A 54,618-nucleotide genomic window follows, 5' to 3' on the forward strand; every position below is an offset into this window, starting at 1 on the left:
CTCCACGGCCCTGACCGCCCCCACGGCCCTGACGGCGCCGACGGACCCGATGCCCCCGACAGATCCGCCGCCCCCGGCGCCTCCGCATCCGCCGCCCCCGAGATCATCTTCCCGACAGGAGACGACACCCCATGACGAGCGGCACCATCCGTGTACTCATCGCCGACGACCAGCAGATGGTCCGCCAGGGCTTCACCGTGCTGCTGAACGCCCAGCCCGGCATAGAGGTCGTCGGCCAGGCGGTCGACGGACTGGACGCGGTGGCCAAGGTCGCCGAACTCGCCCCGGACGTCGTCCTCATGGACATCCGCATGCCCGAGCTGGGCGGCATCGAGGCCACCCGCCGCATCACGGACGCGACCCCGCAGATAAAGGTCCTGGTGCTCACCACCTTCGACCTCGACGAGTACGTGTACGAGGCGCTGCGCGCCGGTGCCTCCGGTTTCCTGCTGAAGGACGCGTCCGCGGAGCAACTGGCCGAGGCGGTGCGGGTGGTGGCCGCCGGCGACGCACTGCTCGCGCCGGGTGTCACCCGCCGGCTGATCGCCGAGTTCTCCCGGCTGAACGGCACACCGCGCACCCCGCTCAAGTCACGCGTCGGCGACCTCACCGAACGCGAGACGGAGGTGCTCGCGCTGATCGCGCAGGGCCTGTCCAACGCGGAGATCGCCGAGCACCTGGTCGTCGCCGAACAGACCGTGAAGACCCATGTCGGCCGCATCCTGGTGAAGTTGGGGCTGCGGGACCGTACGCAGGCGGCGGTGTTCGCGTACGAGTCGGGGCTGGTCCGGCCGGGCGGGGGCCGCTGAAGCGCCGCTGAAGCCCGGCCCTCTGGCATACCCGTAGTACTTGAGGGGGACGCCCCAGGACCCTTCTCACAGGTGACGACGGCTACCCGCCCCTCCGCCTACCGTTTTGAATGTGACCGAGACGACCCAGCAGTTGCCGCAGACGGGCGGGGCCAAGCCGCGCAGCCCGGAGTTCAGGCTTGCCGCGGACGCCCTGCGCGGACTGCGGCAAGACCTGTTCCACGACGCCTTCGCCTACCGCCCGTTGCCTCCCTCCACCGCCGACGGCCCGCTGACCCGGCGTCTGAAGGGCCGGGCGCGGGAGTACGCGGCCTGGAGCCCGCACGCCCTGATCACCGCGGCCGGCCTGCTCGCGATGTTCCTCGCGACCAACGACGAGGCCCGCGGCGCGGGCGGCAACCTGATTCTCGGCCTGCTCGCCCTGGTGCCGGTGCTGCTGACCATGGTGCGGCCGGTCGGCGCGTTCTGGCTGTCCATGGCCGCGACCCCGGTCGCCACCGCCCTGGCGACCGAGTTCGACGACGAGTGGCCGTGGCGGGACGGCAGCTTCATATGCCACCTGTCCGTCCTCGCGATCGTGGCGATCCGCACCCGACCGCGCACGGCCGCCTGGATGTGGGCGCTGACCGCGGTCTACGGCATCGGCGCCACCAGCCTCGCCGGCGGGCACGCCTTCGGCTCGGACAGCGCGCAGATGCTGTTCCTCTCCGCCCTGATGCTGCTCGGCGTCGCGGTCTGGCAGATACGCCGGGAGGCCCGGCAGGAGGTGACCGCGCAGCAGACGGTGACGGCGCACGAGCGCTCCCGGCGCACCCTCCTGGAGGAGCGCACGACGATCGCCCGTGAGCTGCACGACGTGGTGGCACACCACATGTCGGTGGTCGCCATCCAGGCGGAGGCCGCGCCCTACCGGGTGGAGAATCCGCCGCCGGAGCTGGAGCGCGCGTTCGTCACGATCCGGGAGAACGCGGTGGCGGCCCTGACCGAACTGCGCCGCGTCCTGGGCGTGGTGCGCGCGGAGGACTACGAGGCGCCGGACGCCCCGCAGCCCACCCTCGCCGACATGGACGCGCTGCTGGCCAATGTGCGCGACGCCGGCCTGAGCGTGGAGAAGGCGGTGACGGGGGCGGTGCGTGAACTCCCGCAGGGCGTCGAGCTGTCGGCGTACCGGATAGTGCAGGAGGCGTTGAGCAACACCCTGCGGCACGCGCCCGGTGCGAGTGCCCGCGTGGAGGTCGGTTATGTGCTGGGCGGGTTGGGCCTGCGGATAGTCAACGGCCCGACACCCGAGCCGAGTCCGGTGAATCCCACCCGCCACCCGACCACCACCCCTCAACGAGGGCTTCGCCCGCCCCCTCCGACTGGCGCGGGCCACGGCATCACGGGGATGCGGGAGCGGGTCTCCATGCTGAACGGCGAGATGACGGCGGCCCCGGCGGACGACGGCGGCTACGAGGTGACGGTGTTTCTGCCGGTCCCGAGTGCGAGCGAAGGTGAGGCATGACGATCCGCGTGCTGATCGCGGACGACCAGATGATGGTGCGCGAGGGCTTCTCGGTCCTGCTGGGCGCGATGCCGGACATCGAGGTCGTCGGCGAGGCGGTGAACGGACGGGACGCGGTCGAGCGGGTGCGTGAACTGGCCCCGGACGTCGTCCTGATGGACATCCGGATGCCCGAGATGAACGGCATCGAGGCGACCCGGGAGATCGTCGCGGCGGACGGCGCGGCGAAGGTGTTGGTGCTCACCACCTTCGACCTCGACGAGTACGTGTACCAGGCGCTGCGCGCGGGAGCCTCCGGCTTTCTGCTCAAGGACGCCTCGGCACGCCAACTCGCCGACGGGGTGCGGGTGGTGGCGGCCGGCGAGGCGCTGCTCGCCCCCTCCGTGACCAAGCGGCTGATCACGGAGTTCTCGAAGCTGGCCGAGTCGCCCCGGCTGATACCGGCCGCGCAGCAGGCGGCGTACGGAGAGCTGACCGAGCGGGAGACGGAGGTGCTGGTCCTCATCGCCCAGGGGCTGTCGAACGTGGAGATCGCCGAGCGGCTGGTGGTCGCCGAGTCGACGATCAAGACCCATGTCAGCCGCGTCCTGGTGAAGTTGGGGCTGCGGGACCGGACGCAGGCGGCGGTGTTCGCGTACGAGGCGCGGCTGGTGAGACCTGGGTAGGGACGGCTTCGGGTACGGGTACCTCGTCGCCGGGGGCGGGTTCTGAGGAGACTCTGATGGAACGCTGAGCCGATTCTGTCCCGGGCTCTGAGGGGACGTTGATCAGCGGCGGACGAATCCGTTCGAGAGTGGTGCGCAGCAACTGGTGCTTCCACCGAATTCCCCCTCTCGATGGAGTGATCCATGGCATTCGCCCCGCGCAAGAAGACCTCCGCCCGGCGCTTCTCCCCCCGTACGCTCGGTGTGCTCGGTGCCCTCACCGTGGGCGCCTCGCTGCTCACGGCTCCGCAGGCACTCGCCGCCGACACTCCCACCAACGCCGAGCTGCTGAAGGCCTGCAACTGGGCCAGTTTCTGCAAGTTCCGCCCGCAGAGCTACTGGAGCTACACCGGCCCGGCGCACCAGGTCGGCAGCACCGCGTACAACTGCGGGAGCCAGACCAACCAGCACCGGATCGACTGGTCGGACACGACCACCGCGGGCAACACGGTCGGTGTCTCGGTCACCGCCGGCTACAAGTTCGCCGAGGTCTTCGAGGTCCAGGTCGAGACGAGCTACAGCCACACCTGGCAGAACTCCCACACCGACACCGAGTCCAACACGGTCAACATCCCCTCGGGCAGCTACGGCTGGATCGAGCGCGGTACCGCGAAGCAGCAGGCCAAGGGGTGGTGGGAGATCCAGTTCAGGGACAAGTACTACGGCCACTACGACTGGTACGTCTACGACTACCAGGAGTCCGGTTTCAACAACGACAACCCCAGCTACGGCTATGTCACCTTCAAGGACAAGCCGATGAGCCTGGCCGATCGCGGCCGGCACTGCTGACGGGCGGCGCGCGATGTCCCGTATCGCCGCTCTCGCGGTCTGCTCGCTCCTCCTCCTGACCGGCTGCGCGACCGCGAACGCGCAAGGCACGCACGTCGGTTACGCGGACCGTGCGGGGCCGGCGGTGATCGGTACCGACGGCTCGACGGAGAGCAGGGTCGTGGCGGCGCTCTACGGCGAACTCCTCACCGGGGCCGGGCAGAAGGTGCGGACGGCGGACGTCTCGTACGCGTCACCGGTCGCCACCGCGCAGGCCGTGGTGGACGGGAGGATCAGCGTCGCGCCCGCCTACGAGTCCACCCTGCTGCGGGCGATGCCGGGCGGGCAGACCATGCCGGGGAACATGGAGGCGACGCTGAGCATGGCGTTGCCGCCGGGGATCGTCGCGCTGCCCCCGGCCGCCGCACAGGGCGGGGTCGTCCTCGCGGTCACCCCGTCCACCGCGAAGCGGCACAGGCTGTACGGCCTGGCGGACCTGCGCGGGGCCGGTACCGGTCTGACGCTCGGCGGTTCCGCGTCCGGCGATCCCGACGCCCCGTCCGTCGCCGTTCTGAAGAAGGCGTACGGCGTCACGCTCACCCCGGCCGGGACGGCGGGCACGGCGGACGTACGGGTGCTGCGCGGCACCGACCCGGCGATCGCCCGGGACGGGCTGGTGGTGCTCGCCGACCCGAAGGCGGTCGTACCGCCCGAGCATGTCTTCCCGTTGATCAGCGCCCCCGCCCTGGACCTGACCGGCCGGACGGCGCTGGCCAGGGTCAACACCCTGCTGACGACAGCCCAGTTGGCGAAGCTCACCGCGTCGGTCGACGCGGGAGAGACCCCGGGCCGGGCGGCGAGGGCCTGGCTGCGCGCCAAGGGTCTCCTGAACCGGCCCTGAACCGGCCCGCAAGGGATCGACCATCAACCCTCCACACAACTCACGTAGGAAAGGCGGTAGTTCCATGCGCACGGTCAGACGCAAGGTGGTCATGGCGATGCTCGCCGCGGCCGCCGCGGTCGGCGGTCTCGCGGCTCCCGGGACGGCCTCGGCGGCGGGCGACAAGTTCGTGACCCTCAGGGTCTGCAGCGGGTCCACCGAGACGGTGAAGTTCTTCTTCGTCGGGGAGAACCAGTACGGCGACTGGATCGGCTCGCAGTTCTGGGAGATCGCGCCGAAGGGCTGCACGACGGCGAGCGGTTACTGGTGGAAGGCCGGGCAGTCGGTCGAGTTCCACCACCGCAAGCCCAGCACCGGCTGGCGCTGGGAGCCCCGGCTCATCTCGTACAACGACGCGAAGGACAACGCGGTCTACGACCTCTGGATCGGCTGACCGCCGGTACCAGCGCCGGCCCCCGCGCTGCCGATCCCCGTACTGCCGGCCCCACCACCGATGCTCCCCCTCTCGGTGGTGGGGCCGGCGTTCACCAGATAGCCCGCGCCCCGCACGGTGCGGATGAGGGACTGGCCGGAGTCGCCCAGCTTGCGGCGCAGGTAGTAGACGTAGGTCTCCACGACCCCGGACTCACCCTGGAAGTCGTACTTCCAGACGCTGTCGAGGATGCTGCCCTTGGAGACGACGCGGCCCGCGTTCTCCATGAGGACCTTCAGCAGGGCGAACTCGGTGGCCGACAGGCGCACCGGCTGTCCGTGCCGCCAGGCCTCGCGGGTGTCGACGTCGAGTTCGACGCCGCCCGCGCGCAGCCGGCGCGAGGCGGCGGCGGGGGTGTCGTGGCCGAGGGTCCGGAGCGGGGCGGTGGCGCGGGAGCGGCGGATCAGGGCGCGGATGCGGGCGCTGAGCTCGGTGAGGTCGAAGGGCTTGGTGACGTAGTCGTCGCCGCCCAGGGCCAGTGCGCGGCACTTGTCGGCGACCGAGTGGCGGGCGCTGAGGAAGAGTACCGGGGTGTTGTCGCCCGAGGCGCGCAGCAGCCGGCAGACCTCGGTGCCGTCCAGGTCGGGCAGGACGAGGTCGAGGAGTACGGCGTCGGGCCGGTGGTCGCGGACGGCGGCCAGGGCCTCGGCGCCCGTGGCGACGGTGTGCGCGTCGAAGCCGAGGAAGCCCAGGGCCGTCACGAGTGGCTCGGAGATACCGGTGTCGTCCTCCACGACGAGGACGGAGGGGCGGTGGGGGGAGCGTTCTCGGGTCACGTCTGACGCACCTTCGGTCAAGGGGATCTGTCAGGCCTCACTCCCCAGGCTGACGATCGAAGGGTTGTCCACGTAGCCCCTTCGATCACTCCAGACAAACAATCACCGCTGTTCACAGGTGTTGTGGTAGGGCGCGTCGGGGATGTCCGCGGCCCATGCGGCCCGGGTCAGCGAGGTGCCGGCGCGGGCGCACACCCGGGTGAGGACGGCGGCGGCGGAGACGGCGTAGCGCTGGAGCGGAACGTGGTCGCCGGCGACGTAGAGGGTGCTGTTGTCGGGGCTGAAGGCGAGGGAGCGGATCTTCTCGCCGGGGGTGGGCAGGGTGCCGCCGAGGGGTTGCCGGGTGGCGGTGTCCCAGAGCTGGACGGTGCCGGCGTCACCGGCGACGGCGAGGGTGCGGCCGTCCGGGCTGAAGGCCAGCGCGCTGACGGCTTCGGGGGTGTTGGTGACGGGGGCGGGGAAGACGTTCGGCAGGATTCCCGCGCGGTCGCGCAGCGCCCCGTCCCACAGGGCGACCCGCCCGGTCAGGTCACCGGCCGCCAGCCGGGAGCCGTCGCCGCTGAACGCGAGGGCGCCGATCCTCCCGCTCTGCCCGAGGGCCTGTGCGGTGACGGGTCCGGTGGGCAGGGCGACGGTGTGGCTGTTGCCGACGAGGAGCCGGCCGTCGGGCCGGACGGCGAGGGTGCCGCTGTCGAAGTCCTGGAGCACGGCGGTCCTGCGCCGCCGGGCGGTGTCCCAGACCTCGTCGGTGACCTTGGTGACCTCGGGGGCGCCGGTGGTGTCCGGGACGGTGCCCGCGAGACCCGTCAGTTTGCTGAGTTCGGGCAGGTCGTCGAGGTCGGGCAGCACCACGGCGGCCGGGGTGCTCCAGGTGCGCGCGGCCAGCAGGGTGCGCCCGCCCGGGCCGAGGGCGACCGCGACCGCGGGCCCCGACGCCGACGCCGAGGGGGCGGTGGCGAGATCGACCGTGCCGTGTTCCCGGCCGCGCGCGACATCCCAGAGGGTCAGCCGCTGGGTGGCGGGGTTCCGGCCCGGTGCGGTCACGCCGTAGGCGAACGTGTCGCCGTCCGGGCTGAACGCCATCAGCGACCTGGTGTCCGCCGGCCCGACCGGCTCGCTCCCGGCGCGGGCCATCGGGAGGGCGGGGGAGCGCAGTTGGCGCAGGAGCCGTCCGTTCACGGTGGCGCGGAGCTGGAAGCGGTAGTGGTCGCCGGTCCGTTCGGCGGTGGCGAGGAGGCGGCCGGAAGGGTCGAGCAGCGCGTTGTCCAGCGGGCGGTCGCGCCACCGGGGGGTGGTCGCGGCGGCGACGTCGAGGGTGTGGACGGTGGCGCCTTCGAGGTAGCGCAGGACGGGCCGGTCGGGGTCCCAGGCCAGACTCCCCGACGGCAGCTGCCCGTTGAGGGAGTACCGGAACACGGGCGCGTCCGGCGCCGACAGCCGCCACACCCGGATCTCGTCACGGCAGGAGGCCGCCAGGAACTCCCCGTTCCGGCTGAAGGCCGCGTACTGGACGTCCGGATAGAGGAGAGCGGCGAGCCGCCGTCCCGAGGTGGTGTCCCAGGCGCGGATCCCGGTGCCGGACAGGGCGATCAGCCGATGGTCCGCACCGAGCCTGAGCAGTTCGTGCGCGTCGTCGCAGATCCCGTGGGTGTGCTCCCACGCGCCGTGCAGCGCACGCCGACGGCCGAGGTCCCACACGGCGGGCGCGTGCCCCTTGGCGCAGACGGCGACCTGCCGGTCGTCCGGACCCGGCGCCACATCGGGCCCGCCCGAGCCCGAGGCCTCGTACAACACCCGGTCGTCGGCGACGGCCCGCAGCCACGTCCGCCCGCCGCGCGGATCGCGCACCACATAGCTGCGGCCGCTGGGCCCGAAGCCGATCCGGTACGGCGACGGCAGCACCCGCGCGGGCCCGGTCCACTTCCCGGTGGCGGTGTCCAACAGCCGCTTCCCGCCCGGCACTTGAACCGCCACGACCCGGGCGTCGGGACCGGCGGCGAGCACCGTGGCGGCCCCGGGCAGGGGCCCGGAAGCGATACGGCGGTGGCTCGCCACGTCCCACGTGCCCCAGGTCCGTCCCTCGGTGCTGAGCACGGTACGGCCGGAGTTCGCGAGGAAGCGCGGGGTGTCGCCGTCCGACCCGGGCGCGGTGAAGGCGTCCAGTTGAGGTTGGGTGAGCGCGCCGAGCAGCGCCGAGCGGCTCTCGGTGAGCGGGGCGGTACGCCAGGCGGCGACGCTGAGCAGCATGGCGGTCCTGGGGTCGGTGGCCCGCATCGACCCGGCGACCGAGGCGACCCGGCGCGCGGCCGTCTCGATCCGCTCCCGCACGCCGTTGCGATGCAGCTGCCAGGCGACCAGACCGGTGACCAGTGACAGCGCCACGGCGACGGACAGCGAGAGGATCAGGCGCCGGGCCCGGCGGGCGGTCCGGGTGGCGCTGCGGTGTTCGTGCGTGCGGGCGTCGAGCGCGGCGGTGAGGAACTCCCGTTCCAGCGTGTTGAGTTCGGGGGAGAGCCCGGCCGAGAACATCTCCTCCGCGTGGGCCAGCCGGTTGCCCCGGTAGAGGGTGCCGGTGTCGCGGCCGAGCTCCTCCCAGGTACGGGCGGCCTGGGTGAGGCTCCGGTGCCGGCGCAGCCGTTCACGATCTTCTTCCACCCAACTGTGCAGCCGGGGCCAGCCGTTGATGAGGGCCTCATGGGCCAACTCCACACAGTCGGCGTCCACGGTCAGCAGCCGGGCACGGGCCAGCCGTTCGACGACCTCGCGCAACTCCGGTTCGGAGGCGTCCAGTTCGTCCCGCCGGACCGGGCGCCGGGTGTCCGTGGTCCCCTGCCCCGGTTCGACCAGCCGCAGCAGCACCCGCCGGGCGGTGCGGGCCTGGGCGGGGGAGAGGCTGTCGTAGAGGTGCTCGGCGGTCGCGGCGATCGCCCCGCACACTCCGCCCGCCGCCTCATACGCGGCCATGGTCAGGGTCCGGCCGCGGCGCCGGTGCCAGGTCTCCAGCAGGGCGTGCGACAGCATCGGCAGCGCGCCCGGCCGGTCGACGACCTCGTCGATGATCCGGGCGGTCAGCTCCCGCTCGACCAGCAGCCCCGCAGCGGCCGCGGGCCGGACCACCGCCTCCCGCAACTCCGTCGCGTCCATCGGCCCGACCAGTAGATGGGCCTCGCGCAACGCGTCCACCAGCCCCCGGTGTTCGGCGCACCGGGCGTAGAAGTCGGCCCGTGCGGCGATGACGACCCGCAGCCGGGAGTGCCGCTCCCGGGCGGCGAGCAGCAGCTCGATGAACCGGGCCCGTTCCTCCCGGTCCCGGCACAGCGTGAAGATCTCCTCGAACTGGTCGACCACCACCCAGCTGTCCGGCTCCCCGTCCCCCGGAGCCAGCAGATGCCCGTGGGTCGCCGCCGGCGTGGCGCCCGGGGTGAGCACCCGCAGCACCGCCGCGCAGCCGTCCCCCTCGATGCGCCGCCGCAGCCGGGGTATCAGCCCCGCCCGCAGCAACGACGACTTCCCGCTGCCGGACGCCCCGACCACCATCGCCAGCCGGTGCTCGCACACCAGCTCCAGTAACTCCCCGACCAGCCGCTCCCGCCCGAAGAACAGCGCTTCGTCACCGGGTTCGAACCGCACGAGCCCGCGATACGGCGGCTCGTCCCCGCCGCCGCCGTCCTGCCGGGCGGCCATGTCCTCCTCGACCGCCGCCTTCCACCGCGTCTCCCACTCCCCGGGATCGGCGTCACAGGCCCGCGCGTACGCCCGCACCACGGCGAGCGACGGCAACCGCTCCCCGCCGGCCGCCTGCGCGAGGGTGGCCGCCGAGTAGTGCGCGCGCCGGGCCATCGTCCGGTACGACGGCCCGCCGCACCCGGCACGCAGTTCCCGCAGCTGATGCGCGAGCCGCTGCACGGCGCCGGCCTCGGGATCCACCGGCCGCTCGGGACGTCCCATCGCACCACCAATCGCCCGTTCCTGGCAGGGTCGCAATGATTGAAACATCAAGAAGCGACGAGCCGGGCCGGGACCGGGAACGGGCCTCGCGATATTCACCACAAGTCCACAGGGGGTGCGGTTACCGGGCGGGACACCCGTGGTCAGCAGCTCGTCCAACGGTCGGCGTCCGTCCAGGGCAGCGGCTGACGGCCTCGCCTTCGAACTCCGGGACCAGGCGGTCGTGTGCGACACGTACGGGGCCTGCGCCGACCCCGCCCGAGGGCGACCCGTCCACACCCTCAAAGGCGTTCACCCCGCGCGCGGTCGAGCAACGGAAGCCGTACGTAAGGCAGTTGGCTGGTGAACTGATGGACCGCTGGCGGCTGCCGGGCGGCAGACGGTCGAGGCGGGTGCCCGCCGGGCGCTCGCCGTGGCTGAGGTGCGCGAGAGGCGTGAGGCGCGTCTGCGCGGTCTGATCGACGAGGCGGTGCGTGAGGCCGTCGGCCGGGTGATGAAAACGGTGGTGCGGCGAAGCCGTTGTACGAGATGACGACCACCGAGTGGATCGCCGGGCGCCATGAGGACGACGGCGAGGCGTAACCCAGCCACGTACCCGGAGGACGAACGCCGAGTGCGCCCGGCTGCTGTCTCTACGGCGACCAGGCGCAGTCGTCACGGTCCGGCAACGGCGGCACGCTGAGGCTGGGGCGCTGGAACACTCCACCTGTGAAGCTTCTTCGCGACCCCCGATACTTGATCGTTGCTGTCACTCTCGCGGCCATCGCGGCAGGTGCGGTTCTCGTGCTGGGCGTCGTCTTCGGCGGTTGGACGCTGGGGCTCGGGACCCATGACCAAGTCGCCCTCGTGAGCACGGCTCTGGTGATCTATACCTGCCTTCTGACCGCAGTAGCCGCCATCGTGGCGTTGCTTGCCTACCTGGCCGCCACCGGCCGACCGGACCTGGACATCGCGATCACCTTCAACTTCAGCTTTCCGAACGAACCTGTCTTTGTGGCGCAACGAGACGAGGACGATATCTCGGGGTGGCGCACGATTAAGGGCTTCAAGCAGTCGTTGGCGACGGTAACGCTGAAGAATGCGAGCCCGTATGCCGCCAAGAACCCAGGTGTTCGAATCGAACTTGAGGGACTGGGAGGACTCAGTGAGCAGCAGGGCTGGGAAACGGTCACTTTCGTCACCTCGGTCGGGATCACGGCGATTCAGTGGGACGGCGGAACCGACAGCATCATCCATGGGCGGTGGTCACGGGCACTGCCATCACTCGACCTCACCGATATCAAAGAACTCGTACGCGACGGCACAGCCCTCGTCGTCACTATCGTGGCCGACGGCGTCGCTCCGGTTGGCCGACGATTCCCCGTTCGCATTCTGGACCGCGACGAGTACGACGCTTACACGGAGCAGCGAGCCCAGCAGCTGGCGGAGGCGTGAGTTACTCGCGCGCATCCCGTAACCTCGCCGGCCTGCGGTGTCGCCTCCAAGCAGGTGTCAGCTGTCGCGGCGGCGCTCGTGCTCGGCCTTGAACCTGCCGAGGGCATCGCCGTACCTGGCTCGGATCCGGTCCGCATCCGGATTCTTGGCCTTGCGCCGTGGAGCGAGTACCTGCATCGTCTGGCGGATGCTTCGCCGTCGCTGTGCGCTGATGGCCATCTCGACGAGGTGGGCGATACCGAGCCCGAGGTAGACCGCGGCGGTGATGGTCACCCAGAGCATGACCACGCACACGTAGCCGAGCAACACGAAGAGGGTGACGATGGGGCCGCCGCTGATGCGGAACGGTCCGGGGAGCCGCATTCCGACGCGGATCACGATGCCCTCCCGGTCGGCGGGGGTGAGCTCTGCCTTGACAGCACACCCAAAAGGCGCATAACGGTTTGCTCGCGCTCGGTCCAGATGCTGGATGGACTGCGGTCTCGCCGTCCTCGGCAACCGTTTCCATCTGAGCAACCGTTGCATCTGGCCCATGGGTGGGGCCGAATCCTGGGGCTCTGCCCCACAACTGGGGTCCTCGTCAGTACCGACCCTCCGAGTGGACTGCCTCCCGCTGCCGGGGGGTTTGCAGCCGAGGTTGATATCAGCAACGTCAGGCCTACGAATACGACGCAGGCTACGGGCCACCACGGACAGCACCCTCGGCCTGCCGACGCTGCCACCACCGATACCCGGCCCGTGGCGCCTCCCAATACACGATCCGAAGCATCCAGTACCCGGCGTACAACATCCACCACATCAGCTTGAACATGCTCGCGATCGCCGCGATCGACAGACCGGAAAACCCGGACACCGTGCGCCCTGGCGACACCGACACCCTCAACGGGCCGATCCCGCCCGACAATCGAACCCCCACGTGATCCCTCCGGCCGCAGACGCACCCCTTGTACGCGAATGTCCGGGACGGTATCGATGACGTTCGCGGTCTGCCGGGGGTTCGCGGTAGTCCACCCGAACGAGCCGGGCCCCGGTCCCGCCCGGGGGAGGTGAAGGCGCCGCCCTTCCTGCTGCCGACAGCCTCCGTCGGCAGCAGGCGGTTACGACGTCGTGGCCCCGTATACCGTCCACAACTCCTCGGCGATCGTGCATTGGCCGCTGTCCATGGCGCAGGTGGCACAGCCGCTCGCGTGGTCGATGTACGCCCGGTACGCGGTCTGCGTTCGGGTGAACACGGCGTTGCTGGCCACGCGTTGCAGGTGGCCGGCGCCGCCGCTGCCGTCTCTCCACTGCCTTTCGGTCTTGGTCACGGCCGCCTCCGCCGGTGGGGGCTGGCGTGCTGGCGGAGTTCCACGTTGCAGTCCGAGACCTTCGAGTAGTCCCCGGCCGCCGCAGCCGTGGCCCGTTGGTCGGCGAGCGCGCGGCACACCTTGCAGCGCGGGCTCGGGCCCGGCCACTTGGCGGGCAGCGGAAAGTCGATGGGCGGGCTCATCGTCGTCGTGCTCATCGTGGTGCCTCCGTGGGGGCTCGGTAGCCGCCGGGGCCGAACGCGGCGGCGAGGACGGCGGGATCGGTGAGCAGGCCGGACCCGTCGGGGCGGTTCAGCCACAAGCGGCCTTCCACTCCCCAGCCGGTGGGCGGGCAGCTCAGCGTCCATCCGGTGGGCTGGACGGTGAGCTGTCGTACGTCGGCCAGTTCCTCGGCGGCAGCTGGCGCGACGAGCCACCAGGCCGTGTCCGTCTCGGCGTCGGCGAGGACCGGGCCGCGGTGTTCGCCGCGGATCCGGTTGAGGGCATGCATCGTGGGGACGAGCCGTGTCTCGGCCGCAAGCCAGTGCGTGCCGGCGGCGATCGGAGCCAGGGCTTCCCTGTTCCACGTCATGCGGACGAGGGTGGGGTGCGTGGAGCAGTCGGCGAGCCACGCGTCCCCGGCCTCGTACACCTCGGCGAACCGCATCCTCGTGTGGGCCATGTCGAGCACGGTAGGCAGCACGATTGCGCGCCCGCGCGTTGATTGCGTGGGATTGCGCACGCGGTCATGAGAGTTGCGACGGGTTGCTCACGCGAGGTCGGAGAAGCGCACCCGGGCCCGGTCGATCAGCCGGTGTGCCTGGTGGTCGAAGACGGCCGACTCGCGCATCAGCTCCCACGTCTTGCGGTACAGCGCGACGTCCTCGGCGGAGTCGAGCGACAGTTCAGCGCTCCATGTGTCGGCGACGACGAGCTGCTCGTCGATGATCCAGAACCCGTGCTTCGGGGAGAACGACGTGCGCGCGCCGAGCGGGATGACGCCGAGGGTGACGGTGTCGAGACCGATGAACCCGCTCAGCCGGTGCAGTTGCACGGCCATGGCCTCGGGTGCGCACCGTGCGACGTGCAGGGCGGCTTCCCAGATCAGCGTGTCGAAGTGGTGGCCCGGCTCGTACAAGGTCTCCTGGCGCTTCATTCGGGCCCGTACGCCTTCCTCGATGTCGCGGGGCGTGCCGAGCCGGTTGGACACGTCAGTGAGGACGCCGCGGGCGTAGTCGGGGGTCTGGAAGATGCCGGGGATGATGCCGGACTCGAAGATGTGGATCGTCTGGGCCTGCGCCTCCTGGACGACGTGGCCCTCCTGCACCGCGCGGTGGCCGGCCGAGAGCTGTCGGCGCCAACTCCGGTAAGACGTCTGGAGGTTGCGCACAGTACGCCGCAACTCGTCGGTGACGTCGGGACGTTCAGCTCCTTGGGCCCACGTTTCGACGTCAGCCTCGGTCGCGGTCTGCTTGCCGTTCTCCAGGCGGGAGATCTTGGAGCGCTGCCAGCCGAGGCGTCCGGCGAAGTCCTTGCCGTTCAGACCGGTCTCGGTGCGCAGCTCACGCAGCCGCGCACCGAGCGCCTCACGGGCCTGCTGGTAGTCGGTGCTCACACACTCGAAGCTACCTGCGCCGCGAAGTCCCTGCGCCGGATCGCGTGAGGCCAGGCGGCATCCCGGATCCGGACGAACTCCGCGATGCGCGCGGGGTCTTCGACCAGCTCGGCGCCGAGGTAATCGTCGCCGCTGTCGAAGTGGAGCATCAGGGCACGGCGGTCGTCGAAGAGCCAGAAGTCGAGCGTCGGCACTCCGAGGCGTGCGGCATCCGCGCGCCACATGTTCCGCATGTCCTCGCCCGCTGCCTCGTTGCTCGGGGCCCGGGCGAGGAGGAACAACTGTCCCTCGGTGGGAGGGTCGTCGACGACGCGGATGCGCTCGAACCGCTTCCCGGCTGTCGTCTGGCGCTGGATGTTCTCCCGCCATGCGCTGGACGGATCGTGGCTGACGTCCTTGCCTGCCTTCCAGCGTGCCCAGTGCGCGCTCTGACGGTCGGAGGCGTAACCGTGGCGGGCCTCCAGTCGCCACGCGGTGCGCTCGAAGGTCTCGAAGTACGTGCCGAAGGTGCTGTCGTCGATGAACTCCGGCACCGGGTCTACTCCTTGGGGGCGAAGCGGATGAGCAGCTCGCGCGGGATCCGTACGAACGACTCGCCGTCGAGGACGTTCTGCAACTGCGCGACGTCCTCCGCATCGGTGACGGTGTAGCCCTGCACGACGATGTCCCCGCTCGCAAGGTCCTCGTACAAGGTGGGGCACTTGCCTTCGTCGCTGGTGGTACCGAGCAGGCGGAGCTGTAGGGCCATGGCCGGTCTCCCTCTCGTGCCGGTGGTTGAGTGCCCAGGATGGGACGGGTAGGGGCACTGTGCAGGGAGATTGCGGAGAATTGCGCGGACGTATCCGACTACGCAGGAGGTTGCACGCAATCGATATCGCCGGCGACTCCGGGGCGGGCGCTCTGCCTACAGGTCGCCGAGCACTTCCCTGCGGGCTGTCTCGGCCTTGCGGTTGAGGGCGTTCGTCATGCGTACCGCGGTGATGGTGAAGAGGATGCCGCCGACGAAGAACAGCACCTCGGTGATGACGCCGAGGATCGCGATGTTCTTGGTGCCGTTGGCGATGATGAGCATGATGATTCCGCCGGACACCCACGCGAACCAGATGCGGAACTTCTCGACGCGTACGGCCTTCTGCACGTCGCTGTAGCTCGACACTCTTCCCCCTGAGGTGAGTTGGTAAGGGGCGAGCATGCCGGGCCGGCGCTGCGTGGGAGAGGTGTGTGGCCCGGTTGTAACCCGGACGGGGTCCTTGCGGTGGTGAGATCTGGGCAACGTGGCCCTGCGACCCGTCCGGGTACTGATCGCGGACGACCAGATGGTGGTACGCGAGGGCTTCGCGGTCCTGTTGGGCGGAATGCCGGACATCGAGGAGATCGCCGAGCGGCTGGTGGTGGCGGAGCCGACGACCAAGACCCATGTCAGCCGCGTCCTGGTGAGGTTGGGGCTGCGGGACCGTAGGCAGGCGGCGCTGATCGCGCACGAGGCGAGGACGGTCACGCTGGGGCGAGCGCTTGTCCGCGGCACCCCCGGGTCTGGTGCGAGCCGCCGTGCGTTCAGAACTCGGTGTCCCCACCGGCGAAACGTACGGGTGACACCAGGGCGATGCGGATCAGGCCGGGTTCGGGAGGAGGGGCGTCGTAGACGTAGGTGACAGTGAGTGCGGGGCGGAGACCCGTGCCTTCGAGGCGCGTCGTGAAGATCTTCATGCCACCGGCGGCGCCTTGTGCTCTCCGACCGAGTGCCGGGTTCTTCTCCAACTCGGCTCGCAAGGTCTCGACAGCCTCAAGTGCTCCGCCGCCGATGGCGAGGCAGCGAGCGCGGGCCTCACGGGTGATCTCGGCGACGGTCGGCTGCTGGTCGTCGTTCACCGATCGTTTTCCCGAGCCGAGCGGATTTCGGCGACGGCCGCGGCGACGGCTGAGTCGAAGGAGGGGTCCTGGCGCGCGATGATTCGGCCGCGGAACTCCTCGACGAGGCGGACGACGCCCGAGAGGTCCGCCGGGTCGGCATGGTTGATCTCGCGGGCCAGCTCGGCCTCGAAGTCGTCAGCGTCGCCGGGGAAGCCGTAGCCCATGGTGAGGGCGGCACGGAGCTCCCCGATGGTGCGCACGGAGGGGAGGCTGGGCTGGCCGGACTCTGCCGGTCGGGTGGTCATGGCGGCGGCTCCCTTTCGCGGTGTCGCTTTCACGGTACCCGGACGATTCCGTACGGTGCCTCTCACGCTGCGCCCAGTTCGCACCAGACGTACTTGCCGCGGTTGCCGTTCCTGGACTGCGGTTGCCAGCCCCATTGGTCGGCGCAGGCCCGGACCAGTGCGAGGCCGCGGCCGTCCTCGGTGGTGGTGAGGTGCTCCCACGCCTGTGGTGGCTCGGGCGGTTCGGGGTTCGCGTCCCAGGCGCCGATGCGGAGAGTGCCGGGCGACCAGGAGACTCGTAGGGCGGCGGGGCCGGCGGTGTGCCGTACGGCGTTGGCGATCAGCTCCGTGGCGAGGAGTTCGGCGGTGTCGACGAGGCCGATGAGGCCGTGGACGGTGAGGATCAGCCGGAGGGTGCGGCGACTGATCGTGACGGCACGGGGGTCGTTGGGGATCTGGAGTGCGTACTCCCAGGGAGTGCTTTCGGGCATGGGTGAACTCCGTTTGTGGGGTGGGGAGTTGGCGTTCAGGGCCGGTGGCAGTGCCGCAGCCGTCGTGGCAGGACGGAGCGGTGCGCTTCCGGGCCCCGGGGTTTCGCAGGGTGTGCGTCGCAGCACTGACGGTAGTGCAAAAAATTTTGTCAGCGCAAGCGGGTGTCGTAATCTGACCCTCGAACGAGGCAAGCCGGTAAGGCGGTTGAGGAGAGGTATGGCACCTAGGAGCCAGCCCACAGCGAGGCAGGTGCGCCTGGGCGCGGAACTGCGTCGGCTGAGGGAAGCGGCCGGGCTGAAGGCCCGTGAGGTGGCCGGCCTGCTCAATTCGACGTCGGCCCAGATGAGCCAGGTGGAGGCGGGCAACGTCGGCGTCAGCGAGGAGCGGGTGCGACGCCTTGCCGCCCACTACGCCTGCACGGACACGGAGTTGATCGACGCGCTCGTGGCGATGGCGACCGATCGCACGCGTGGCTGGTGGGAGGAGTACCGGGGAGTGCTGCCGCCGGCGTTCCTCGACACCGCCGAGGCCGAGCATCACGCAACATTCCTTCGCGAGGTCGTGATCATGCTCGTTCCCGGGCTGCTCCAGACCTCCGACTACGCTCGCGCCGTCTACTCGTACATGAGCCCCGAGCTTCCCGAGAACGAGGTGGCCCTACGCGTTGAACATCGGCTGAACCGGCGCGTCGTCATCGAAGGCGACGATCCCACCCCCTACGAGACGGTCATCCACGAGTTCGCTCTGCGTGTCCAAGTGTCGGCTCGCCGGGCGTCACTCGCTCAACTCGGCTTCATCCTGGAGGAGATCGAGAAGGGGCACGCCATTGTGAGGGTCATTCCCGTCGACTACGTGGGTTTCGCGGGTGCCGGAGCCTCCATGATGTATCTGAGTGGCCCCGTGCCCCGATTGGACACCGGGTTGCGCGACTCGCCGACCGGTGTCGGCTTCTCCGATGCGGAGGCCCAGCTGGAAAAGCTCCGCACGCTGTTCCATAAGGTGAGGAGCGCGTCACTGGATCCGGTGGCGTCGCGGGACTTCATCCACCGGCTGACTAAGGAACTGTAATGAACTGGCGGAAGTCGACGTACTCCAGCGGCGGCGACGGCGACACGTGCGTCGAGATAGCCACCCTCTCCACCCGCACAGCCGTCCGCGACTCCAAGCTCCCCACCCGCGCCACCCTCTCCTTCCCCACTCCCGCCTTCACGGCCCTCGTCGATCACATCAAGGGCGGCAGCCCTGAGCTGTCGGCACCAACCGGCCTCCGGTCACGCCAGGGCACCTGATCACGTACCTGAAATACGACCCGCCGCGCCCTCCGGCCACGCCGCCGACAGCAGGTTGGGCAGGGCGCTCGCCGTCATGCCGGCCGCGCCGATCCACAAGGTGGCCGTAGCGCCGAAGACGGTTCCCGCGGCTCCGCCCAGCAGGCCGCCCAGGGGAATGCCGCCCCAGGACACGAAGCGCGCGGTCGCGCTCATCCGGCCCAGGAGCCGGTCGGGGGTGAGGGTCTGTTGGAGGCTCGCCTGCGCCACCACGCGGACGACTCCGCCCAGCGACAGGGCCGCGAGCCCGAGCGCCGCCGCGCACAGGGTCCACCCCGGCCGGGCCAACGCCATCAGGGCGGTCGGCGGGCAGGTGATCAGTGGCGCGAGCCGGATGACGCGAGCCTGGCCGAGCCGGTGCGAGAGCCTGGTCGCCGTCAGTGCGCCCAGCAGGGCACCGCAGCCCATGCCCGACAGCACGACACCGATGCCGAAGGAGCCGAGACCCATGTCCCGCTCCAGGAAGACCAGCAGCATGGTCTGGTACATGACCAGGAAGAGATTGAACATCGCGTCCCCCATCACGATCGCGCGGAGTGCGGGATGGCCGACGACGAACCTCAGCCCTTCCCTTATGTCCCGGGCCAGTTGGGGCCGAGAACCCGCCTCCGGACCGGGCTCCGGCTTCTGTTCGGGCTTGCGGATGCCGAGCGCGAGCAGTCCCGACAGGGCCATCCCCGCCGAGCTGACCAGGAGCGTCGCGGGGGCTCCGGCCCAGCCGACGAGCGGCCCCGCCACCCCGGGCCCGCTGATGCTGGTCACCGAGCGGATGGCCGAGAGCTTCGCGTTTCCCTCCACCAGGTTCCCGCGGCCCACCAGGTGCGGCAGGTAGCTGACGTAGGCGACGTCGAAGAAGACGGTCAGGACTCCATGGGTCAGGGCGACCGCGTAGAGCCACCAGATGGTCAGGAGGCCTGCCCACCACGCCGTCGGTACGGTCGCGAGGACCAGCGCCCTGGCGAGGTCGGTGCTGATCATCACCGGCCGTTTGCGCATCCGGTCCACCCAGGCGCCGGCCGGCAGTCCGACCAGGAGCGAGCCCGCCGTGGTGGCCGCGGTCAGCAGGCCGACCTGGAACTCGTCGGCGCGCAACGCCACGATGGCGACCAGCGGCAACGCCAGGAAGATGACGCGGTCGCCCAGCTGGCCGAGCGCGGTCGCGGCGGACAGCCGTCCGAAGTCGGGATCGCGAAGGAGCCCGAGCCGGGAGGGCGTTGGCGGATGTGGGGAGGGAATCGGCGGGTGCGGGGAGGGAGTTGGCATGCTACGGCCGGTCCACCGCGAACTCGTAGACCACTTCCCTGCGTACGTCGGGTATGACAAGGTCGGCGGTCTCCACCGGACGTCCGTCGGTGGCGTAGATGGTCCGCTCGATCCGGAGCACCAGGTCCCCGAGGCTGATCCCCAGGAGGTTCGCCTGTTCCTGGGTGGCACGGGCCGGGCGCGGGAGTTCGACCACGGTCTCGACCTCCACGCCGAGGGAACGCATGCGCTCCACCACCCCCTTTCCCGCGAGCGGTCCCCGCTCGGGCAGCACGACCGGCGTTCCGGCCGTGAGGGCCATCGGCTCCCAGGAGGCGGAGAGCTGGACGGGCTGCCCGTCGGCCAGGAACTCGTAGTGCGTGCGGACGCAGAGGTCCCCGGGGCTGATGGCGAGGCGCTCGGCGATGTCCTCGGGCGCGGGGACACGCGTCTGGCTGTGCGCGTCCCAGGCCTGGGCCCGGCCCCGCTCGGTCAGGCCGGCGCGGCTGTGTTCGCGGTGCCGGGAGCGGATCATGCGCAGGCGTTCGCGCGGCGACCGGACGTAGGTGCCCGAGCCCGCGCGTCCTTCGAGGAGGCCCCGGGCGATCAGGTGGTCCACTGCCCGTTGCGTGACGTTGCGCCCCACGCCGTACTCCTCGGCGAGCCGCGCCCGCGACGGCAGCCGCCCCCCGATCTCCCACTCTCCCGCGAGGATGCGTGTGCGCAGCGCGTCGGCGACCGCCAGATAGGGCGCCTCTCGGGGCATGGCCGACTCTCCTCTTCATCTGGTCTCCATCCGGTGATCCCGGACGGCGTTGGCAAGCTACCGCGCCGGGCGGAAGCTACTGGAGCAGAAAGTGGAGCAGAAACACGCAGGGGTGACCGGCGGTCCCGCCGCCTCCCGGGTCACCGGGATCACGCGGGTCGCCCCTGGTCAGACCGGGTGCTGTCGGGCTAGCGTCCGTGCATGGCAGCCTTTGACCCCTGGGACCCCGCGTTCGTCGACGACCCGTACCCCGCCTACGCCGAACTGCGCGACCGGGGCCGGGTCACCTACTACGAGCCCACCGACCAGTGGCTGGTGCCCCGCCACGCGGACGTCTCGGCGCTGCTGCGCGACCGCCGTCTCGGCCGCACGTATCAACACCGCTTCACCCACGAGGACTTCGGCCGTACGGCGCCCCCGCCCGAGCACGAGCCCTTCCACACCCTCAACGACCACGGCATGCTCGACCTGGAGCCCCCGGACCACACCCGCATCCGGCGCCTGGTGTCGAAGGCGTTCACCCCGCGCACGGTCGAGCAACTGAAGCCGTACGTCAGCCGGTTGGCCGGTGAGCTGGTGGACGGACTGGTGGCCCGGGGCGGCGGCGATCTGCTCACGGACGTGGCCGAACCCCTCCCCGTCGCGGTGATCGCCGAGATGCTCGGCATCCCGGAGTCCGACCGCGCCCCGCTGCGTCCCTGGTCGGCGGACATCTGCGGGATGTACGAGCTGAGCCCGTCCGAGGACACGGCGGCCAAGGCGGTCCGCGCGTCGAACGAATTCTCCTCGTATCTACGCGAGTTGATCGCGGCCCGGCGCAAGGAACCCGGCGACGACCTCGTCTCCGGCATGATCGCGGCCCACGACGAGGACGACGACCGCCTCACCGAACAGGAGCTGATCTCCACCGCCGTACTGCTGCTCAACGCGGGTCACGAGGCGACGGTGAACGCCACGGTCAATGGGTGGTGGGCGCTGTTCCGCCACCCCGAGCAGCTGGCGGCGCTGCGCGCGGACCACTCGCTGATCCCGTCAGCCGTCGAGGAGTTGATGCGCTACGACACCCCGCTCCAGCTCTTCGAACGGTGGGTGCTGGACGAGATCGAGATCGACGGCACGGTGATCCCGAGGGGCGCGGAGATCGCGATGCTGTTCGGCGCGGCCAACCACGACCCCGCCGTCTTCACCGACCCGGAGCGCCTCGACCTCACCCGCGCCGACAACCCGCACATCAGCTTCAGCGCGGGCATCCACTACTGCATCGGCGCGCCCCTGGCCCGTATCGAACTGGCCGCCTCCATGCGGGCGTTGCTGGAACGGGCCCCCACGCTCACCCTCGCGGCGGACCCGGTCCGCAAGCCGAACTTCGTGATCCGGGGGCTGGAGGGGCTGAGCGTCGCGCTCTGACGGCCCGCGCCGCTATCCGGCCCCGCCGCCCCGCGGTCCCTGTGACTGGCGTCCGCCGGTCCGGGTCGGGCGGGGGGCCGGCAGCTCCCGCAGGCGTTCGACGTGGCGGTGCTGGAGGTCGCGGGCGAAGGTCAGATAGTCGATGAACAGTTCCAGCTGGTCGGGGGTGTAGCGCTCGCGCACCGCCCGCCCGGCCTCGTCGAGGAACGGTCCCATCAGGCCGAAGGCGCGCTGCGCGGCCTCGGGGGTGACGCGGATCAGGGTCTTGCGCCGGTCGTCGGGGTGTGGGGTGCGGGTGAGGTAGGCGAGTTTCTCCAGCCGGTCGAGCATCGTGGTGACGCTCCCGGTGGTCAGCCCCAGCTGTCGGCTCAGCTCGCGCGGGGTGGCCTCCTGCACCGACAGCAGGATCTCCAGACAGCGCAGGTCGGTCTCGTTGACACCCATCAGGCGGGCCAGCTCGCGGTCGAAGTCGTCGACGGCGGCCTGGTAGCGCTGGACCACGGTGCCGAGCCGCGCCTCGACCGAGCCCGAGTCCCCGCCCACACCCGACTCCGTTCCGCTTGACATTCGAGATATCTCCCAGCATCGTAACCATCGGCTTTTAACTTGAAAGCCAAGATGTATGAAAGTCGAGCGATCCTGGAGTCCGAGCCATGTCGTCCCGCACGTCCCACACGACCAACACCACGAACGTAGCCGCTGACGGCGACGGGGCACCGGTGCCCTATCCCAAACGCTGGGCCGCGGCGTTCGTGATGATCCTCGCCGCGCTGCTCGACATGATCGACGGATCGATCGTGAACACCGCGCTGCCGTCCATCGGCAAGGGGCTCAAGGCCACCCCCGCCGACCTCCAGTGGACGGTGTCGGCGTACCTGCTCGGCTTCGCCGCCACGCTGATCATCGCCGGGCACCTCGGCGACCGTTACGGCCGCAAGAAGCTGTTCCTGCTCGGTGTCACCGCGTTCGCGCTGACGAGTCTGACCAGCGCACTCGCCACCTCCGCCGGGGTGCTCGTCGCCTCGCGCGGCCTCCAGGGCATGGCCGCGGCCGTGATCATGCCGCAGATCCTCGCCTCGTTCCGGACGATGTTCGACGGCGAGGAGCGCGGCAAGGCGTTCGCCCTGTACGGGGCGATCGCCGGCCTCTCGACGGCCGTGGGCGTGCTGCTCGGCGGCGTGCTGACCGACTGGGACCTGTTCGGCTGGGGCTGGCGCACGATCTTCGTGATCAATCTCCCGCTGGCCGTCCTCGTCCTGGTCCTGGGCGTCAAGTGGATCCCCGCCTCGAAGGACCACGCGTTCCGCGGCCGTATCGACGTCCTCGGCAACCTCGTGCTCGCCGCGGGGCTGGTCGCGATCGTGCTGCCGCTGGTCCAGGGCCGTTCCAACGGCTGGCCGCTGTGGGGCTGGCTCTGCCTGGCCGCCGGTGTCGCCGCGCTCGTCGCCCTGACCGTCTCGGAGAAGAAGCGCGGCATCGAACACCCGCTCCTCCCCACGGGCCTGTTCCACAAGCCCGCCTTCAGCGCCGGCCTGCTGGTCCAACTCCTCTTCTACGGCGGCATGTCCGGCTTCTTCCTGGTCTTCACCGTCTGGCTGCAGTCCGGGCAGGGCTACTCCCCGACCGGGGCCGGTCTGCTGATGGTCGCCTTCAGCGCGGGCTCGATCCTCTCCGCCCCGGCGGTCGACCCGCTGGTCGCGAAGTTCGGCCGGAGCGTGCTGATCCTGGGCGCGCTGGTGATGGCGGGCGGTCTGTTCTGGGTCCGGCACGAGGCCCAGGACGCGGCCCAAGTCCACACCGGTGCCTGGCCGTTGGTCCCGGGACTGTTCCTTGCCGGGGTCGGTCTGATCTTCCTGATCATCCCGCTGGTGAACACCATCCTGAGCACCGTGCCGGGCGAGTTGGCGGGCGGCGCCTCCGGAATCCTGTCCACGGCCCAGCAGTTCGGCGGGGCGCTCGGCGTCGCGGTCATCGGCAACGCGTTCTTCTCCCACGCCGGCGCGGGCCTCACCGACGCGATCGTCCACGCGGGCCCGTGGGCCATCGGCGCGTATCTGCTGTGCGCGGCGCTGTGCCTGGCGCTGCCCCGCAAGGCGGTCGGCAACCAGGCCGAGCCGGCCCTCTGACGGGCCCCTGCGAAGGCCAAGTGCCTTGATCCGGGCGGCAGTTCGACCGCCGCCCGCGCCGACCGGTCTCAGCCGGGGCGGCGGACGATCGCGATCTCGACCGTGTCGCGTACGCCGACCGTGCGCAGCGCGTCGATGAAGACCTCCGCGAGCCAGGCCGCGGCGTCGGGTGTCCACTCGGGCAGGTCGCACGCGAACGTCGCACGGTCGTACGCCCCGGCTCGGCGTCCGGCGCGTCCGGCGTCCATGGGCGCGCCCGCCCGGCCCGCACCTGCGCCGGTGCCCGCGCCCGTAACCTTCCCCGTGCCTTCGGTGACCTGTTCCGCGTGGAGCTGTCCGTGGCCGCGCTGTACGACCAGTTCGCGCACCCGTTCCGCCGCGGTGCCGACCGGGCCCAGGACGGAGACGACCACCTCCGTCCGCGCGTCCGGTGCGGACAGGGCGAACCAGTCGGCGTCCCCCACCAGGTCGAACCGGATGTCCGGCGCGAGCTGTACCGGCACCCGCACCGTCAGCCCCGTGAAGTCCGACTCGCCCACGCGGGCCAGGGAGTCGGTCATGACCCGGGTCATCGGCAGGACGGGCAGATGCTGTTCGCGCAGTCCGGTCGCGGGATACCCGGTCAGCCACGCGAGCCGCCGCACCCGACCGTCCTGCGACCAGTCCCCGCCGGCGTCCGCGTGGCCCCAACGCTGACCGCCGAGTTCCGATCCGGCGCTGAAGCGGGTGGAACTCCAGCCGTAGGCGGCGGCCCGTTTGACCACCAGGGAGAACAGGTCCTCGTCCAGGTCGTGGTCCGCGCCGACCTGTCCGGTCCAGGCGTGCTCACGCAGCACCCCGTGGACCTCGACGGTCATCGTGAGATCGACGCCGTCGTCACCGTCGTCCGCGTCCTGCGCCGAGCCCGTGCCCAAAGCCGCCTCCTGTCCCATCAGCCGACGCCGCAGCGGTACGTCCTGGCCGGGGTCTCCAGCTTGTTGGGCGAGTCGGCGACCCCGATGATGTCGACGTCGACCACGCTGCGCCAGGTCGTCTTCTTCGTTCCGACGCAGGTGAAGCGCGCGTTCGCCCTGCGGGCGCTGCCGCCGCCCTGCTTGACGGTCTTGTGGCCGGTCGCCACCGTATGCCAGTGCCCGCCGTCCTTGACCTGGAGGTCGACGGTGACTTTCGCCTTGGCTCCCCGGCTGTCGCTGTCCAGCCACCAGCCGTGCGCCGAGGCGGTGGCGGGCGGGGTGCTGGAGAAGTGCACGTAGTCCCCGCCGGTCTGGAAGACCTCGACCGGGTCGGACGGGCCGGGGACGGACGCGGCAGGTCCCGGGTCCGGATCGTCGGCCCGGGCCGGGGTGGAGAGGAGCGGGCCGGCGGCGAGCGCGGCCATGAGGGTCGCCATGACGAGGGACTTCGCGCGCAAGGGGCAACTCCTGGAGAGACGGGGCAAGTCGGTCGACAAGATCGTCTCCGTGCCGCCCCCGCTCCTCACCTCATGGCGAACCGGGACGTTTGTTCGAGGGGTTGTCGGCCGAGCACCCCGGATGCTGCCGCGCCGCCCGGCTGTCCGCCGCGCCGGAGGTTCCCGCACCCGGCGCGATCAGGTCGTGAGGTCGCGTCGCCGTAGAGCCGCCAGTCCTACGGCGACCAGGGCGGCGGCGATCCCCGTGAGGGCCGCCACCGCTCCCCACGCCATGTCCCCGCCCGGCAGCTTCGGCAGGTGGCCGAAGGGGGAGAGGTCCAGGACCGCCTGGGGGAGGTTCAGCGCGGGGCCGATCCAGCCGAGGAGGAGGGCGAGGCCGGCCGCTGCCCAGGAGAGTGGGGACAGGCGGGGGGAGAGGCCGTGGAGGAGGACCGCGAGGGCGCCCAGGGTCCAGATCGCCGGGAGTTGGACCAGGGTGGCGGCGAGGATGGGGCCGGGCTCGGCGCCGTAGCCGAGGGTGAGGCCCAGGCCGCTCAGGAGCATGATCAGGGCCGCGCCGGCGAAGGCGATCGTCAGATGGCCGGCCGCCCAGCGCAGGCGGCCCACCGCGTTCGCGAGGATCGGTTCGGCGCGTCCGGTCGTTTCCTCGCTGTGCAGGCGTAGGACGGACGAGACGGCGTAGAGCGCGGCCAGCATGCCGAACATACCGACCATCGTGGCCAGGAACGCGTCCTCGATGCCGGACTGGCCGCCCATCCGCTCGATGATCTCGCGGGTCCTGGCGTTGTCGCCGACCAGGTCCGCCGCGCCCTTGGTGATGCCGCCGAAGGCGACCCCGGCCGCGAAGAAGCCGAGGCTCCAGCCCAGGACGCTGCCCCGTTGGAGGCGCCAGGCCAGTGCCGCCGCCGTGCCGAGGCGGCCGTTCGCCGGGCCGGGGCGGGCGGGTACGAAGCTCATGCCAACGTCCCGGCGGCCTGCCAACTCGTAGGCCAGGGAGCCTTGGAGGAGCGCCGCCGCCGCGAACAGGCCGAGCACCCACCAGCGTTCGGACGCGAACGGGCGCAGGTTCTCCAGCCAGCCGATCGGGGAGATCCAAGTCGCGGGCGAGGAGGCGTCGTTGGTCGTCGCGTCGCCCACTGCCCGGAGCACGAACGCCGTTCCGACCAGGCCGCCGGTCAGGCCCTTCGCCAGCCTCCCGCTGTCCGTGAACTGCGCGACGATCGCCGCGAGCGTCGCGAACACCATGCCCACTCCGCCGATGCCGAGGCCGAGGGCCAGGGCTCCCGCCGTGCCTTGGCCGGCCAGCCCGGCCGTGATCAGCAGTGCCAGCGCGGAGTCGGCGACGAACGCCGTCAGCAGGGCCGCCGTCAGCGGGGCGCGGCGGCCCACCATCGCCGAGGAGACCAGTTCCTGGCGGCCGCTCTCCTCCTCGTCACGGGTGTGCCGTACCACGACGATCAGGCTCATGATCCCGGCGAGGATCGCGGCGTAGCCGCCGATGCGCCAGGCGGTGAGGCCGCCCAGGGAGTCGCTGAACACCGGGCCGTAGGTGGCGCGGAGCGAGCTGTTGGTGAGCATCTGGCGGGCGATGTCGGCGCGTTCGGCCGGGGTGGAGTAGACGCTCTTCAGGGAGCCGGGGAGGGACAGGACCAGCAGGGCCGTCACCGCGACCCAGGCCGGGATCACCACCCGGTCGCGGCGCAGGTTGAAGCGCAACAGGGCGCCGGTGCCCGCGAGTTGGCGTGAGCCGCCGGTGCGCAGGGCGAACGTGGCGGTCGTCATTCCGACCCCTGCTCCTGGTAGTGGCGCAGGAAGAGTTCCTCCAGCGTCGGTGGCTTCGAGGTGAGCGACCGTACGCCCGAGTCGCTCAACGACCGCAGTACGGCGTTGAGTTGGTCCGTCTCTACCTGGAGGCGGACGCGATGGCCCTGTACGTCGAGGTCGTGCACGCCGGGAAGGGCGGCCAATCCGTTGGGCGGGCCGGTGAGTTCGGCGCTCACGCTGGTGCGGGTGAGGTGGCGCAGGTCGGCCAGTGAACCGCTCTCCACCGTGCGGCCCTTGCGGATGATGCTCACGCGGTCGCACAACTCCTCGACCTCGCTGAGGATGTGGGAGGAGAGCAGGATCGTCCGGCCCCGGTCGCGTTCCTCCTCCACGCAGCGCTGGAAGACCTCCTCCATGAGCGGGTCGAGGCCCGAGGTCGGTTCGTCCAGGATCAGCAGGTCGACGTCCGAGGCGAACGCGGCGACCAGGGCGACCTTCTGGCGGTTGCCCTTGGAGTACGTGCGGCCCTTTTTGGTGGGGTCGAGTTCGAAGCGGTCGATCAGGTCGGCGCGGCGGGTCCTGTCGAGGCCGCCGCGCAACTTGCCGTAGAGATCGATGACTTCGCCGCCGGAGAGGTTGCGCCAGAGGGTGACGTCGCCGGGGACGTAGGCGACCCGGCGGTGCAGTTCGACCGCGTCGGCCCAGGGGTCGCGGCCCAGGAGCTGGGCGGCGCCCGAGTCGGCGCGCAGCAGGCCGAGCAGGACGCGGATCGTCGTGGACTTGCCGGAGCCGTTGGGGCCGAGGAAGCCGTGCACCTCGCCGGTCTCGACGTCCAGGTCGAGGCCGGCGAGGGCTTGTGTCTTACCGAACGACTTGTGCAGTCCGGAGACGGTGATTGCCTTCGTCATGGAGCCGAACGTACGCTTCTTTCAGAACTTTGTGAAGTTAAGGAAGTGTATGAAGCGCGGGTAAGGTTGGATCTATGACGGATGGGACGGAGCGGGACCAGGAGGCGGTCTCGAAATTCGTGGAAGGTTTCGCGGCGCAGCTTGTCGAGGCCGGTATGCAGCGGATGCCAGCGCGGGTGTTCGCCGCGCTGCTGTCTTCCGACGACGGTGCGATGACCTCGGCGGAGCTGGGCGAACAACTGCGGATCAGCCCGGCCGGGGTCTCTGGGGCGGTGCGGTATCTGGCCCAGACGCACATGGTCTCGCGCGAGCGGGAACCCGGGTCGCGTCGGGAGCGGTATGTGGTGCACGGAGATCAGTGGTACGAGGCGTTGACCAATCGCGAGGCCCTGATCAAGCGGTGGGAGGGGGCTCTGCGGGAAGGGGTCAACAGCCTAGGCGCGGAGACGCCTGCGGGGCGTCGGATGGCCGAGACGCTCGCGTTCTTCGAGTTCGTCGACGTGGAGATCGTGGCGATGATGGAGCGGTGGCGGGTTCACCGTGAAACGCGCTTCGGTGGACTCGCCTAAGGGGCGCGGGGAACTGCGCGACCAGCCACGACGCTCCCGCAGATTCGTACTCGTCTGCGGCCCGGTGGTGGGCTGGTCGCGCAGTTCCCCGCGCCCCTGAAGACAAAAGACAAAGGCCGTTAGCGCTCCTTGGTTTCTTCCAGGACCGTGCGGCCGAGCAAGGCGTAGCGCTCAGGGGACCGGCGCTTCAAGTACTGGGCGTAGCCGATGCCCGTCGCCGCGACCAGGGCCACCAGCCAGGGCGTTGCCTTCAGGAGGAGTGAGTCGGACTCCGCGCCCGCCGCCACGCTCATGTTGGAGACGAGGAGCAGGACCACCGCCAGCATCGCGATGCCGCCGAGGAGCGGGGCGGTGAAGGTCTTGAACCAGTGGCGGCTCTCGGGGTGGTGGGTGCGGAAGTACGCCAGTACCGCGAACGAGCACACCGCCTGCACGACCAGGATGGCCATCGTGCCGAGGATGGCGAGCAGGACGTACATCGCGTTGGCCGGGTCCTTGCTCGTGGCCCAGAACGCGAGGATCAGGGCGGCGCTGATCACGGTCTGTACGAAGCCCGCGATGTGCGGGGAGCCGTGCTTGGCGTGGGTGCGGCCGATGGTGTTCTTGAGGGAGGGGAGGACGCCCTCGCGGCCCAGCGCGTACATGTAGCGGCTGGCGCAGTTGTGGAAGGCCATGCCGCAGGCGAGCGAGCCGGTGATCATCAGCCACTGCATGAGGTCGACCGCCCAGTGGCCGACGTAGTGCTCGGTGGGGTTGAAGAAGAGGGCGAGCGGGTTCGCGGACGAGGCGACCTTGACGGCCTCCGTCTCGCCGTTGCCGATGATGGCCATCCAGGAGACGAAGACGTAGAAGACGCCGACGCCGAGGACCGAGATCATCGTGGCCTTGGGGATGATCTTCTTGGGGTCGCGGGACTCCTCGCCGTACATGGCCGTCGACTCGAAGCCGACCCAGGACCAGAAGGCGAAGAAGAGACCGAGTCCGGCGCTCGTCCCCTTGAAGGCGTTGACCGGGTTGACCGGGGCGAAGGTGAAGCCGTGCGGGCCGCCGCCGTGCAGGGCGACCGAGATCGCCATCGCGGCCAGGACGGTCACCTCCGTGCCGAGGAGGACGACGAGCAGCTTCTCCGCGACCGAGACGCCGAACCAGGTGCCCGTCGCGTTGACGGCCAGCATCACGATCGCGCAGGCCCACCACGGGACGTCAAGTCCCGTCTGGTCCTTGAGGGTTCCGGTGGCGAAGACCGAGAAGATGCCGATCAGCGCCGGCTCGAACACGACGTACGCGAAGGTGGCGAGGAGGCCGGAGGCGAGGCCGACGGTGCGGCCCAGGCCGTAGGAGATGAAGCCGTAGAAGGCGCCCGTCGAGGTGATGTGCTTGGCCATCGAGGTGAAGCCGACGGAAAAGATTGCCAGGACGACCATTGCGACGAGGTAGCTCGCCGGGGCGCCTATGCCGTTGCCGGACGAGACCATGAAGGGCACGTTGCCGGTCATCGCGGTGATCGGGGCGGCAGTCGCGACGGCCATGAAGACCACGCCCAGCAGGCCGATGGCGTTGGGCTTGAGCCGGTGAACGGCGCCGTCCTCGCTTGTGTTCGCCGCGGGGGCGAGTCCTTCGTCCACTGCCATCGGGATGGCTCCTCTCCTGCTGCTCGGGTGGGTCTACGGTGCGGAACTCTGTCGGCCGAATGAGTCGGGCAAGGGTTGCGGCGCGTTAAATGTTTGTCAACCAGACCTTTAGAAATCTGAGGAAATCCGGTGGCAACACGGGCCTCGTACGGTCGCCGTCATGAGTACGTACACCTCGACCCTCGGCGGCCACCGCTACCGCTTCGGCTCCCTCGCGCGGCTGCTCGCCGCCGCGAGCCCCGAGCGGTCCGGCGACCGGCTGGCGGGGCTGGCGGCCGAGAGTGCCCAGGAGCGGGTGGCGGCGCGGTGGGCGCTGGCGGACGTACCGCTGACCGCCTTTCTCGCCGAGCCGGTGATCCCCTACGAGACCGACGACGTGACCCGGCTGATCGTCGACACGCATGACGCGGGTGCGTTCGCTGCGGTGGGCGGGTTGTCCGTGGGCGGGTTCCGGGAGTGGCTGCTGGCGGCCGACTCCGCTCAACTGGCCGCTGTAGCAGCCGGGTTGACGCCGGAGATGGTGGCGGCCGTGTCCAAGCTGATGGGCAACGCGGATCTGGTCGCCGTCGCGCGCAAGGTGCGGGTCGTCACCGCCTTCCGGTCGACGATCGGGCTGCCGGGGCGGCTCGCCACCCGGCTCCAGCCCAACCACCCCACCGACGACCCGGCGGGCGTGGCCGCGGCCCTCCTCGACGGGCTGCTGCTCGGCTCCGGCGACGCGGTCATCGGCATCAACCCGGCGACCGACAGCCCCAAGGCGGTACGGGACCTGCTGGAACTCCTCGACGGGGTCATCCAGCGGTACGCCATCCCCACCCAGTCCTGCGTCCTGTCCCACGTCACGACCAGCATGGACCTGATGGAGCGCGGGGCGCCGGTCGACCTCGTCTTCCAGTCCATCGCGGGCACCCAGGCGGCCAACGCGTCCTTCGGCGTCACGCTGGGGCTGTTGGACGAGGCCCACGAGGCGGCGAAGGCGCTCGGCCGGGGCACGGTCGGCTCCAACGTCATGTACTTCGAGACCGGCCAGGGCAGCGCGCTCTCCGCCGACGCGCACCACGGGGTGGACCAGCAGACGGTGGAGGCACGGGCGTACGCGGTCGCCCGCCGCTACGACCCGCTGCTCGTGAACACGGTGGTCGGCTTCATCGGCCCGGAGTACCTCTACGACGGCCGGCAGATCCTCCGCGCCGCCCTGGAGGACCACTTCTGCGGCAAGGTGCTCGGCCTGCCGATGGGCCTGGACATCTGCTACACCAACCACGCCGACGCGGACGACGACGACATCGCCACGATGCTCACCATGCTCGGCGTGGCCGGCGCGGCCTTCGTGATCTGCACCCCGGGCGGCGACGACATCATGCTCAACTACCAATCCGCCTCGTACCACGACGCGTTGTACCTCCGCGAGGTCCTGGGACTGCGCCCGGCACCGGAGTTCGAGGCGTGGCTCGACGGCATCGGCCTGCTGGGTGAGAGCGGCGAGATTCGGGACGTATCGGCTACGGCCCACCCGTTGACGGCGATCGGAAGGGAACTGGCGGCATGACGACCGGTCAAGTGGAGCTGGCGGGCGGGGAGTTGTGGCCGACCCTGCGCCGCCACACGCAGGCGAGGATCGGCCTGGGGCGGGCGGGCTCGGGCCTCCCGACCCACCACCGGCTGGAGTTGCAGGCCGCGCACGCGGCGGCGCGGGACGCGGTCCACTCGCCGTTCGCGCCGGACGTGGTGGCCGCGGCGCTGGGCGGCGAGCCGACGGTACGGGTGCGCAGCGCGGCACCCGACCGGCTCACATACCTCCAACGCCCCGACCTGGGGCGCCGGTTGGACCCCGCCGACCGCGCGCACCTGCCTGTCGGCGACTGGGACGTGGTCTTCGTCGTCGCGGACGGGCTGTCCAGCCGGGCGGTGCACGAGCACGCGGCGGCGATGGTCCGGGCGACGACGGCCCTGCTGCCGACGTCCTGGCAGGTGGCCCCGGTTGTCCTCGCGGAACAGGCCCGCGTGGCCCTCGGCGACGACGTCGCCTCGGCGATGGGCGCGACGATGGTCGTGGTTCTGGTCGGCGAACGCCCCGGGATGTCGGCGGCGGACTCCCTGGGCGCATACCTGACGTACCGCCCGAAGCCGGGGGTCACGACGGACGCGGACAGGAACTGCCTGAGCAACATCCGGCCGCCGTTGGGGCTGACGTATGAGCTGGCGGCGGGGAAGCTGGCGGGGTTGATGGGGAGGGCGCGGGAGTTGGAGATCACGGGGGTGGGGTTGAAGGATGAATCCGATCACATGGAAGTAAGTGGGCGGCTACTCTGAGTTGCGGCTGGTCCGCATCAAGGGGAGGGCGCATCATGACACTCATGGCAGAGCGACCGGTGATCGACGGCACTGAGCCCCACAGCGACTTCGAGGAGCTTCTGGACGTCCTCGACGAGCTGCATGTGCCGGACGGCTACAAGGCCGAGATCATCAGGGGGAGCATCGTCGTGTCGCCGTGGTCGAGGGCGTACTACTTCCGTGTCATGGATCTGGTGTGTGATCGGCTGAGGCCGCATGCACCGCAAGAGCACCGCATCGGTTCCAGCCCGTTTCTGTACGTCTTCCCGGGTGATGAGCGAGCTTACGGGCCCGACATCTATGTCGCACACCAGCGGACGTTCGAGTCGCTGAGCAATCACCTGGACGGCGAGGCCCTCGCCTTCGTCGCCGAGCTGACCTCTTCGTCCACGCGTGGCGACGACCTGACCGACAAGGTTCGCGTCTACGGCAGGGCGGGCGTCCCCGTCTACCTGGTCCTCGACATGCAGGAGGAGCAGGCGACCGTCTTCTGGACGCCCTCCGGCAAGGGATACGACTCGCACTGCACGGTGCCGTTCGGCGAGGAACTCCCCATCCCCGCTCCCTTCGACTGCACCCTCGACACCACCGGCTTCGAGCCCCCTACACCGTCGGCAAAGTAAGCCCCCAAGCCCCCTCCCGGACCACCCACGTCCGAGTCCGCACCGGCCCCGCCACCACCGCGTCCGCCCGGTACCGGAAATCCGCCCCGGACACAGTCACCGACCGCCCTCGCGCGCACAGCGGTGACGCCTCCGCGCCCACCGACACCGGGCGTACCTCCACCTCGGCCAGGCCCGAGGCCGTCGGGCGTACGGTGACCGTTTCCACCGGCTGGTCCAGGTCGACCAGGGTGACGCCGTCGACCTCGACGCGTAGCCGGGCCGGTCCGAAACGGGGGACACCGACGAGCGGCTCCCGTGACGGGCGGGCCGGGACCAGGGTCCGTACCAGCGACTGGCAGGTCCGCAGCCAGGACGCGTGGCCGGTGCCGGCGGGCGAGGGCACCGCGGGGGAGGGGAGGGAAGGGATCCGCAGCGCGCCCAGCACCACCCCGTCGCTGTCGTCGACCAGCAGGTCCATCCGCCGTACGACCCCGTCGAGCACCGCCCGCGCCGCCGCCACCGCCCCCGTGGGCACCCCCAGCGCCCCCGCCAGGGAGAGCGCGCCGCCCACCGGCACCATCGAGAGGGCGCATCCGGCCAGCTCCCGCTGGCGGTACAGCAGGGACACGGTCCGCATCAGGGCCCGGTCGTCGCCCACCAGCACCGGTCGCCGTGAGCCCCGCCGGGCCAGGACCCGGGCGAATTCCTCGGGCCCCTCCGGCATGCACACCTTGGTCGCCGCACCCGCGCTGAGCACGTCTTTCGCGATGCGGACGGACTCTCCGTCGGTGCGCCGGGCGACCGGATCGATGACGACCAGGAGCTGATCGGAAGTCGCGAAAGTCGCCACCTCGGCCATGCCTCGCTTCCTCGGGTAGCATCTTTGTGCAAGAGCCCCTTGCGCTATTGCGCCAGGGGCTTCGTCTATTCCGGGGCATCCGGTCCGACGGGTTGCGGCCGACGAGGGTCGCTGACGTACGAGGCACACGCTGTGCGGCGTACGTCTCTGACCTTGGACATGCCCCGCCCGGAAGGGGTGTACGCGCGTGCCCGCACTTGTGCTGCTCGGTGCTCAGTGGGGTGACGAAGGCAAGGGAAAGGCGACGGACCTGCTAGGTGGGTCCGTCGACTATGTGGTGCGCTACCAGGGCGGCAACAACGCCGGCCACACGGTAGTCGTGGGCGATCAGAAGTACGCCCTTCACCTGCTCCCTTCCGGGATCCTCACACCGGAGTGCACTCCGGTCATCGGCAACGGTGTCGTCGTCGACCCGTCGGTCCTGTTCTCCGAGCTGAACGGGCTGAACGAGCGCGGCGTCGACACGTCCAAGCTCCTGATCAGCGGTAACGCTCACATCATCACGCCCTACAACGTGACGGTGGACAAGGTGACGGAGCGCTTCCTCGGGAAGCGGAAGATCGGGACGACGGGCCGCGGTATCGGGCCCACCTACGCGGACAAGATCAACCGCGTCGGCATCCGGGTCCAGGACCTCTACGACGAGTCGATCCTGACGCAGAAGGTCGAGGCGTCCCTCGACATCAAGAACCAGATGCTCACCAAGCTCTACAACCGGCGCGCGATCGCCATCGAGCAGGTCGTCGAGGAGCTGCTGTCCTACGCGGACCGCCTCAAGCCCTACGTCGCGGACACCGTTCTGGTCCTCAACCAGGCGCTCGACGACGACAAGGTCGTCCTCTTCGAGGGCGGGCAGGGCACCCTCCTCGACATCGACCACGGGACCTATCCCTTCGTCACGTCCTCCAACCCCACCGCGGGCGGCGCGTGCACGGGCGCGGGTGTCGGCCCGACCAAGATCAGCCGGGTCATCGGCATCCTGAAGGCCTACACGACCCGGGTCGGCTCGGGCCCGTTCCCGACGGAGCTGTTCGACGCGGACGGCGACGCGCTGCGCCGCATCGGCGGCGAGCGGGGTGTCACCACCGGCCGTGACCGGCGCTGCGGCTGGTTCGACGCGGTCATCGCCCGCTACGCGACCCGCGTGAACGGCCTGACCGACTTCTTCCTCACCAAGCTCGACGTCCTCACCGGCTGGGAGCAGATCCCGGTCTGTGTGGCCTACGAGATCGACGGCAAGCGTGTCGAGGAACTCCCGTACTCGCAGACCGACTTCCACCACGCGAAGCCGGTCTACGAGAACCTGCCCGGCTGGAACGAGGACATCACGAAGGCCAAGACCTTCGCGGACCTCCCGAAGAACGCGCAGGCGTACGTGAAGGCGCTGGAGGAGATGTCGGGCGCGCCGATCTCCGCGATCGGTGTCGGACCGGGGCGTACGGAGACGATCGAGATCAACTCGTTCATCTAGGGCGACGGTTGAGCCGCGGCCGGAGCAGCGGCAGACGGCGGCACTTGGGCCGGTCTTGGGAAACCTTGACCGGCCCTTGGGCTGTCCGTGGTTACGCCGGTAACAGGTGGAGGCCAGCATCTACGCGGGTAGCCCGCCGCGCCCCGCATGCACCACCCGACCTCTGTGCCCTTCCAGGAGCCCTGAATGCCCGTCAATCCCATGAACCGCCGTGAGTTCGTGCAGAAGTCCGCCGTCACCGGCGCTGTCGTGGCCGTCGCGGGGACGGCGGCGGTGACCCCGGCCGAGGCCGCCGACCGGCACAAGCCGAAGCCCAAGCCGAAGACCTGGTCGTTCTCGATCCTGGGCACGACCGACCTGCACAGCCACGTCTTCAACTGGGACTACTACACCAACGCCGCCCCGGTGGACTCCAAGGGCAACACCTACGGCATCGCCCGCATCGCCACCCTGGTCAAGAACCTGCGCGCCGAGAAGGGCGAGGACCGGGTGCTGCTCGTCGACGCGGGCGACATCATCCAGGGCACGTCCCTCGCGTACTACTACGCGAACGTCGACCCCATCACGGGCAAGGACGGCAAGCGCGGCCCCAAGCACCCCATGGCCGTCGCCATGAACGAGATGCGCTACGACGCCGCCGCTCTCGGCAACCACGAGTTCAACTACGGCGTGGACGTGCTGCGCGCCTTCGAGAAGCAGTGTCGTTTCCCGCTGCTCGGCGCCAACGCCCTGGACGCGAAGACCCTGAAGCCCGCGTTCGAGCCCTACACGGTCAAGCGCATCAAGGTGCCCGGTGCGCCCGACATCAAGGTCGGCATCCTCGGCCTCACCAACCCGGGTATCGCGCTGTGGGACAAGGACAACGTCAGCGGCAAGCTGGTCTTCCCGGGGCTCGTCGAGCAGGCGAAGAAGTACGTGCCGAGGCTGCGCGCGCTCGGCTGTGACGTGGTCTTCCTCACCGACCACTCCGGTCTGGACGGCTCGACGTCGTGGGGGGACGAACTCCCGTACGTGGAGAACGCGTCGAACCTGGTCGCCCAGCAGGTTCCGGGCATCGACGCGATCCTCGTCGGCCACACCCACGTCGACGTCCCCACCTACACGGTGAAGAACGAGGAGACCGGCGAGGACGTCCTCCTGTCCGAGCCGTACTGCTACGGCTACCGCCTGTCCGTGTTCGACTTCGAGCTGGAACTCGTGCGCGGCTGCTGGAAGATCACCAGTAAGACGGCGACCACGCTCAACAGCAACACGGTCGCGGAGGACAAGAGGATCACCGAACTCCTCACCGCCGACCACGACCTGGTCGTCAAGTACGTCAACACGGCGATCGGGACCAGCACCGTGGACATGTCGACCGCGGAGGCCTGCTGGAAGGACGTCCCCGCCATCGACTTCATCCACGAGGTCCAGATGGAGACGGTGAAGGCGGGCCTGTCGGCGGCGGACGCCGCGCTCCCGCTGATCTCGGTGGCGGCCTGCTTCAGCCGCACCGCCGACATCCCCAAGGGCGACGTGACCATCCGCGACGTCGCCGGCCTCTACATCTACGAGAACACCCTCTACGGCAAGAAGCTCACCGGCGCCCAGCTCAAGGACTACCTGGAGTACGCGGCGAAGTACTACCACCAGGTCCCGGCCGGTACGGCGGTGGACACTTCGACGTTGACGAACGCCAACAGCTTCTGGGACTACATGTACGACACGGCGGCGGGCGTCTCCTACGAGATCGACATCGCGGCGGCCGAGGGCTCCCGCATCAAGAACCTCACCTACAACGGCGCCGCGATCCCCGACGACCAGGTCTTCGTCGTCGCGGTCAACAACTACCGCGCCAACGGCGGCAGCGGCTACCCGCACATCGCCGCCGCGGAGTCCGCCTACAGCTCCACCAACCAGGTCCGCGACCTGATGATCGCCTACGCCACGGCCAAGGGCACCATCGACCCGTCGACGTTCGCGGCCTCCAACTGGAAGCTGACCCAGGCGGGGACGGCGGTCTTCTAGACTCCGCACCCACCTTCTGTACCCATCTTCTGCGCCGAGCGTGAGGAGCACGGATGTCCATGGCAGTCCTGGGGCGGGGCGAGGCCCGCACCGCTCTGATCCTGGAGTCCGTGCTCAGCACGGCGGCCGTGGTGTGGTGGTCGGCCCTGGTGTGGGCGCACCGCGACGCCCTGTACGCGGTGCCCGACGCCGTGGCGCTGATCCTCACGGTCGTGCTGTCGCTGCTGGTGACATGGGCGCTGTGGCTGCGCGCCGGAAGACTCCGAGGCGTGATCCTGACGTCGGCCGTAGTACGCGGGGTCGCGGTGCTGACCCTGTCCCTGTGGTTCCTGCAAGACCTGTAGGTCGGTCGGGCCCGTTCGGCCTCGGAGGGCGGCTCGTACGTCAGCAAGTGCGCGCAGCAGCACCTGGGGAGAGGCCCAATTCCGGTAGAAGAACCGGCGGTTGGAGTCGGCCGGCCTCGCGATGTGGGTGACACCTACGCGCCGGGGCGCGCGCATGTGTCGGTTTCGCCTGAAAGGGTCACACTTTTTCGGGGAGGGGGTGGGGGGTGAGGAAGGCGGACCAGGCCACATCGGAAACGGTGACCATCCCAAGCCCCGGGTTCTTGGAGTCGCGGATGTGGATCGTGGTGTGGGGGCAGGCCGCGATCTCGACGCAGTTCCCGCCGCCGCCGTCGCTGTACGAGGACTTACGCCAGTCGAAGGCGACTTCGAGGCATTCGCCGCCGCTGTCGTTGCTGTAACTCGACTTGAACCACTGCAGGTTGCTGGTCATGCGCGCTCTTCTCCTGCCAACTTCCGGATGAGGCTCAGGGAGTCGTCCGGGCTCAGAGCCTGCGTACGGATCTTCGCATAGCGGTGCGAGAGTTGGGCCACCTTCGAGGGATCGCTGATCAGGACGCTCTCGTCCTCGATCTCCAGGTAGACGACGTGGCGGTGCTCCTTCGTCACCACCAGGACCATGTCGCCGCGCGTTCCCGCGTGGCCGCCCCGCAACGCTCTCTCCAGCGGGACCACCTGGACACTGACATTGTCCCGCTCCGCGTCCTCCGCGAGCGAGCGCAGTTGCCCGCGGTGAACGTCCCAACTCGCCAACGGCCGCCTCAACACCGACTCGTCGAGGATCAGCTCGATCATGGCGGTCGGATCACGGTCGAAGAGTTTCCGGCGGGTCACGCGAGCCTCGACCAGCTCCTCCACCTTGGCGTCGGGGAGTTTGGGGAAACCGCCGCCGATCAGGGCCCGGGCGTAGTCCTCGGTCTGGAAGAGGCCGCCGACCACGTATGTCTGATACGACGACAGCGTCACCGCCTCCGCCTCCATCAGCGCGAAGTTCTTGAACTGGGGCGGGTACTTGTCGAGCAGGACGTAGGTGCGGGCCTCTTCGAAGACCTGCATCCCACCCCCGATCGTCTCCTCCAGCTTGACGAGCATTTCGTCGCTCGCGGGCTGCGCGCACGTCTCCATCGCGCTGATGGCGGACCCGGTGTAACCGGTCAGCTTGCCCAACTCCACCTGAGTCAGGCCGTGTTGCTCACGCAGTGCCTTCGCGAGGAGGGCGACAAGACGCGCCACGCCACTCGCCTCCGTCTTGTTCTCTGCCCGCGCCATCGCGGTCACCCCCGAACTCAACCGAACTCAACCGGTCAGCAGCACCCCGCACCCGTATCCAACCGTTGCGGACGGTCGACGCAGAGTTATGGAAGACGCTAGCCGGACCTGCCGAAACTATCCGTATGGATACGCAAAGTGACCTGAAATGGATCCCGGCAACCGGCATCCAACTCCGCAAGGCAGGGGTCCAGTTCGACGCGGTACGGGTGGACGGCGACGAGGGCAGAGACCTGGCGGACAGGCTCGCCCGCATGACGAGAGGGGCGCCGGGACCGGTCGTGGAGGAGGCGACGGGCAACAGGGCCGTCTACTTCCTGGTCCCGGTCGGCAGCACGTCCCACCGCCCCTGGCCACCCGGAGTAACCCGCCTCACCGCCGGCCCGAACCACATCTCGTACATCCCGGTCCCGGCCCTCAACGGCCAGACCTGGCCCCTGACTTGGCGTTACCGCCCGACGACCCCGGACCACTTCGTCCACACCCTGCTCCTGCGCACCGCCCTTCACCCTCAAGAGTGAACAACGCCAACTCCCGCCCAGGGAAAGCCGGTTACGGCTTGCGTTCGTCGCTTTGTGTGCGCATAGAGTCACGGCAACAAAAACGCCCCCGCGGTGCTGGAACACCCGGGGGCTCGACACCAGGAGCGCCAGCTCCACCAGGTAAAACGGAGCTCCGGATGCGCATCCATCGTACGACGCCCACGCGCGCCTTTTCAGTCTTCTCCAACGCCCTTCTCCGCGACCGGAGCATCTCGTGGTGCGCGGTAGGCGTACTGACGTACCTCTTGAGCCTCCCGAACGAGGCCCGCGTCACCATCCGCACGCTCGCCGATCAGCGCAAGGAGGGGCGGTCGCGGATCGCCGCCGCCCTGCATGAGCTGGAGGATTCGCGGTATCTGCGGCGAGTGGTGCGCAAGAACCCGGAGAGCGGCCAACTCTTCACCGTGTACGAGGTATTCGACACTCCGTACGAGGACGAGCCGCCTGCGGGTGAAGAAGAAAAAGTCGAGAACCTGGCCTCCGGCCAGTCGGCCGTCGCACCGTCGGACGCTCTCCCTTCGGGAGAAAAGACCAGGGAACAAGAACCTCCCTCCCCGCCGCCGCAGGCCGAGTTGAGCGAGCGCACCGCGCTCGCCGCGAGGCTGCTCGGCTCTCTCGGCGGTAGTGAACCCCGGCTCACGCTCGGTGCCGCCGAGGCGTTGCGGCTCGCGCCGCTGGTCGAGGAGTGGTGGGAGCGGGGCGCGACGAGCGTTCAGGTGCGCGCGGCGTTGACGGACGGTCTGCCGCGACGGATGTACTCGGCCGCCGCCATCGTCGAAAACCGCCTGCGTCGAAAGTGCCCGGCAAGCCAGGCAACGGCACCGGTCACCACCGTCCGGGTCGAGCCGCGCAAGCCCGGCGCCTCCGGCTACCGCGAGGCCGCGCAGCGCGGAGGCGCACTCGCCCGCGCCCTGTTGCAGGGGCGCCCCGCCCTCGCGTAACCGCCCGCCCCCAGACTCCCGGCCGCACGCCCGTGCAGCGCCGGTCCCTCGAAAGAAATGGAGCGTTGATGACCGTCACACTCGTACGCCCGGAGGCGGTATACCGCCGGTATACTCCGCTTATGGCTGACACCACGATCAAGGTCGACCCCGCCGTCCGAGACCGTCTTCTGGAGCTGGCCAGGGAACGGGGGATGACCATGCGAGACCTCGTCGCGGAGCTGGCCGGGGCCACGCCCACCAAGGAAGAGCTGCGCAAGCGGTACGAGGAGACCAGGGCGTACGTGGAGGAGCACTTCCTCGGCAGGCCCTACACCGAAGAGGACGAGAAGGCCGGCGAGAAGCTGTGGGCCGACCTCGAAGCCGGGCGGATCGGGGAGGTCCAGTGACGGGGGAGGAGCAGCGGTATCCGCTGCCGCGTGCCGTCATCTTCGACGACACCGCCGCGCTGGCGCTCGGCGCGGGCAACGCCATGGCCTCCCGACTCGTTGTCGAGGCCGAGAAGGATCCCGCCCTGCGCGTCTACATCCCGGCGCTCAGCCTCGCCGCCGCCGAGCGGGAGCGGGCCGGAGTCGCCGAACACGTCGGCGCGTTGCCGTCTGTCGCCATCGAGGGGCTCGACTTCGCTGCGGCGACTGCCGTCGGCAAGCGGCTGCGGGTCGCCGGTGGCGCCGATGTCGACGTCGACGGCGACAAGGGTGAGGCCGACTGGAGTGGCGCCCATGTGCTGCATCTCGCCCTGCCCACCGTCGAGTGGCCGCGCGGCCGACCCGTCCTGACCAGCACGCCCATCCGGTATCGCGGTACCGGCATCCGCACCATCCGTATCGTCGAGCGGAACTGACCGCAGAGCGGGGGGTGTCCTCGCCAGGGCACCCCCCTTTGTCCGGGCATATCCTGAAGTCATCCGTCCCGCGCACGCCGACCAGGAGAAGGTGACTGCGATGCGCATGATGCTGAAAGCGTCCATGGACACGGAGAAGGGGAACGAGGCCATCCGCAACGGGACTCTTGGGAAGCTCATGGAGGAGTCCATGGAGCAGATCAAGCCCGAGGCGGCCTACTTCACCGCCGATGGCGGCAAGCGCACCGCGTTCCTGTTCTTCGACCTGAAGGACCCCTCCGACATTCCGTCGATCAGTGAGCCGTTCTTCCTCAACCTGGGTGCCGAGCTGACCTACACCCCGGTGATGAACGCGGAGGACGTCCAGACGGGTCTCGGCAAGATCCGCTAGGCCCTCACTCCTGCGGTGTTCCCTGGATCTTGGCAAGGGTCAGGACACCGCCGCCGATGCCCCATCCGGCGTCGGCGACCTCTTCCACCAGGACGAGCGTGGTGGCGCGGGCGCCGTCGCCGAAGATCTCGGCGTACAGGTCCGTGGTGCGCGTGATGATCTGCTCCTTCTGCTCTGCGGTGAGGGCGCCGGCGGGGACCTTGAAGTTCGCGAAAGGCATGGTGTTCTCTTTCTTCGTGTTCCTCGTGCTTGCTGCGGGGATATGGCAACCATCCGTCCCGGCTGCCGCGTCCCGCCAGGGCTGAGCCCACCCAGGGGTTGCCGGCCCCTGGCTCGGACCCCGCCGGAGAGGCGACGATGGCCGAGTGAACCTTCCCGAGCTTGCGGCGTTCCTCAAGTCCCGGCGCGACCGGGTCCGGCCGGCCGATGTCGGCCTGCCCGTCGGGCCCCGCCGCCGCGTGCCCGGTCTGCGGCGCGAGGAGGTCGCGCAGCTGGCGGGCCTGTCGGCCGACTACTACACCGAACTGGAGCGCGGACGTGGCGCCCAGCCCTCGGCCCAGACACTGAACGCCCTCGCCCGGGCGCTGCGGCTGGGCGGCGACCAGCGCGACCACCTGTTCCACCTCGCCGACCGGCCGTTGCCCGAGTCGGCGCGCGGCACGGGCGCGCGGCAGGTGCAGCCCGCCCTGCTCGGGCTGCTGGACCGGCTGGCCACCACCCCGGCCCAGGTCATCACCGACCTGCACGAGACCCTCGTACAGAATGAACTGGCCGCCGCCCTGCTCGGGCGGGCGCCGGAACCGCGCGGGCCCGCCACCGGCTTCGCGTACCGCTGGTTCACCGATCCGGCCGCCCGCGCGGTCTACCCGCCCGAGGACCATCCGCACCACTCACGGGTCTTCGTCGCCGACCTGCACGCGGTGGCCGCCCGCCGGAGCCGCGACAGCGAGGTCGCCGGGATGACGGCCGCGCTGCGCCGGCGCAGCGCGGAGTTCGCCGCCCTGTGGGACACCCACGACGTCGGCCTGCGCCGCACCGATCACAAGCGCATCGTGCACCCCACGCTGGGGGTCATCGAGTTGGACTGCCACAGTCTGTTCAGCGAGGACGGCCGCCAGCGCCTGCTGTGGTTCACGGCCCCGCCCGGTACCGAGGGCGCCGCCCAGCTCGAACTGCTCGGCGTCATCGGCACACAGGACATGGCCGCGACCGAGGACACTCCTGGCACGCGTCGCTAGCTGAACACGATCATCGAGCCCTGGGCCAGGCTGCGCGTCGCCGCCGCGTGCAGCCCGAGCCACACGTGCCGCTCGCGCGCGAAGGGACTTGGGTCGTACGGCGCGGCGACGGCCGGTTCCTCCAACTCCGTGGGAGCGGCGGGGGGTTGGGGTGCCGTGGGCGGGTTCGCGGGGTCGATGCCGATCGTCGGGGCCACGAACTCCAGCTCGCGCAGGAGGGTTTGGGAGGAGCCCAACGGGCCGCCGCCCGCGAGGAGTTCGTCGTTGGCGAGCGGGTGCGGGAAGTCGACCGGGACGTAGGCGCCCGCGTGGTCGTAGTGCCAGACCAGGTGGGACTGCTGGGCCGTGGTCTCGAACATCTCCAGGAGCTGCTCGTAGTCGCCGCCCAGGTCGTCCACCGGGGTCACCGGGAGCCCGCAGACCTGGAGGAGGTAGGCCCGGCGCAGGAAGTGCAGCGCGTCGTAGTCGAAGCCCGCCACGGGGGCGACCTCTCCGGACAGCCCCGGCATGTACTGGTACACCGGCACCGGAGGGAGCCCGGCCTCGGCCAGCAGCGAGTTGTAGAGCGCGAGTTCGTCGGCGAACGGATTGTCGGGGGTGTGGCACAACACGTCGACGAGCGGGACCAGCCACAGGTCACAGGCCAAAAGGGGCTCCTCGGTTACTCGCTGCGCAGCGTGGTGTTCGCATGGTGGTCAGGCAAGAGTAGGGGGAAGAGTAGTCGGTGCGGCCCGGGTCAGCTCCCCTCGTGCAGGTCCCATACCCACACGCCGTCCACCCACTTACCGGGTTTTCCGACCAGCTTTTCCACAGCTGTGCGCAGCTTGTCGTCGTTGGGCTGCGGCGCGATCACCAGGGCGCCCGCGTGCCAGTACGCGAAGTCCGCCTTGGCCTGCGCCTGCCAGTTCTTGCCGATGGTGGGGATGACGCCGGTGTAGCGCACGTCCCGCAGCATGTTCGAGGTGTAGCGCGGCGAGGCGCCGTAGATGCCGATGCGGTCGGCGCCGTAGGGGCCGTTGAAGTAGCCGCCGGGCATCTTGAAGCCGAGGTGGGCGGCGGTCTGCCAGTGCAGTGCCTCCGCCGCGCCGGGGTCGGCGAGCGGGATCGGGACCAGGGATTCGCCGGCGCGGACGTACGACTTGTAGGTGCCGTCCGTGAAGAAGGCCGGTACCGCGGCCCGGTCGACCGCCTTCAGCGGTGCGGGGACGAGCGGGAGCAGCGCCAGGCATACGGCGAGCAGCCCCACGTACTGCGTGCCCAACTCCCGTGTCGCCGCGAGCCGTTCGACCGCGAGCGCGACCAGCATGCCCAGCGCGGGTGCGCAGATCATCGCCACCCGGCCCTCGATCACCGACTCGAAGAGCGGCTTGTGGGCGAGGAGGGCCCAGGGGCCGGGGTAGATCGTGTCCGTGAGCGGGATGCGGATCTTGGGGCCCATGGAGAGGATCGCGGCGGCGATCGCCGTGAAGGCGAGGGCCTTGACGAGGGCGTGTTCCCACAGTCGTACGACGATCGCGAAGGCCAGGGCGACGAGCGGCCAGCCGTAGAAGGCGTTCTGTTCGGTGGGGTTGAGGGAGAGGGAGTTCGCGCGGATCTCGTCGCCCGCCATCAGGGAGCGCTCGGCGAAGGAGAGGAGCGCGAGGGGGCTGTTGCCCGCGTTGTCGCCGTGCAGGACGCTCTTGTAGCTCTGTGGACCGACGAACTGATACCAGAGGGGGATCAGGATGATCGGGGCGCAGACCAGCGCCGCGATGCCCAGGCCCTTGAGGAGCGGGCGCCAGGATGCCCGTACGACATCCCGGTTGAGAACGCCGTAGGACGCGGCGAACAGGACCATGCCGATGGAGGCGAGGAGCAGGGGTTCCTCGCCTAGGAAGATCTGGTAGGCCGCCATCAGGCCGAGCACGACGCCGTCGCGGACCACCCGGGTGCCCGCGCACAGGCGCAGGGCGCGGTCGATGATCAGCGGGATCATGAAGAGGATGACGAAGTTGGGGTGCGCGTTGGCGTGGCTGACCATCGGCGGGGCGAAGGCCGCGAGCGAGGCGCCGACGAAGGCCGCGGCCCGTTGCCGTACGACGCGCTTCACGATCAGCCAGTACCAGGCGGCGGCCGTGGCCGCGAGGCCGAGCGCCATGCAGACGCTGAGGGAGACGGCGGGTCCGGCCAGCAGGGTGAGGGGCGCGAAGGGGACGGACAGGCCGAGCATGACCGTGTTGGCCATGAGGTTCACGCCGTCGGGGAAGCCCTGGAGGTTGGAGAAGAACGGGTTGTGGAGGTGCGCAACGTTGTCGGCGGTGACCGCGAAGAACCACTCCCACTGGTTCTGGTCCTGGAGCGAGTCCTCCAGGTAGCGGTGGTTCGGGTCGAAGAAGCGGCCCGAGTAGAGGGCGACCGACATGAGGAGGAAGAGGACGGGGACCAGGACGTCCACCGGGCGCAGGGAGCGGGCGCGCAGGCGGGCGAGTTCGGTGAGGACGCGGGCGTAGTCCAGGGGCCGTACCTTCGAACCGGACTGGTGGGACCAGCGCACCGGGACTTCGGCGACCTCCCAGTCGGCGCGGCGGAAGTGCTGGAGGACCTCCACGTCGATGCCCCAGCCGTTGATGCGGGAGGCGGCGAAGGCCTCGCGGGCGCGGTCGCCCTCGAAGAGCTTGAAGCCGCACTGGGTGTCGCGTATGCCGGGCACCGCGGCCTGGCGTATGAGGAAGTTGCCGGCGCGGCCCAGGAGTTCGCGGACCGGGTGCTGGTGGCTCTCGATGGTCGCGCCCGGCGCGGCCCGTGAGCCGATCGCCGCCGCGCGGCCCTCGCTCAGCTCCTTGTCGAGTTTCTCCAACTCCTCGATGGGCGCGGCCAGATCGGCGTCGGTGACCAGGACCCGGCGCCCGCGCGAGGCGGCGACCCCGAGGCGCAGGGCGTGGCCCTTGCCGCGGTTGCGGGGGCTGGTGACCAGCTGCACACGGGGGTTGTCGAGCGAGCGGGAGGTGACGACCTCCCTCGTCCCGTCGTCGGAGCCGTCGTCGGCGACGACGATCTCCCAGTCGCCGAAGCGGCCCTCGTTGTCGCCGAGGTACGCGGTGATCGCGTCGAGCGTCGGCCCGAGCCGCTGTTCCTCGTTGTAGGCGGGCACGACGACACTGAGGTCCACGACGACGACACTGGGGTCCACGGCCGGAGCGGCCCTTTCCGGTCCGGTCACCGGGCGGCCAGCCGCTCGATGAGGTCGAGGGAGTGCGTGTTGTAGGCCAGGACGATCGCCCGCGCGGCCGGGGTGTCGCGGCGCGCCAGGGCGTCGACGAGTTCGGTGTGCTCGGCCCACAACTGCCCGCGCAGATCGGTCAGTCGGCGCAGATGCTGCACCGTGCACACCCAGGACTGGACGCGCAGCCGGTGCAGGAAGTCGCCGAGGTAGGGGTTGCCGAACATGGTGCTCAGCTCGCGCCAGTACCGCAGGTCGTAGCCGATCAGCACGGTGAGGTCACCGGCCTCGGCGGCGCGCTGCGCCTCCTCGCCGCGGCGGCGGACCCCGGCGAGCGCGGCGACCGTACGCGGGTCGTCGGTGCGGTCGAACACGGGGTGGCCGCCGGCCAGCGCCAGGAACATGCCCTCGGTGACCAGCGCGCGGGCCTCGATCATGCCGCGGTGGTCGGCCACCGAGTACTCGTGGACGCGGAAGCCGCGGTGCTGGTCGGCCTCCAGGAGTCCCTGCGCGGAGAGATCGACGAGGGCTTCCCGGACCGGGGTCGCGGAGACGCCGTACTGCTCGGCGATCTCCTTCACCGTGAACTCCTGGCCGGGCTGGAGCCGGCCGGCCAGGACCTCGTCGCGAAGCGCGTCGGCGATCTGCTGCCGCAGGGTGCTGCGGGTCACGGCGCCGTTGCCGCTGCTTCCGGGCATCGTCGGAGCGTCTCCCTCGTCGCGTTCGATGGCGTACTCGTATATGTCTACGAGCACGTCACCTTACGCGTTCGGGTTCCCGCCCTGCCCGTATCCGGGCACCAGGGAGACGGACCCGCCCATTCCGGGTACTACGAGGTGAATTCGTCGGCGTATTACGACGTGAATTCGTCCGCCACGGACAGCGCCGTGTCCAGAGCGGCGAGCCCCTCCTTCAGTTCGGCCTCGCTCACATTGAGCGGCGGCACGACGTGGGTGCGGTTCATGTTCACGAACGGCCACAGCCCCTGCTGCTTGGCGGCGGCCCCGAACGCGGCCATCGCGGCGTTGGCCTCACCGGCCGCGTTGTACGGCACCAGCGGCTCGCGCGTCTCCCGGTCCTTCACCAGGTCCAGCGCCCAGAACATGCCGACCCCGCGCACCTCCCCGACACTCGGGTGCCGCTCGGCCAGCGCCCGCAGCGCGGGCTCGACGACGGTCGTACCAAGGGTCCTCGCATTTTCTACGACACCCTCCTCGGCCATGACGTTGATCGTCGCGACGGCCGCGGCACAGGCGAGCGGGTGCCCGGAGTACGTCAGACCGCCCGGGTAGGCCCGCTTGCCGAAGGTCTCCGCGATCGCGCCGGAGATGGCGACCCCGCCGAGCGGCACATAGCCGGAATTGACCCCCTTGGCGAAGGTCATCAGGTCCGGTACGACGTCGAACAGGTCGGCCGCGAACCACTCACCGGTCCGCCCGAACCCGGCCATCACCTCGTCGAGGACGAAGACGATCCCGTACTTGTCGCAGATCTCCCGCACCCCGGCGAGATAGCCCGGCGGCGGCACCATGATCCCGGCCGTCCCCGGCACGGTCTCCAGCACGATCGCGGCGATCGTGGCCGGACCCTCGAAGGCGATCGTCGTCTCCAGGTGCTCCAGCGCGCGCTCGCACTCCTGCTCCTCGGTCTCCGCGTAGAAACGGGACCGGTACAGGAAGGGGGCCCAGAAGTGCACGACCCCGGCCGAGGCGCTGTCGCTGGCCCAGCGGCGCGGATCGCCGGTGAGGTTGATCGCCTGCTGTGTACCGCCGTGGTACGAGCGGTAGGCGGAGAGCACCTTCGGCCGCCCGGTGTGCAGCCGGGCCATGCGCGTCGCGTGCTCGATCGCGTCGGCGCCGCCGTTGGTGAAGAAGATCTTGTCCAGGTCCCCGGGCGTCCGCTCGGCGATCAGCCGGGCGGCTTCCGAGCGGGCCTCGATCGCGAACGCGGGCGCGAAGGTGGTGAGGGTCGCGGCCTGCTCCTGGATCGCGGCGACGACCTTCGGGTGCTGGTAGCCGATGTTCGTGTAGACGAGCCCACTGGTGAAGTCCAGGTAGCGCCTGCCGTCGTAGTCCCAGAAGTACGACCCCCCCGCGCCGGCCACGGCGAGCGGGTCGATGAGTTCCTGCGCGGACCAGGAGTGGAACACATGCGCACGGTCCGCGGCCTTCACGGCGGCGCCGGCCTGGGGGTTGGGCTGAGGGGTCATGGCGGCGAGCGTAAATGTCCGCGATGCGGAAAAGGTATCGGCGGTCTGTCTGCGGTAGCGGGGTTTCCGCGACAGGTTGTCCAGGGTGGGTGGTCGGTGCGGGGACCCGCTGAGGTGTGGGGGTGAAACTAACCGGTGTCCGCCCCTGTGACCGGTTAGGGGCGAGCCCAGCCTTCGGAGGGTTGGTGCTGGGCGCGCGGGCGGTGCGCGGCCTGGGCCGGTCTGCCGTTACGGAACCGTAGACACCGCTCCGGCCGTCTCGTCGATTCCTCGCACTATTCTCGGTCTGTCGCGGAGCACAGGGGCTCGACCGGGGCGTGACCGGGGATTTCAGGGGAGGCGGCGCGGTCGTGGAGAAACTGGGGGCGGCCGATCCGCAGCGGATCGGGGCATACCGGCTGCTGGCCCGGCTCGGGGCCGGTGGCATGGGGCATGTGTACCTGGCCCGGTCGGACCGGGGGCGCACGGTCGCCGTCAAACTCGTCCGCGAGGACCTGGCCGCGCAGGAGGAGTTCCGCGCCCGGTTCCGGCAGGAGGTGCAGGCCGCGCGGCGGGTCGGCGGGCACTGGACCGCGCCCGTCCTGGACGCCGACACCGAGGCCCCGGTGCCCTGGGTGGCCACCGGGTACGTCGCCGGACCCACCCTGCAACAGGTCGTCGGCCGCGACCACGGGGCGCTGCCCGAGCGTTCGGTACGGATCCTCGCGGCCGGGCTCGCGCACGCGCTCCAGGACATCCACGCCGCCGGCATCGTCCACCGCGACCTCAAACCGTCCAACGTCCTGGTGACCATCGACGGCCCCCGCGTCATCGACTTCGGCATAGCGCGCGCCCTGGAGACCCAGGCCGGGGACGGCCTCACCCGCACCGGCTCACTGGTCGGCTCGCCCGGATTCATGGCGCCGGAACAGGTGCGGGGCGACCGCATCACCCCGGCGTGCGACATCTTCTGCCTCGGTTCCGTCCTCGCCTACGCCGCGACCGGCACCCTCCCCTTCGGCACCGCCAACAGCGGTGTCCACGCGCTGATGTTCCGCATCGCCCAGGACGAACCCGACCTGACGGGCGTCCCCGAGGGCATCGCCGAACTGGTCCGCGACTGCCTGCGCAAGGACCCGGCCACCCGGCCGACCCTGCACCAGATCCTCGACCGTACGGGCGCGGAGGACACGGTCTCCGGTGGCCGCTCCCGCGACCCGTGGCTGCCGGGCGGCCTGGTCGCCCAACTCGGGCGCCACGCGGTGCGGTTGCTGGACACGGAGGATCCGCAGACGGCGGAGCGGGTCCAGTTGGAGAAGGGCGCTCCGGAGGTACGGGCCCTTCAGGCTCGGTCTTCCGAGGCCCTGGCCCTGGAGGCGGCTCCAAAGGCCACGCCCGCCGAACTTCCCGCCCCCGCCGCGCCCACGCCCGCCGAACTTCCCGCCCCCGCCGCGCCCACACCAGCCGCACCCCCCACACCAGCCGCACCCCCCGCGCCCACCGCACCCGCGTCCGCATCCCCCGCCCCCGCCCCCGCATCCCCCGCCCCCGCCTCCGCGGAGCCCGCCCCCGTCGCCGTAGAACATCCCGCCGTCTCCGAAGCCACCCCCGAACACGCCCCGGCCTCCGACGACTCCTCCCCGCCGCCACCCGCGGCGGTGACGGACGACAGCGCGCCCACCACCCACCTCCCGACGGTGGTCGAGAGCGGGCCCGGAACCACCGGCACACCACCCCCGCCCACCCCGCACCCGGCCTACGGCCACCCGCAGCAACACCCCCAGCCCGCCCCCGGCTACGGCTATCCGCAACCGCCCGCGCAGCCCGCCCCGCCCGCCGCCGACCACGGCTACCCCCAGCTCCCCGCCCGGCAGCTCGTCGGCTGGGGCGGGCAGGTGCCGTACAACCCCTACCCCCACAACAACGGCCTCGGCGCCACCCCGCCCTACGGCCCGGGGCCCTACCTGGAGCCGCAGGAGACGCGTCGCAGCAAGCGGTCGACCGCGCTGTTGGTCCTGGTCGCGCTGGTCGTCGCGCTGGGGGCGGGCGGTTCGGTGTACGCGCTGATGAAGGGCGGCGGCAACGGCAGCCGTACGGCGGCCGGTTCGGGCGGGCGGGCCACCAGCGCCGCGCCCACCACGCCGGGTCCGACCACCGGAGAACCGTCGACGACGGACTCGCCGTCCTCCTCCGCCGCACCGAGCGGCGCCGACGCCGTACCGAGCCGCTATCTCGGCACCTGGAACGCGTCCATCGACAACGCCACCGGCCACAACACCCGCCAACTCACCATCAGCCAGGGGAAGGTGGGGGACCCGGTGCTGAAGCTGGTCGCGGACGGCCCCGGCTATCACTGCGTGTTCAGCGCCGACCTCACCCAACGGCCGGACGGCGACAGCCCGTTGACGCTCGGCGCCTCCACCGTCACCTCGGGACAGCCGCTGTCGTCCTGCAGCCCGGGCGCGGCCAGCGAGGTCACCCTGCTGTCGGACGGCAGCCTGGAGCGCGTGAACACCGGCAACGGTGAGAAGCTGACGTACACCAAGGCGGGCTGAAGTCCCTTTACTCCGGGGCCAGTTGAACGTCACCCGAACGTCGGCCGACAGCCCCCGCGGGTTCTCCGGCCACCCGTACCGTGACCCCACGATCCGGCTGGGGAGCGGGGGCCCGCAGTGGAGTGGCTGAGCGCGGAGAACGTCGTGGCCGTGGGCACCGCGGTGCTCGGTATCGTCGCGTCCGGCGTGATGGTCTGGTACGAGCGCCGGGTGCCGCGCCGCAAGCGGATCGGCTACCGCGTCCAGATGGACAACCCCATTGGCGACGACGTCCGTTCGGGCCGCGCGAACAGACGCCTCGGCCTCTTCGACGAGGTGCCGGGCATGTCCGACGCCACCCTCGTCCTGCTGCGCATCGAGAACGACGGTTCGCAGAGCATCGCCGACAACGACTACACCGGGCGTGAACTCCACGGCCTCACCGCGGTGTTCACCGACCGCACGATCCGCGGGGTCTCGGTCACCCAGCCGGTCGGCACCGACCATCTGATGGACCACTTCACCCCGGCGGCCGGCCTCGGCTACGACACCAACACCCTGCGCATCCCGCGCGTCCCGCTCAACCCGCGCGACCACTTCAAGCTGCTGGTGCTGCTGTCCGGCGGTGACGTCGGCCGCGACATACGGCTCATCGGCGGTATCCGGGACGGCGAGGTGCACCCCAACCGCAGCGCGACCCCGGACGACAAGGCGCCCCTGTTCAGCCGCGCCTCCCGGCTGATCACCATCATGCTCACGGTGTGCGTGGTGACGCTGGCGACGATCGTCGTGGCCCGCGACGACACCCCGCCGCCGATCGGCTGCGCGCACGGCACCCTCACCGTCACCGGTTCGACCGCGTTCGCGCCCGCGATGGTGGAGGCCGCGAAGAAGTACGAGAAGGACTGCGAGGGCTCGACGATCGTGGTGGACCCGCACGGATCGACCGCGGGCGTACGGGAGTTGGAGACCAAGGGGCTCGCGTCGAAGAAGGGCTCACCGGCGATCGTGGCCATGTCGGACGGACCCAAGCCGAGCGACATGCCCCAACTGCTGGAGCACCGGGTCGCGATGTCGGTCTTCGCGATCGTCGTCAACAAGGGCATCAACCTCAAGAACCTGTCCACCGCGGACGTACAACGCCTGTACCGGGGCGACATCAAGAACTGGCACGAGCTCGGCGGCCCGGACGTGGCCGTACACCTGGTCAGCCGGGACGCCAACTCCGGGACGAGACAGGTGTTCCAGCGCCGGGTGCTGAAACGGAGCGAGATCGCCAACTCCTCCGTCGACTGCGTCCACAAGGACGATCCGACGGCACCCGTCATCCGCTGCGAACTCGACTCCACCGACCAGGTGCTGTCCGAGGTCGCCGAGGTCCCCGGCGCGATCGGCTACAGCGAACTCACCCTCGCCTCGCGCGCCAAGGGCCTGCACGTGCTCACCCTCGACGGCCACGTCGCGTCCGTGGACGTCATCGAACAGGGCACGAGCAACTACCCGTACCGCGAGATCGAGTACGCCTACACCTACGGCACGCCCCCGGACGACTCCCTCACATCGAGCTTCCTGAACTATCTGACACAGGGCGTCGGCCAGGACGTGATCCGCATCCACGGCCACATCCCGTGCGGCACGGTGGAGGGCATCAGGCTGTGCACGTAGCCCCCACGTCAGCGCGGCTCGGGAGGCCGCTGACGGGGCATGTTCGGCCGGTTGCCGCCGCCCGGGCCACCCGGTCCACCCGGGCCCGGTGGCATCGGGAACCTGCCGTGTACGACGGCCCCCTCCTGACGCCCCCCGCCGACCACCGTCGACTGGATGCCCAGCGGTGCCGACCCGGTCCGGAACTCCACCATCCAGTCGGCCGTCTCCATCCGCACCAGTTCCGTCACGTCCTCCGAGAAGCGCCGCAGCACCCCCAGACACCGGTCCGCGGCCTCGCTCGCCGTCCCGTCGGCCGGCCCCAGCACCTCCCGTACGCCCTCCGACGCCCAGTCGAACTGGAGCACCTGAAGACGCCGCTGCACCGCCTGTGCCGTGGCCACGTCCCTCATCCACCCGGACGTCATCCCGAAGAGCCGGTCCCCGGCCACGCACGCCGTCCCGAGCAGCAGCGCCAGATAGCCCCAGGCGGCCAGCCCGGCCACCACCCCGGTGAGGTCGAGCAGCGGCAGCGCCGCCCCCACGACCGCGCCCAGCACCGCGCCCGTGCGCAGCACCCGCGCCCCGCGCCGCTTCCACACCCGGTCCGCGAGGTACCAGGCCGCCGTCTCCAGCGCTCCGCGCTCGACCCACCGGTACAGCTCGTCCAGCCGGGCCGCGGGCTCGCCCCAGTCGCCGAGCGGAAACGTCCGCCCGGCCAGATCGCCACCCTCGGGCTGAATCTCCGGCTGACCCACCCGGCACTCCCTTACGTTGTGTGACACCTGATGCTGATGTGCCGGATCCTTCCTACCGCCCAATGGGTGGCGAAGGCTCCGGTTTCACCGCTTTTCCGCCCGGAAGTGGGTGTTGATCAGGTATAGGACGCGGTAAGGACTCACTCGAAAGAGTGCTGAAGCGATGACTGCTCGGACCACGTAGGCTCGTGCCGAGCGGGGAAAACCCTCGCCTGCACAGCCGTACGAAACCAGGAGCTGATCGTGATTCCCGGTGGTGGCCAGCCCAATATGCAGCAGCTGCTGCAGCAGGCCCAGAAGATGCAGCAGGACCTGGCGAACGCGCAGGAGGAGCTGGCGCGGACCGAGGTCGACGGACAGGCCGGCGGCGGCCTGGTCAAGGCCACCGTCACCGGCGCCGGCGAGCTGCGCGCGCTGAAGATCGACCCGAAGGCGGTCGACCCCGAGGACACCGAAACCCTCGCGGACCTCATCGTCGCGGCCGTCCAGGCGGCCAACGAGAACGCGCAGACCCTCCAGCAGCAGAAGCTCGGCCCGCTCGCGCAGGGACTGGGCGGCGGCAGCGGTATTCCGGGTCTGCCTTTCTAAGACGACCCACGGCCAACTACGGTACGTACGTACGCACCGTAGGACCTCCAGGAAGGGCAGGCAGTCCGTTGTACGAGGGCGTGGTCCAGGACCTCATCGACGAGTTGGGGCGGCTCCCCGGCGTCGGTCCCAAGAGCGCGCAGCGGATCGCCTTCCACATCCTGCAGGCCGAGCCGACGGACGTCCGCCGGCTCGCGCAGTGCCTGATGGAGGTCAAGGCGAAGGTCCGCTTCTGCGCGACCTGCGGAAACGTTGCGCAGGAAGAGCTGTGCGGCATCTGCCGAGACCCGCGCCGCGACCTCTCGGTGATCTGCGTGGTCGAAGAACCGAAAGACGTCGTAGCCGTCGAACGCACGCGCGAATTCCGGGGCAAGTACCACGTCCTCGGCGGCGCGATCAGCCCGATCGAAGGTGTCGGACCGGACGACCTGCGTATACGAGAACTTCTCGCGCGGTTGGCCGACGGTACGGTCACGGAGCTGATCCTTGCCACGGACCCGAATCTGGAAGGCGAGGCCACGGCCACGTACCTCGCCCGCATGATCAAGCCCATGGGCCTCAAGGTCACCCGCCTGGCCAGCGGCCTCCCGGTGGGCGGAGACCTGGAATACGCGGACGAGGTGACCCTCGGCCGCGCCTTCGAGGGGAGACGACTCCTAGATGTCTGACGCCACACTGCATGCCACCGCGCAGGACCCGGACGACTTCGCGGTCCAGATCGCGGACCAGGTCGAGAGCTTCCTGGTGGCCGTGTCGGAGGTAGCGAAGGGCGAGGACCCCGACTCCGCGGTCCCCTTCCTCCTCCTGGAGGTCTCCCAACTCCTCCTGGCCGGCGGCCGATTGGGCGCGCACGAGGACATCGTCCC

The 54,618-nt window shown here is 70.2% G+C and carries 59 protein-coding genes and 1 pseudogene (1 of these 60 cut by a window edge); 30 read left to right on the top strand and 30 right to left on the bottom strand.

What is annotated here, in order from left to right; genetic code table 11:
* The first annotated feature begins 131 nt into the window (after positions 1-131).
* The 6 genes from ACIBJH_RS21935 to ACIBJH_RS21960 all read left to right on the top strand — a co-directional run bounded on the left by ACIBJH_RS21935 (position 132) and on the right by ACIBJH_RS21960 (position 5,119).
* Entirely contained in the window at positions 132-809 is a 678-nt protein-coding gene (locus ACIBJH_RS21935; RefSeq protein ID WP_262061290.1) for a response regulator transcription factor, read from the top strand.
* Between the two features lie 112 nt (positions 810-921).
* Positions 922-2,313 carry a sensor histidine kinase gene (locus tag ACIBJH_RS21940; protein WP_399118515.1) on the top strand — a complete coding sequence of 464 codons (1,392 nt, stop codon included), beginning with the start codon at positions 922-924 and terminating at the stop codon, positions 2,311-2,313.
* Positions 2,310-2,978: a response regulator gene (locus ACIBJH_RS21945; protein ID WP_399118516.1), complete on the top strand. Its 669-nt coding sequence runs from the start codon at positions 2,310-2,312 to the stop codon at positions 2,976-2,978. The genes ACIBJH_RS21940 and ACIBJH_RS21945 overlap by 4 nt, the downstream gene beginning before the upstream one ends.
* Before the next feature lie 183 nt (positions 2,979-3,161).
* On the top strand, positions 3,162-3,806 hold the full coding sequence (locus ACIBJH_RS21950) for a hypothetical protein (protein WP_399118517.1): 645 nt from the start codon (positions 3,162-3,164) through the stop codon (positions 3,804-3,806).
* Positions 3,807-3,819: 13 nt separating this feature from the next.
* The gene (locus tag ACIBJH_RS21955; protein ID WP_399118518.1) at positions 3,820-4,686 is read left to right on the top strand and encodes a glycine betaine ABC transporter substrate-binding protein; all 867 of its coding nucleotides are present in this window, start codon (positions 3,820-3,822) and stop codon (positions 4,684-4,686) included.
* Positions 4,687-4,750: 64 nt separating this feature from the next.
* On the top strand, positions 4,751-5,119 hold the full coding sequence (locus tag ACIBJH_RS21960; protein ID WP_399118519.1) for a hypothetical protein: 369 nt from the start codon (positions 4,751-4,753) through the stop codon (positions 5,117-5,119).
* Here the strand turns inward: ACIBJH_RS21960 and ACIBJH_RS21965 are convergent.
* Positions 5,098-5,934 (bottom strand): response regulator transcription factor, encoded by an 837-nt coding sequence (locus ACIBJH_RS21965; RefSeq protein WP_399118520.1) that lies wholly within the window; start codon positions 5,932-5,934, stop codon positions 5,098-5,100. The two genes, ACIBJH_RS21960 and ACIBJH_RS21965, sit on opposite strands and share 22 nt — an antisense overlap.
* A gap of 102 nt (positions 5,935-6,036) precedes the next feature.
* Positions 6,037-9,882 (bottom strand): hypothetical protein, encoded by a 3,846-nt coding sequence (locus ACIBJH_RS21970; protein WP_399118521.1) that lies wholly within the window; start codon positions 9,880-9,882, stop codon positions 6,037-6,039.
* A gap of 708 nt (positions 9,883-10,590) precedes the next feature.
* On the opposite strand from ACIBJH_RS21970, the gene ACIBJH_RS21975 reads away from it, so the two are divergent.
* Positions 10,591-11,316, top strand: coding sequence for a hypothetical protein (locus ACIBJH_RS21975; RefSeq protein WP_399118522.1), 726 nt, complete (start codon positions 10,591-10,593; stop codon positions 11,314-11,316).
* Positions 11,317-11,373: 57 nt separating this feature from the next.
* Here ACIBJH_RS21975 and ACIBJH_RS21980 read toward each other — a convergent pair whose 3' ends face one another.
* From ACIBJH_RS21980 to ACIBJH_RS22015, 8 genes are all read right to left on the bottom strand, one after another.
* A complete protein-coding gene (locus ACIBJH_RS21980) occupies positions 11,374-11,694 on the bottom strand; it encodes a hypothetical protein (protein WP_399118523.1) in 321 nt (106 codons plus the stop codon).
* Positions 11,695-12,413: 719 nt separating this feature from the next.
* Positions 12,414-12,623, bottom strand: a complete 210-nt coding sequence (locus ACIBJH_RS21985) for a hypothetical protein (protein WP_399118524.1) — start codon at positions 12,621-12,623, stop codon at positions 12,414-12,416.
* On the bottom strand, positions 12,620-12,820 hold the full coding sequence (locus tag ACIBJH_RS21990) for a hypothetical protein (protein ID WP_399118525.1): 201 nt from the start codon (positions 12,818-12,820) through the stop codon (positions 12,620-12,622). The genes ACIBJH_RS21985 and ACIBJH_RS21990 overlap by 4 nt, the downstream gene beginning before the upstream one ends.
* Positions 12,817-13,284: a hypothetical protein gene (locus ACIBJH_RS21995; RefSeq protein ID WP_399118526.1), complete on the bottom strand. Its 468-nt coding sequence runs from the start codon at positions 13,282-13,284 to the stop codon at positions 12,817-12,819. The genes ACIBJH_RS21990 and ACIBJH_RS21995 overlap by 4 nt, the downstream gene beginning before the upstream one ends.
* 87 nt (positions 13,285-13,371) lie before the next feature.
* Positions 13,372-14,217 (bottom strand): helix-turn-helix domain-containing protein, encoded by an 846-nt coding sequence (locus ACIBJH_RS22000; RefSeq protein ID WP_399118527.1) that lies wholly within the window; start codon positions 14,215-14,217, stop codon positions 13,372-13,374.
* On the bottom strand, positions 14,214-14,750 hold the full coding sequence (locus ACIBJH_RS22005) for a DUF6879 family protein (RefSeq protein WP_399118528.1): 537 nt from the start codon (positions 14,748-14,750) through the stop codon (positions 14,214-14,216). The genes ACIBJH_RS22000 and ACIBJH_RS22005 overlap by 4 nt, the downstream gene beginning before the upstream one ends.
* 5 nt (positions 14,751-14,755) lie before the next feature.
* Positions 14,756-14,965, bottom strand: coding sequence for a hypothetical protein (locus tag ACIBJH_RS22010; RefSeq protein WP_399118529.1), 210 nt, complete (start codon positions 14,963-14,965; stop codon positions 14,756-14,758).
* 156 nt (positions 14,966-15,121) lie between these two features.
* The gene (locus ACIBJH_RS22015) at positions 15,122-15,373 is read right to left on the bottom strand and encodes a hypothetical protein (RefSeq protein ID WP_399118530.1); all 252 of its coding nucleotides are present in this window, start codon (positions 15,371-15,373) and stop codon (positions 15,122-15,124) included.
* Positions 15,374-15,587: 214 nt separating this feature from the next.
* On the opposite strand from ACIBJH_RS22015, the pseudogene ACIBJH_RS22020 reads away from it, so the two are divergent.
* A pseudogene (locus ACIBJH_RS22020) lies at positions 15,588-15,722 on the top strand (LuxR C-terminal-related transcriptional regulator); the annotation flags it as partial.
* 49 nt (positions 15,723-15,771) lie between these two features.
* Here the strand turns inward: ACIBJH_RS22020 and ACIBJH_RS22025 are convergent.
* The 3 genes from ACIBJH_RS22025 to ACIBJH_RS22035 form a co-directional block, all read right to left on the bottom strand.
* On the bottom strand, positions 15,772-16,086 hold the full coding sequence (locus ACIBJH_RS22025; protein WP_399118623.1) for a hypothetical protein: 315 nt from the start codon (positions 16,084-16,086) through the stop codon (positions 15,772-15,774).
* Positions 16,083-16,373, bottom strand: a complete 291-nt coding sequence (locus ACIBJH_RS22030) for a hypothetical protein (RefSeq protein ID WP_399118531.1) — start codon at positions 16,371-16,373, stop codon at positions 16,083-16,085. The genes ACIBJH_RS22025 and ACIBJH_RS22030 overlap by 4 nt, the downstream gene beginning before the upstream one ends.
* Before the next feature lie 62 nt (positions 16,374-16,435).
* Positions 16,436-16,843 (bottom strand): ATP-binding protein, encoded by a 408-nt coding sequence (locus tag ACIBJH_RS22035; RefSeq protein WP_399118532.1) that lies wholly within the window; start codon positions 16,841-16,843, stop codon positions 16,436-16,438.
* Positions 16,844-17,060: 217 nt separating this feature from the next.
* Here ACIBJH_RS22035 and ACIBJH_RS22040 point away from each other — a divergent pair, with 217 nt between their 5' ends.
* Positions 17,061-17,912 (top strand): helix-turn-helix domain-containing protein, encoded by an 852-nt coding sequence (locus ACIBJH_RS22040; protein ID WP_399118533.1) that lies wholly within the window; start codon positions 17,061-17,063, stop codon positions 17,910-17,912.
* A complete protein-coding gene (locus ACIBJH_RS22045) occupies positions 17,912-18,133 on the top strand; it encodes a DUF397 domain-containing protein (RefSeq protein ID WP_399118534.1) in 222 nt (73 codons plus the stop codon). The genes ACIBJH_RS22040 and ACIBJH_RS22045 overlap by 1 nt, the downstream gene beginning before the upstream one ends.
* Here the strand turns inward: ACIBJH_RS22045 and ACIBJH_RS22050 are convergent, their stop codons facing one another.
* Both ACIBJH_RS22050 and ACIBJH_RS22055 read right to left on the bottom strand, forming a co-directional pair.
* Positions 18,134-19,435: an MFS transporter gene (locus ACIBJH_RS22050; protein WP_399118536.1), complete on the bottom strand. Its 1,302-nt coding sequence runs from the start codon at positions 19,433-19,435 to the stop codon at positions 18,134-18,136.
* A gap of 1 nt (position 19,436) precedes the next feature.
* Complete coding sequence (locus ACIBJH_RS22055; RefSeq protein WP_399118537.1) at positions 19,437-20,180, bottom strand: GntR family transcriptional regulator; 744 nt, start codon at positions 20,178-20,180, stop codon at positions 19,437-19,439.
* Positions 20,181-20,381: 201 nt separating this feature from the next.
* Here ACIBJH_RS22055 and ACIBJH_RS22060 point away from each other — a divergent pair, with 201 nt between their 5' ends.
* A complete protein-coding gene (locus tag ACIBJH_RS22060; protein WP_399118538.1) occupies positions 20,382-21,587 on the top strand; it encodes a cytochrome P450 in 1,206 nt (401 codons plus the stop codon).
* A 12-nt stretch (positions 21,588-21,599) separates the two neighbouring features.
* On the opposite strand, the gene ACIBJH_RS22065 is transcribed toward ACIBJH_RS22060, so the two are convergent.
* Positions 21,600-22,154, bottom strand: a complete 555-nt coding sequence (locus ACIBJH_RS22065; protein ID WP_399118539.1) for a MarR family winged helix-turn-helix transcriptional regulator — start codon at positions 22,152-22,154, stop codon at positions 21,600-21,602.
* 86 nt (positions 22,155-22,240) lie between these two features.
* Between ACIBJH_RS22065 and ACIBJH_RS22070 the strand changes: the two genes are divergently transcribed.
* Positions 22,241-23,713 carry an MFS transporter gene (locus ACIBJH_RS22070; RefSeq protein WP_399118540.1) on the top strand — a complete coding sequence of 491 codons (1,473 nt, stop codon included), beginning with the start codon at positions 22,241-22,243 and terminating at the stop codon, positions 23,711-23,713.
* A gap of 68 nt (positions 23,714-23,781) precedes the next feature.
* On the opposite strand, the gene ACIBJH_RS22075 is transcribed toward ACIBJH_RS22070, so the two are convergent.
* The 4 genes from ACIBJH_RS22075 to ACIBJH_RS22090 all read right to left on the bottom strand — a co-directional run bounded on the left by ACIBJH_RS22075 (position 23,782) and on the right by ACIBJH_RS22090 (position 27,796).
* Entirely contained in the window at positions 23,782-24,627 is an 846-nt protein-coding gene (locus ACIBJH_RS22075; protein WP_399118541.1) for a hypothetical protein, read from the bottom strand.
* A gap of 17 nt (positions 24,628-24,644) precedes the next feature.
* Entirely contained in the window at positions 24,645-25,124 is a 480-nt protein-coding gene (locus ACIBJH_RS22080; protein WP_399118542.1) for a hypothetical protein, read from the bottom strand.
* Positions 25,125-25,301: 177 nt separating this feature from the next.
* Positions 25,302-26,906 (bottom strand): ABC transporter permease, encoded by a 1,605-nt coding sequence (locus tag ACIBJH_RS22085; protein ID WP_399118543.1) that lies wholly within the window; start codon positions 26,904-26,906, stop codon positions 25,302-25,304.
* A complete protein-coding gene (locus ACIBJH_RS22090; RefSeq protein ID WP_399118544.1) occupies positions 26,903-27,796 on the bottom strand; it encodes an ATP-binding cassette domain-containing protein in 894 nt (297 codons plus the stop codon). Before ACIBJH_RS22090 ends, ACIBJH_RS22085 begins: the two co-directional genes overlap by 4 nt.
* Positions 27,797-27,870: 74 nt before the next feature.
* On the opposite strand from ACIBJH_RS22090, the gene ACIBJH_RS22095 reads away from it, so the two are divergent.
* Complete coding sequence (locus tag ACIBJH_RS22095) at positions 27,871-28,365, top strand: GbsR/MarR family transcriptional regulator (RefSeq protein WP_399118545.1); 495 nt, start codon at positions 27,871-27,873, stop codon at positions 28,363-28,365.
* A 119-nt stretch (positions 28,366-28,484) separates the two neighbouring features.
* Here ACIBJH_RS22095 and ACIBJH_RS22100 read toward each other — a convergent pair whose 3' ends face one another.
* Positions 28,485-29,996 carry an APC family permease gene (locus tag ACIBJH_RS22100; protein ID WP_399118546.1) on the bottom strand — a complete coding sequence of 504 codons (1,512 nt, stop codon included), beginning with the start codon at positions 29,994-29,996 and terminating at the stop codon, positions 28,485-28,487.
* Between the two features lie 160 nt (positions 29,997-30,156).
* On the opposite strand from ACIBJH_RS22100, the gene ACIBJH_RS22105 reads away from it, so the two are divergent.
* From ACIBJH_RS22105 to ACIBJH_RS22115, 3 genes are read left to right on the top strand one after another with little or no spacing between them, the layout of a single operon-like run.
* Positions 30,157-31,545: an ethanolamine ammonia-lyase subunit EutB gene (locus ACIBJH_RS22105; RefSeq protein ID WP_399118547.1), complete on the top strand. Its 1,389-nt coding sequence runs from the start codon at positions 30,157-30,159 to the stop codon at positions 31,543-31,545.
* A complete protein-coding gene (gene eutC, locus ACIBJH_RS22110; protein ID WP_399118548.1) occupies positions 31,542-32,309 on the top strand; it encodes an ethanolamine ammonia-lyase subunit EutC in 768 nt (255 codons plus the stop codon). The genes ACIBJH_RS22105 and eutC overlap by 4 nt, the downstream gene beginning before the upstream one ends.
* A gap of 35 nt (positions 32,310-32,344) precedes the next feature.
* Positions 32,345-32,953, top strand: coding sequence for a Uma2 family endonuclease (locus tag ACIBJH_RS22115; RefSeq protein WP_359611679.1), 609 nt, complete (start codon positions 32,345-32,347; stop codon positions 32,951-32,953).
* Here the strand turns inward: ACIBJH_RS22115 and ACIBJH_RS22120 are convergent.
* On the bottom strand, positions 32,934-33,794 hold the full coding sequence (locus ACIBJH_RS22120) for a diacylglycerol kinase (protein ID WP_399118549.1): 861 nt from the start codon (positions 33,792-33,794) through the stop codon (positions 32,934-32,936). The genes ACIBJH_RS22115 and ACIBJH_RS22120 overlap by 20 nt on opposite strands.
* Positions 33,795-33,981: 187 nt before the next feature.
* Between ACIBJH_RS22120 and ACIBJH_RS22125 the strand changes: the two genes are divergently transcribed.
* The 3 genes from ACIBJH_RS22125 to ACIBJH_RS22135 all read left to right on the top strand — a co-directional run bounded on the left by ACIBJH_RS22125 (position 33,982) and on the right by ACIBJH_RS22135 (position 37,616).
* Complete coding sequence (locus ACIBJH_RS22125) at positions 33,982-35,265, top strand: adenylosuccinate synthase (RefSeq protein ID WP_399118550.1); 1,284 nt, start codon at positions 33,982-33,984, stop codon at positions 35,263-35,265.
* A 186-nt stretch (positions 35,266-35,451) separates the two neighbouring features.
* Positions 35,452-37,272, top strand: coding sequence for a bifunctional metallophosphatase/5'-nucleotidase (locus ACIBJH_RS22130; RefSeq protein ID WP_399118551.1), 1,821 nt, complete (start codon positions 35,452-35,454; stop codon positions 37,270-37,272).
* A gap of 53 nt (positions 37,273-37,325) precedes the next feature.
* Entirely contained in the window at positions 37,326-37,616 is a 291-nt protein-coding gene (locus tag ACIBJH_RS22135) for a hypothetical protein (RefSeq protein WP_399118552.1), read from the top strand.
* A 178-nt stretch (positions 37,617-37,794) separates the two neighbouring features.
* Here ACIBJH_RS22135 and ACIBJH_RS22140 read toward each other — a convergent pair whose 3' ends face one another.
* Together ACIBJH_RS22140 and ACIBJH_RS22145 are read right to left on the bottom strand one after the other, a co-directional pair.
* Positions 37,795-38,049, bottom strand: coding sequence for a DUF397 domain-containing protein (locus ACIBJH_RS22140; protein ID WP_399118553.1), 255 nt, complete (start codon positions 38,047-38,049; stop codon positions 37,795-37,797).
* The gene (locus ACIBJH_RS22145; RefSeq protein ID WP_399118554.1) at positions 38,046-38,894 is read right to left on the bottom strand and encodes a helix-turn-helix transcriptional regulator; all 849 of its coding nucleotides are present in this window, start codon (positions 38,892-38,894) and stop codon (positions 38,046-38,048) included. Before ACIBJH_RS22145 ends, ACIBJH_RS22140 begins: the two co-directional genes overlap by 4 nt.
* Positions 38,895-39,010: 116 nt before the next feature.
* On the opposite strand from ACIBJH_RS22145, the gene ACIBJH_RS22150 reads away from it, so the two are divergent.
* The 5 genes from ACIBJH_RS22150 to ACIBJH_RS22170 all read left to right on the top strand — a co-directional run bounded on the left by ACIBJH_RS22150 (position 39,011) and on the right by ACIBJH_RS22170 (position 41,603).
* Positions 39,011-39,406 carry a hypothetical protein gene (locus ACIBJH_RS22150; protein ID WP_399118555.1) on the top strand — a complete coding sequence of 132 codons (396 nt, stop codon included), beginning with the start codon at positions 39,011-39,013 and terminating at the stop codon, positions 39,404-39,406.
* Positions 39,407-39,564: 158 nt separating this feature from the next.
* Entirely contained in the window at positions 39,565-40,368 is an 804-nt protein-coding gene (locus tag ACIBJH_RS22155; protein ID WP_399118556.1) for a hypothetical protein, read from the top strand.
* 122 nt (positions 40,369-40,490) lie between these two features.
* Positions 40,491-40,757: a hypothetical protein gene (locus ACIBJH_RS22160; RefSeq protein WP_399118558.1), complete on the top strand. Its 267-nt coding sequence runs from the start codon at positions 40,491-40,493 to the stop codon at positions 40,755-40,757.
* The gene (locus tag ACIBJH_RS22165) at positions 40,754-41,212 is read left to right on the top strand and encodes a hypothetical protein (protein WP_399118559.1); all 459 of its coding nucleotides are present in this window, start codon (positions 40,754-40,756) and stop codon (positions 41,210-41,212) included. The genes ACIBJH_RS22160 and ACIBJH_RS22165 overlap by 4 nt, the downstream gene beginning before the upstream one ends.
* A gap of 100 nt (positions 41,213-41,312) precedes the next feature.
* Positions 41,313-41,603 (top strand): hypothetical protein, encoded by a 291-nt coding sequence (locus ACIBJH_RS22170; RefSeq protein WP_359611693.1) that lies wholly within the window; start codon positions 41,313-41,315, stop codon positions 41,601-41,603.
* 4 nt (positions 41,604-41,607) lie between these two features.
* Here the strand turns inward: ACIBJH_RS22170 and ACIBJH_RS22175 are convergent, their stop codons facing one another.
* Positions 41,608-41,823 carry a 4-oxalocrotonate tautomerase family protein gene (locus ACIBJH_RS22175; RefSeq protein ID WP_019070350.1) on the bottom strand — a complete coding sequence of 72 codons (216 nt, stop codon included), beginning with the start codon at positions 41,821-41,823 and terminating at the stop codon, positions 41,608-41,610.
* Between the two features lie 145 nt (positions 41,824-41,968).
* Between ACIBJH_RS22175 and ACIBJH_RS22180 the strand changes: the two genes are divergently transcribed.
* Positions 41,969-42,841, top strand: coding sequence for a helix-turn-helix transcriptional regulator (locus tag ACIBJH_RS22180; protein WP_399118561.1), 873 nt, complete (start codon positions 41,969-41,971; stop codon positions 42,839-42,841).
* Here the strand turns inward: ACIBJH_RS22180 and ACIBJH_RS22185 are convergent.
* From ACIBJH_RS22185 to ACIBJH_RS22200, 4 genes are all read right to left on the bottom strand, one after another.
* Complete coding sequence (locus tag ACIBJH_RS22185) at positions 42,838-43,488, bottom strand: hypothetical protein (protein WP_359611698.1); 651 nt, start codon at positions 43,486-43,488, stop codon at positions 42,838-42,840. The two genes, ACIBJH_RS22180 and ACIBJH_RS22185, sit on opposite strands and share 4 nt — an antisense overlap.
* 89 nt (positions 43,489-43,577) lie before the next feature.
* Entirely contained in the window at positions 43,578-46,010 is a 2,433-nt protein-coding gene (locus tag ACIBJH_RS22190; protein ID WP_399118562.1) for a dolichyl-phosphate beta-glucosyltransferase, read from the bottom strand.
* Between the two features lie 26 nt (positions 46,011-46,036).
* Complete coding sequence (locus ACIBJH_RS22195) at positions 46,037-46,738, bottom strand: GntR family transcriptional regulator (protein ID WP_399118620.1); 702 nt, start codon at positions 46,736-46,738, stop codon at positions 46,037-46,039.
* Between the two features lie 155 nt (positions 46,739-46,893).
* Complete coding sequence (locus tag ACIBJH_RS22200) at positions 46,894-48,249, bottom strand: aspartate aminotransferase family protein (protein ID WP_399118563.1); 1,356 nt, start codon at positions 48,247-48,249, stop codon at positions 46,894-46,896.
* 350 nt (positions 48,250-48,599) lie between these two features.
* On the opposite strand from ACIBJH_RS22200, the gene ACIBJH_RS22205 reads away from it, so the two are divergent.
* Together ACIBJH_RS22205 and ACIBJH_RS22210 are read left to right on the top strand one after the other, a co-directional pair.
* Positions 48,600-50,783 (top strand): serine/threonine-protein kinase, encoded by a 2,184-nt coding sequence (locus tag ACIBJH_RS22205; RefSeq protein WP_399118564.1) that lies wholly within the window; start codon positions 48,600-48,602, stop codon positions 50,781-50,783.
* 117 nt (positions 50,784-50,900) lie between these two features.
* The gene (locus tag ACIBJH_RS22210) at positions 50,901-52,427 is read left to right on the top strand and encodes a substrate-binding domain-containing protein (protein WP_399118565.1); all 1,527 of its coding nucleotides are present in this window, start codon (positions 50,901-50,903) and stop codon (positions 52,425-52,427) included.
* Positions 52,428-52,435: 8 nt separating this feature from the next.
* Here the strand turns inward: ACIBJH_RS22210 and ACIBJH_RS22215 are convergent, their stop codons facing one another.
* Positions 52,436-53,164 (bottom strand): SLATT domain-containing protein, encoded by a 729-nt coding sequence (locus ACIBJH_RS22215; RefSeq protein WP_399118566.1) that lies wholly within the window; start codon positions 53,162-53,164, stop codon positions 52,436-52,438.
* Between the two features lie 243 nt (positions 53,165-53,407).
* On the opposite strand from ACIBJH_RS22215, the gene ACIBJH_RS22220 reads away from it, so the two are divergent.
* The 3 genes from ACIBJH_RS22220 to ACIBJH_RS22230 form a co-directional block, all read left to right on the top strand.
* Positions 53,408-53,752: a YbaB/EbfC family nucleoid-associated protein gene (locus ACIBJH_RS22220; protein WP_059209072.1), complete on the top strand. Its 345-nt coding sequence runs from the start codon at positions 53,408-53,410 to the stop codon at positions 53,750-53,752.
* Between the two features lie 68 nt (positions 53,753-53,820).
* Positions 53,821-54,420, top strand: coding sequence for a recombination mediator RecR (recR, locus tag ACIBJH_RS22225; protein ID WP_019070339.1), 600 nt, complete (start codon positions 53,821-53,823; stop codon positions 54,418-54,420).
* Positions 54,413-54,618, top strand: partial view of a DUF5063 domain-containing protein gene (locus ACIBJH_RS22230; RefSeq protein WP_381245312.1) — the 5' end (the start) only. 457 nt of this gene lie beyond the right edge of the window; 206 of the gene's 663 nt are visible here — the first part of the coding sequence; it begins with the start codon at positions 54,413-54,415; the stop codon falls past the right edge of the window. The genes recR and ACIBJH_RS22230 overlap by 8 nt, the downstream gene beginning before the upstream one ends.

The sequence above is a fragment of the Streptomyces sp. NPDC050548 genome, assembly GCF_044457385.1.
In the GTDB taxonomy this organism is placed as follows: domain Bacteria; phylum Actinomycetota; class Actinomycetes; order Streptomycetales; family Streptomycetaceae; genus Streptomyces.

Excerpts from the sequence above, each read along its gene's own strand:
- ACIBJH_RS22105 (WP_399118547.1), top strand. The coding sequence starts at position 30,157 with ATGAGTACGTACACCTCGACCCTCGGCGGCCACCGCTACCGCTTCGGC.
- ACIBJH_RS22055 (WP_399118537.1), bottom strand. The coding sequence starts at position 20,180 with ATGCCCCGAGAGGCGCCCTATCTGGCGGTCGCCGACGCGCTGCGCACA.
- ACIBJH_RS21955 (WP_399118518.1), top strand. The coding sequence starts at position 3,820 with ATGTCCCGTATCGCCGCTCTCGCGGTCTGCTCGCTCCTCCTCCTGACC.
- ACIBJH_RS22070 (WP_399118540.1), top strand. The coding sequence starts at position 22,241 with ATGTCGTCCCGCACGTCCCACACGACCAACACCACGAACGTAGCCGCT.
- ACIBJH_RS21935 (WP_262061290.1), top strand. The coding sequence starts at position 132 with ATGACGAGCGGCACCATCCGTGTACTCATCGCCGACGACCAGCAGATG.
- ACIBJH_RS22150 (WP_399118555.1), top strand. The coding sequence starts at position 39,011 with ATGGATACGCAAAGTGACCTGAAATGGATCCCGGCAACCGGCATCCAA.
- ACIBJH_RS22100 (WP_399118546.1), bottom strand. The coding sequence starts at position 29,996 with ATGGCAGTGGACGAAGGACTCGCCCCCGCGGCGAACACAAGCGAGGAC.
- ACIBJH_RS22030 (WP_399118531.1), bottom strand. The coding sequence starts at position 16,373 with ATGACCACCCGACCGGCAGAGTCCGGCCAGCCCAGCCTCCCCTCCGTG.
- ACIBJH_RS22085 (WP_399118543.1), bottom strand. The coding sequence starts at position 26,906 with ATGACGACCGCCACGTTCGCCCTGCGCACCGGCGGCTCACGCCAACTC.
- ACIBJH_RS22175 (WP_019070350.1), bottom strand. The coding sequence starts at position 41,823 with ATGCCTTTCGCGAACTTCAAGGTCCCCGCCGGCGCCCTCACCGCAGAG.
- ACIBJH_RS22115 (WP_359611679.1), top strand. The coding sequence starts at position 32,345 with ATGACACTCATGGCAGAGCGACCGGTGATCGACGGCACTGAGCCCCAC.
- ACIBJH_RS22045 (WP_399118534.1), top strand. The coding sequence starts at position 17,912 with ATGAACTGGCGGAAGTCGACGTACTCCAGCGGCGGCGACGGCGACACG.
- ACIBJH_RS22010 (WP_399118529.1), bottom strand. The coding sequence starts at position 14,965 with ATGGCCCTACAGCTCCGCCTGCTCGGTACCACCAGCGACGAAGGCAAG.
- ACIBJH_RS21945 (WP_399118516.1), top strand. The coding sequence starts at position 2,310 with ATGACGATCCGCGTGCTGATCGCGGACGACCAGATGATGGTGCGCGAG.
- ACIBJH_RS22160 (WP_399118558.1), top strand. The coding sequence starts at position 40,491 with ATGGCTGACACCACGATCAAGGTCGACCCCGCCGTCCGAGACCGTCTT.
- ACIBJH_RS21990 (WP_399118525.1), bottom strand. The coding sequence starts at position 12,820 with ATGAGCACGACGACGATGAGCCCGCCCATCGACTTTCCGCTGCCCGCC.
- ACIBJH_RS22035 (WP_399118532.1), bottom strand. The coding sequence starts at position 16,843 with ATGCCCGAAAGCACTCCCTGGGAGTACGCACTCCAGATCCCCAACGAC.
- ACIBJH_RS22130 (WP_399118551.1), top strand. The coding sequence starts at position 35,452 with ATGCCCGTCAATCCCATGAACCGCCGTGAGTTCGTGCAGAAGTCCGCC.
- ACIBJH_RS21960 (WP_399118519.1), top strand. The coding sequence starts at position 4,751 with ATGCGCACGGTCAGACGCAAGGTGGTCATGGCGATGCTCGCCGCGGCC.
- ACIBJH_RS22090 (WP_399118544.1), bottom strand. The coding sequence starts at position 27,796 with ATGACGAAGGCAATCACCGTCTCCGGACTGCACAAGTCGTTCGGTAAG.
- ACIBJH_RS22060 (WP_399118538.1), top strand. The coding sequence starts at position 20,382 with ATGGCAGCCTTTGACCCCTGGGACCCCGCGTTCGTCGACGACCCGTAC.
- ACIBJH_RS21995 (WP_399118526.1), bottom strand. The coding sequence starts at position 13,284 with ATGGCCCACACGAGGATGCGGTTCGCCGAGGTGTACGAGGCCGGGGAC.
- ACIBJH_RS22135 (WP_399118552.1), top strand. The coding sequence starts at position 37,326 with ATGTCCATGGCAGTCCTGGGGCGGGGCGAGGCCCGCACCGCTCTGATC.
- ACIBJH_RS22195 (WP_399118620.1), bottom strand. The coding sequence starts at position 46,738 with ATGCCCGGAAGCAGCGGCAACGGCGCCGTGACCCGCAGCACCCTGCGG.
- ACIBJH_RS22050 (WP_399118536.1), bottom strand. The coding sequence starts at position 19,435 with ATGCCAACTCCCTCCCCGCACCCGCCGATTCCCTCCCCACATCCGCCA.
- ACIBJH_RS22065 (WP_399118539.1), bottom strand. The coding sequence starts at position 22,154 with ATGTCAAGCGGAACGGAGTCGGGTGTGGGCGGGGACTCGGGCTCGGTC.
- ACIBJH_RS22040 (WP_399118533.1), top strand. The coding sequence starts at position 17,061 with ATGGCACCTAGGAGCCAGCCCACAGCGAGGCAGGTGCGCCTGGGCGCG.
- ACIBJH_RS22170 (WP_359611693.1), top strand. The coding sequence starts at position 41,313 with ATGCGCATGATGCTGAAAGCGTCCATGGACACGGAGAAGGGGAACGAG.
- ACIBJH_RS21950 (WP_399118517.1), top strand. The coding sequence starts at position 3,162 with ATGGCATTCGCCCCGCGCAAGAAGACCTCCGCCCGGCGCTTCTCCCCC.
- ACIBJH_RS21970 (WP_399118521.1), bottom strand. The coding sequence starts at position 9,882 with ATGGGACGTCCCGAGCGGCCGGTGGATCCCGAGGCCGGCGCCGTGCAG.
- ACIBJH_RS22095 (WP_399118545.1), top strand. The coding sequence starts at position 27,871 with ATGACGGATGGGACGGAGCGGGACCAGGAGGCGGTCTCGAAATTCGTG.
- ACIBJH_RS22120 (WP_399118549.1), bottom strand. The coding sequence starts at position 33,794 with ATGGCCGAGGTGGCGACTTTCGCGACTTCCGATCAGCTCCTGGTCGTC.
- ACIBJH_RS22140 (WP_399118553.1), bottom strand. The coding sequence starts at position 38,049 with ATGACCAGCAACCTGCAGTGGTTCAAGTCGAGTTACAGCAACGACAGC.
- eutC (WP_399118548.1), top strand. The coding sequence starts at position 31,542 with ATGACGACCGGTCAAGTGGAGCTGGCGGGCGGGGAGTTGTGGCCGACC.
- ACIBJH_RS22200 (WP_399118563.1), bottom strand. The coding sequence starts at position 48,249 with ATGACCCCTCAGCCCAACCCCCAGGCCGGCGCCGCCGTGAAGGCCGCG.
- ACIBJH_RS22155 (WP_399118556.1), top strand. The coding sequence starts at position 39,565 with ATGCGCATCCATCGTACGACGCCCACGCGCGCCTTTTCAGTCTTCTCC.